At 48.7% G+C, this 57,469-nt stretch carries 56 protein-coding genes, 1 tRNA gene and 1 pseudogene (2 of these 58 cut by a window edge); 22 read left to right on the top strand and 36 right to left on the bottom strand.

Features of this window, described 5'->3' with window-relative positions; genetic code table 11:
* The 4 genes in view from moaD to ABD980_RS06260 are tightly spaced (at most 15 nt apart) and all read left to right on the top strand, a layout consistent with a single transcriptional unit that may run on beyond the window.
* Nucleotides 1-70 carry the 3' portion of a molybdopterin converting factor subunit 1 gene (gene moaD, locus ABD980_RS06245; protein WP_300648199.1) on the top strand. Its footprint begins 185 nt before the window's first position, so the window shows 70 of its 255 coding nt (coding positions 186-255); its start codon lies beyond the left edge, outside the window; the stop codon is at nt 68-70.
* Nucleotides 71-74: 4 nt separating this feature from the next.
* Nucleotides 75-539 carry a molybdenum cofactor biosynthesis protein MoaE gene (locus ABD980_RS06250; RefSeq protein WP_345370398.1) on the top strand — a complete coding sequence of 155 codons (465 nt, stop codon included), beginning with the start codon at nt 75-77 and terminating at the stop codon, nt 537-539.
* A complete protein-coding gene (moaB, locus tag ABD980_RS06255) occupies nt 532-1,029 on the top strand; it encodes a molybdenum cofactor biosynthesis protein B (RefSeq protein WP_260649324.1) in 498 nt (165 codons plus the stop codon). Before ABD980_RS06250 ends, moaB begins: the two co-directional genes overlap by 8 nt.
* A 15-nt stretch (nt 1,030-1,044) precedes the next feature.
* The gene (locus ABD980_RS06260) at nt 1,045-2,250 is read left to right on the top strand and encodes a molybdopterin molybdotransferase MoeA (protein WP_345370401.1); all 1,206 of its coding nucleotides are present in this window, start codon (nt 1,045-1,047) and stop codon (nt 2,248-2,250) included.
* Between the two features lie 8 nt (nt 2,251-2,258).
* Here the strand turns inward: ABD980_RS06260 and mobA are convergent, their stop codons facing one another.
* The 3 genes from mobA to ABD980_RS06275 are packed head-to-tail and all read right to left on the bottom strand — an operon-like array spanning nt 2,259 to nt 5,082.
* Nucleotides 2,259-2,882, bottom strand: a complete 624-nt coding sequence (gene mobA, locus ABD980_RS06265) for a molybdenum cofactor guanylyltransferase MobA (RefSeq protein WP_345370403.1) — start codon at nt 2,880-2,882, stop codon at nt 2,259-2,261.
* Nucleotides 2,882-3,949, bottom strand: a complete 1,068-nt coding sequence (moaA, locus tag ABD980_RS06270) for a GTP 3',8-cyclase MoaA (protein ID WP_300648201.1) — start codon at nt 3,947-3,949, stop codon at nt 2,882-2,884. The genes mobA and moaA overlap by 1 nt, the downstream gene beginning before the upstream one ends.
* A 41-nt stretch (nt 3,950-3,990) precedes the next feature.
* Nucleotides 3,991-5,082, bottom strand: coding sequence for a substrate-binding domain-containing protein (locus ABD980_RS06275; RefSeq protein WP_345370405.1), 1,092 nt, complete (start codon nt 5,080-5,082; stop codon nt 3,991-3,993).
* 165 nt (nt 5,083-5,247) lie between these two features.
* Here ABD980_RS06275 and ABD980_RS06280 point away from each other — a divergent pair, with 165 nt between their 5' ends.
* Genes ABD980_RS06280 through ABD980_RS06300 form a run of 5 tightly spaced genes read left to right on the top strand, consistent with a single transcriptional unit; the run spans nt 5,248 to nt 11,312 of the window.
* Nucleotides 5,248-5,739, top strand: a complete 492-nt coding sequence (locus ABD980_RS06280; protein WP_300647483.1) for an NAD(P)H-dependent oxidoreductase subunit E — start codon at nt 5,248-5,250, stop codon at nt 5,737-5,739.
* A complete protein-coding gene (locus tag ABD980_RS06285) occupies nt 5,736-7,292 on the top strand; it encodes a formate dehydrogenase beta subunit (RefSeq protein ID WP_260649329.1) in 1,557 nt (518 codons plus the stop codon). Before ABD980_RS06280 ends, ABD980_RS06285 begins: the two co-directional genes overlap by 4 nt.
* Nucleotides 7,293-7,304: 12 nt before the next feature.
* Nucleotides 7,305-10,202: a formate dehydrogenase subunit alpha gene (gene fdhF, locus ABD980_RS06290; RefSeq protein WP_345370409.1), complete on the top strand. Its 2,898-nt coding sequence runs from the start codon at nt 7,305-7,307 to the stop codon at nt 10,200-10,202.
* A gap of 2 nt (nt 10,203-10,204) precedes the next feature.
* Nucleotides 10,205-11,068: a formate dehydrogenase accessory sulfurtransferase FdhD gene (fdhD, locus tag ABD980_RS06295; protein WP_345370411.1), complete on the top strand. Its 864-nt coding sequence runs from the start codon at nt 10,205-10,207 to the stop codon at nt 11,066-11,068.
* Complete coding sequence (locus ABD980_RS06300; RefSeq protein WP_260649332.1) at nt 11,058-11,312, top strand: formate dehydrogenase subunit delta; 255 nt, start codon at nt 11,058-11,060, stop codon at nt 11,310-11,312. The genes fdhD and ABD980_RS06300 overlap by 11 nt, the downstream gene beginning before the upstream one ends.
* Here ABD980_RS06300 and ABD980_RS06305 read toward each other — a convergent pair.
* From ABD980_RS06305 to ABD980_RS06315, 3 genes are all read right to left on the bottom strand, one after another.
* Nucleotides 11,301-12,377: an acyl-CoA thioesterase/BAAT N-terminal domain-containing protein gene (locus ABD980_RS06305; protein ID WP_345370413.1), complete on the bottom strand. Its 1,077-nt coding sequence runs from the start codon at nt 12,375-12,377 to the stop codon at nt 11,301-11,303. The two genes, ABD980_RS06300 and ABD980_RS06305, sit on opposite strands and share 12 nt — an antisense overlap.
* Before the next feature lie 115 nt (nt 12,378-12,492).
* Nucleotides 12,493-12,954: a universal stress protein gene (locus tag ABD980_RS06310; RefSeq protein WP_260649334.1), complete on the bottom strand. Its 462-nt coding sequence runs from the start codon at nt 12,952-12,954 to the stop codon at nt 12,493-12,495.
* A gap of 87 nt (nt 12,955-13,041) precedes the next feature.
* Entirely contained in the window at nt 13,042-13,383 is a 342-nt protein-coding gene (locus tag ABD980_RS06315; protein ID WP_260649335.1) for a protein tyrosine phosphatase family protein, read from the bottom strand.
* Nucleotides 13,384-13,538: 155 nt separating this feature from the next.
* Between ABD980_RS06315 and ABD980_RS06320 the strand changes: the two genes are divergently transcribed.
* Nucleotides 13,539-13,943 (top strand): group III truncated hemoglobin, encoded by a 405-nt coding sequence (locus ABD980_RS06320; protein WP_345370416.1) that lies wholly within the window; start codon nt 13,539-13,541, stop codon nt 13,941-13,943.
* A gap of 27 nt (nt 13,944-13,970) precedes the next feature.
* Here the strand turns inward: ABD980_RS06320 and ABD980_RS06325 are convergent, their stop codons facing one another.
* The 12 genes from ABD980_RS06325 to ABD980_RS06380 all read right to left on the bottom strand — a co-directional run bounded on the left by ABD980_RS06325 (nt 13,971) and on the right by ABD980_RS06380 (nt 23,698).
* Complete coding sequence (locus ABD980_RS06325; RefSeq protein WP_345370418.1) at nt 13,971-14,969, bottom strand: cytochrome-c peroxidase; 999 nt, start codon at nt 14,967-14,969, stop codon at nt 13,971-13,973.
* Nucleotides 14,970-15,157: 188 nt separating this feature from the next.
* Complete coding sequence (locus tag ABD980_RS06330; protein WP_260649338.1) at nt 15,158-15,496, bottom strand: carboxymuconolactone decarboxylase family protein; 339 nt, start codon at nt 15,494-15,496, stop codon at nt 15,158-15,160.
* 19 nt (nt 15,497-15,515) lie between these two features.
* Complete coding sequence (locus ABD980_RS06335) at nt 15,516-15,818, bottom strand: ArsR/SmtB family transcription factor (RefSeq protein WP_260649339.1); 303 nt, start codon at nt 15,816-15,818, stop codon at nt 15,516-15,518.
* A 107-nt stretch (nt 15,819-15,925) separates the two neighbouring features.
* Nucleotides 15,926-17,017, bottom strand: a complete 1,092-nt coding sequence (gene ychF, locus ABD980_RS06340) for a redox-regulated ATPase YchF (protein ID WP_300648313.1) — start codon at nt 17,015-17,017, stop codon at nt 15,926-15,928.
* Between the two features lie 51 nt (nt 17,018-17,068).
* Entirely contained in the window at nt 17,069-17,848 is a 780-nt protein-coding gene (locus tag ABD980_RS06345; protein ID WP_300648315.1) for a CPBP family intramembrane glutamic endopeptidase, read from the bottom strand.
* On the bottom strand, nt 17,845-18,438 hold the full coding sequence (pth, locus tag ABD980_RS06350; protein ID WP_300648317.1) for an aminoacyl-tRNA hydrolase: 594 nt from the start codon (nt 18,436-18,438) through the stop codon (nt 17,845-17,847). Before pth ends, ABD980_RS06345 begins: the two co-directional genes overlap by 4 nt.
* Nucleotides 18,439-18,565: 127 nt before the next feature.
* The gene (locus ABD980_RS06355; protein WP_300648319.1) at nt 18,566-19,204 is read right to left on the bottom strand and encodes a 50S ribosomal protein L25/general stress protein Ctc; all 639 of its coding nucleotides are present in this window, start codon (nt 19,202-19,204) and stop codon (nt 18,566-18,568) included.
* Nucleotides 19,205-19,281: 77 nt separating this feature from the next.
* Nucleotides 19,282-20,232: a ribose-phosphate pyrophosphokinase gene (locus ABD980_RS06360; RefSeq protein WP_260649344.1), complete on the bottom strand. Its 951-nt coding sequence runs from the start codon at nt 20,230-20,232 to the stop codon at nt 19,282-19,284.
* 123 nt (nt 20,233-20,355) lie between these two features.
* Nucleotides 20,356-20,432, bottom strand: a tRNA-Gln gene (locus ABD980_RS06365).
* Nucleotides 20,423-21,352: a 4-(cytidine 5'-diphospho)-2-C-methyl-D-erythritol kinase gene (gene ispE, locus ABD980_RS06370; RefSeq protein ID WP_377536148.1), complete on the bottom strand. Its 930-nt coding sequence runs from the start codon at nt 21,350-21,352 to the stop codon at nt 20,423-20,425. The genes ABD980_RS06365 and ispE overlap by 10 nt, the downstream gene beginning before the upstream one ends.
* Nucleotides 21,353-21,362: 10 nt before the next feature.
* Entirely contained in the window at nt 21,363-21,935 is a 573-nt protein-coding gene (locus ABD980_RS06375) for an outer membrane lipoprotein LolB (protein WP_300648320.1), read from the bottom strand.
* Nucleotides 21,932-23,698, bottom strand: a complete 1,767-nt coding sequence (locus ABD980_RS06380; RefSeq protein WP_345370429.1) for a tetratricopeptide repeat protein — start codon at nt 23,696-23,698, stop codon at nt 21,932-21,934. Before ABD980_RS06380 ends, ABD980_RS06375 begins: the two co-directional genes overlap by 4 nt.
* 83 nt (nt 23,699-23,781) lie before the next feature.
* Here ABD980_RS06380 and mutM point away from each other — a divergent pair, with 83 nt between their 5' ends.
* The 4 genes from mutM to ABD980_RS06400 all read left to right on the top strand — a co-directional run bounded on the left by mutM (nt 23,782) and on the right by ABD980_RS06400 (nt 27,584).
* Complete coding sequence (gene mutM / locus ABD980_RS06385) at nt 23,782-24,606, top strand: bifunctional DNA-formamidopyrimidine glycosylase/DNA-(apurinic or apyrimidinic site) lyase (protein WP_300648323.1); 825 nt, start codon at nt 23,782-23,784, stop codon at nt 24,604-24,606.
* A 119-nt stretch (nt 24,607-24,725) separates the two neighbouring features.
* Nucleotides 24,726-25,688 carry an MBL fold metallo-hydrolase gene (locus ABD980_RS06390; RefSeq protein ID WP_345370432.1) on the top strand — a complete coding sequence of 321 codons (963 nt, stop codon included), beginning with the start codon at nt 24,726-24,728 and terminating at the stop codon, nt 25,686-25,688.
* 62 nt (nt 25,689-25,750) lie between these two features.
* Nucleotides 25,751-27,397 (top strand): FAD-dependent oxidoreductase, encoded by a 1,647-nt coding sequence (locus ABD980_RS06395; protein WP_345371134.1) that lies wholly within the window; start codon nt 25,751-25,753, stop codon nt 27,395-27,397.
* The gene (locus tag ABD980_RS06400; RefSeq protein ID WP_300648327.1) at nt 27,384-27,584 is read left to right on the top strand and encodes a DUF2783 domain-containing protein; all 201 of its coding nucleotides are present in this window, start codon (nt 27,384-27,386) and stop codon (nt 27,582-27,584) included. The genes ABD980_RS06395 and ABD980_RS06400 overlap by 14 nt, the downstream gene beginning before the upstream one ends.
* Here the strand turns inward: ABD980_RS06400 and ABD980_RS06405 are convergent.
* Both ABD980_RS06405 and ABD980_RS06410 read right to left on the bottom strand, forming a co-directional pair.
* Entirely contained in the window at nt 27,581-28,294 is a 714-nt protein-coding gene (locus ABD980_RS06405) for a phosphatase PAP2 family protein (protein ID WP_345370435.1), read from the bottom strand. The two genes, ABD980_RS06400 and ABD980_RS06405, sit on opposite strands and share 4 nt — an antisense overlap.
* A 7-nt stretch (nt 28,295-28,301) precedes the next feature.
* Nucleotides 28,302-29,720, bottom strand: coding sequence for an FAD-binding oxidoreductase (locus ABD980_RS06410; RefSeq protein WP_345370437.1), 1,419 nt, complete (start codon nt 29,718-29,720; stop codon nt 28,302-28,304).
* Between the two features lie 92 nt (nt 29,721-29,812).
* Here ABD980_RS06410 and ABD980_RS06415 point away from each other — a divergent pair, with 92 nt between their 5' ends.
* Entirely contained in the window at nt 29,813-31,195 is a 1,383-nt protein-coding gene (locus tag ABD980_RS06415; protein WP_300648333.1) for a phosphomannomutase/phosphoglucomutase, read from the top strand.
* Here the strand turns inward: ABD980_RS06415 and ABD980_RS06420 are convergent, their stop codons facing one another.
* From ABD980_RS06420 to ABD980_RS06455, 8 genes and pseudogenes are all read right to left on the bottom strand, one after another.
* Nucleotides 31,196-32,347, bottom strand: coding sequence for a glycosyltransferase family 4 protein (locus ABD980_RS06420; protein ID WP_345371136.1), 1,152 nt, complete (start codon nt 32,345-32,347; stop codon nt 31,196-31,198).
* 153 nt (nt 32,348-32,500) lie between these two features.
* A pseudogene (locus ABD980_RS06425) lies at nt 32,501-33,526 on the bottom strand (glycosyltransferase); the annotation flags it as partial.
* The gene (locus tag ABD980_RS06430; RefSeq protein ID WP_345370439.1) at nt 33,523-34,653 is read right to left on the bottom strand and encodes a glycosyltransferase family 4 protein; all 1,131 of its coding nucleotides are present in this window, start codon (nt 34,651-34,653) and stop codon (nt 33,523-33,525) included. The gene ABD980_RS06430 and the pseudogene ABD980_RS06425, both read right to left, overlap by 4 nt.
* On the bottom strand, nt 34,650-35,795 hold the full coding sequence (locus ABD980_RS06435) for a glycosyltransferase family 4 protein (protein WP_345370442.1): 1,146 nt from the start codon (nt 35,793-35,795) through the stop codon (nt 34,650-34,652). The genes ABD980_RS06430 and ABD980_RS06435 overlap by 4 nt, the downstream gene beginning before the upstream one ends.
* A gap of 4 nt (nt 35,796-35,799) precedes the next feature.
* Nucleotides 35,800-37,152, bottom strand: a complete 1,353-nt coding sequence (gene murJ / locus ABD980_RS06440; protein ID WP_345370444.1) for a murein biosynthesis integral membrane protein MurJ — start codon at nt 37,150-37,152, stop codon at nt 35,800-35,802.
* 6 nt (nt 37,153-37,158) lie between these two features.
* Entirely contained in the window at nt 37,159-38,190 is a 1,032-nt protein-coding gene (locus ABD980_RS06445; RefSeq protein ID WP_260649357.1) for an SDR family oxidoreductase, read from the bottom strand.
* A 17-nt stretch (nt 38,191-38,207) separates the two neighbouring features.
* On the bottom strand, nt 38,208-39,485 hold the full coding sequence (gene tviB / locus ABD980_RS06450; protein WP_377536128.1) for a Vi polysaccharide biosynthesis UDP-N-acetylglucosamine C-6 dehydrogenase TviB: 1,278 nt from the start codon (nt 39,483-39,485) through the stop codon (nt 38,208-38,210).
* A 26-nt stretch (nt 39,486-39,511) separates the two neighbouring features.
* Entirely contained in the window at nt 39,512-40,657 is a 1,146-nt protein-coding gene (locus tag ABD980_RS06455) for an MraY family glycosyltransferase (RefSeq protein ID WP_300647215.1), read from the bottom strand.
* 211 nt (nt 40,658-40,868) lie between these two features.
* On the opposite strand from ABD980_RS06455, the gene ABD980_RS06460 reads away from it, so the two are divergent.
* Nucleotides 40,869-41,054, top strand: coding sequence for a 4-oxalocrotonate tautomerase (locus ABD980_RS06460; protein ID WP_345370447.1), 186 nt, complete (start codon nt 40,869-40,871; stop codon nt 41,052-41,054).
* A 6-nt stretch (nt 41,055-41,060) separates the two neighbouring features.
* On the opposite strand, the gene ABD980_RS06465 is transcribed toward ABD980_RS06460, so the two are convergent.
* Complete coding sequence (locus tag ABD980_RS06465; RefSeq protein WP_260649361.1) at nt 41,061-41,996, bottom strand: LysR family transcriptional regulator; 936 nt, start codon at nt 41,994-41,996, stop codon at nt 41,061-41,063.
* Nucleotides 41,997-42,105: 109 nt separating this feature from the next.
* On the opposite strand from ABD980_RS06465, the gene otnI reads away from it, so the two are divergent.
* The 3 genes from otnI to ABD980_RS06480 are packed head-to-tail and all read left to right on the top strand — an operon-like array spanning nt 42,106 to nt 45,051.
* Nucleotides 42,106-42,897 (top strand): 2-oxo-tetronate isomerase, encoded by a 792-nt coding sequence (otnI, locus tag ABD980_RS06470; RefSeq protein WP_300647213.1) that lies wholly within the window; start codon nt 42,106-42,108, stop codon nt 42,895-42,897.
* The gene (locus tag ABD980_RS06475; protein WP_345370452.1) at nt 42,897-43,787 is read left to right on the top strand and encodes a 2-hydroxy-3-oxopropionate reductase; all 891 of its coding nucleotides are present in this window, start codon (nt 42,897-42,899) and stop codon (nt 43,785-43,787) included. The genes otnI and ABD980_RS06475 overlap by 1 nt, the downstream gene beginning before the upstream one ends.
* Nucleotides 43,777-45,051, top strand: a complete 1,275-nt coding sequence (locus tag ABD980_RS06480) for a glycerate kinase type-2 family protein (RefSeq protein WP_345370454.1) — start codon at nt 43,777-43,779, stop codon at nt 45,049-45,051. Before ABD980_RS06475 ends, ABD980_RS06480 begins: the two co-directional genes overlap by 11 nt.
* A 328-nt stretch (nt 45,052-45,379) precedes the next feature.
* Here the strand turns inward: ABD980_RS06480 and coq7 are convergent, their stop codons facing one another.
* On the bottom strand, nt 45,380-46,078 hold the full coding sequence (gene coq7, locus ABD980_RS06485) for a 2-polyprenyl-3-methyl-6-methoxy-1,4-benzoquinone monooxygenase (protein ID WP_345370456.1): 699 nt from the start codon (nt 46,076-46,078) through the stop codon (nt 45,380-45,382).
* A 98-nt stretch (nt 46,079-46,176) separates the two neighbouring features.
* On the opposite strand from coq7, the gene ABD980_RS06490 reads away from it, so the two are divergent.
* From ABD980_RS06490 to ABD980_RS06500, 3 genes are read left to right on the top strand one after another with little or no spacing between them, the layout of a single operon-like run.
* The gene (locus ABD980_RS06490) at nt 46,177-46,599 is read left to right on the top strand and encodes an OsmC family protein (protein ID WP_260649366.1); all 423 of its coding nucleotides are present in this window, start codon (nt 46,177-46,179) and stop codon (nt 46,597-46,599) included.
* A gap of 2 nt (nt 46,600-46,601) precedes the next feature.
* Nucleotides 46,602-47,405, top strand: coding sequence for a thymidylate synthase (locus tag ABD980_RS06495; RefSeq protein ID WP_345370458.1), 804 nt, complete (start codon nt 46,602-46,604; stop codon nt 47,403-47,405).
* 5 nt (nt 47,406-47,410) lie between these two features.
* Complete coding sequence (locus ABD980_RS06500) at nt 47,411-49,048, top strand: methionine aminotransferase (protein WP_345370460.1); 1,638 nt, start codon at nt 47,411-47,413, stop codon at nt 49,046-49,048.
* A gap of 77 nt (nt 49,049-49,125) precedes the next feature.
* Here the strand turns inward: ABD980_RS06500 and gcvH are convergent, their stop codons facing one another.
* The 6 genes in view from gcvH to ABD980_RS06530 are tightly spaced (at most 49 nt apart) and all read right to left on the bottom strand, a layout consistent with a single transcriptional unit that may run on beyond the window.
* Nucleotides 49,126-49,500, bottom strand: coding sequence for a glycine cleavage system protein GcvH (gene gcvH / locus ABD980_RS06505; RefSeq protein ID WP_345370462.1), 375 nt, complete (start codon nt 49,498-49,500; stop codon nt 49,126-49,128).
* A 12-nt stretch (nt 49,501-49,512) separates the two neighbouring features.
* Entirely contained in the window at nt 49,513-50,718 is a 1,206-nt protein-coding gene (locus ABD980_RS06510; RefSeq protein ID WP_345370464.1) for a BaiN/RdsA family NAD(P)/FAD-dependent oxidoreductase, read from the bottom strand.
* A gap of 3 nt (nt 50,719-50,721) precedes the next feature.
* Nucleotides 50,722-52,983, bottom strand: a complete 2,262-nt coding sequence (locus tag ABD980_RS06515) for an arginine/lysine/ornithine decarboxylase (protein ID WP_260649371.1) — start codon at nt 52,981-52,983, stop codon at nt 50,722-50,724.
* A gap of 12 nt (nt 52,984-52,995) precedes the next feature.
* Nucleotides 52,996-53,559 carry a dCTP deaminase gene (gene dcd, locus ABD980_RS06520; protein WP_260649372.1) on the bottom strand — a complete coding sequence of 188 codons (564 nt, stop codon included), beginning with the start codon at nt 53,557-53,559 and terminating at the stop codon, nt 52,996-52,998.
* 49 nt (nt 53,560-53,608) lie between these two features.
* Nucleotides 53,609-57,172 carry a translocation/assembly module TamB domain-containing protein gene (locus ABD980_RS06525; RefSeq protein ID WP_345370467.1) on the bottom strand — a complete coding sequence of 1,188 codons (3,564 nt, stop codon included), beginning with the start codon at nt 57,170-57,172 and terminating at the stop codon, nt 53,609-53,611.
* A protein-coding gene (locus tag ABD980_RS06530; RefSeq protein ID WP_345370469.1) for an autotransporter assembly complex protein TamA crosses the window boundary here: on the bottom strand, nt 57,172-57,469 show its 3' end. It continues 1,493 nt past the right edge of the window; only the last 298 of its 1,791 coding nucleotides appear in the window; the start codon falls outside the window, past its right edge; it ends in the stop codon at nt 57,172-57,174. The genes ABD980_RS06525 and ABD980_RS06530 overlap by 1 nt, the downstream gene beginning before the upstream one ends.

Here is a 57,469-nt window from a genome sequence, read left to right on the forward strand (position 1 = left end):
CGTTAACCACGACGCCATCATCACACCAGGAGACGAAGTCGCGGTTTTTGAGCCAGTCACAGGGGGGTAAGAATATGGTAACGGTCCAAGAACATGACTTTAATGTTAGTGATCTTATCGAGCGCTTACATCAAAAGCACGCCGGACAAAATGGCGCGCTATTAAGTTTCATTGGCTATGTACGCGATTTTAACCCCGATGCCCCCACCGAAACGTTGTTTTTAGAACACTACCCTGGTATGTGTGAGCGCGAAATCACAGATATCTGTGAATACGCTAAACAACGTTGGGATATTTTAGACTACTGTGTGGTGCATCGCGTAGGCGAACTACACCTAGGCGAACAAATTGTCTTTGTAGGGGTATGCAGTATCCACCGAGGCGATGCTTTTGCTGCGGGTGAATACATTATCGATGCCCTCAAAACGCGCGCCCCTTTTTGGAAACGCGAAACTTTACAATCCGGTGAAAAATTCTGGGTACAGCAGCGTGACAGTGACGTAACCAAAACAGCACAATGGGAGCAACAACATGACTAGTTTACACTGTGCGGTGTTAACGGTATCCAACACCCGTACAGCCGCTAATGATACATCTGGTGATTATTTGGTTGATCAACTACAACGAGCCGGCCACAAATGCATTGAACGCGCTATTTGCCCCACCAATATTTACGAATTGCGCAAAATCATTAGTCAATGGATTGCTGACCCAAACATCCACGTTATCCTAACTAACGGGGGGACTGGCTTTGGTCCACAAAAAAACACCATTGCGGCCATTGAGCCCCTATTAGACCAAACTGTAACGGGTTTTGGTGAATTATTCCGCCAGCTCTCCTATCAAGACATTGGTAGCTCTGCCATCCAATCCAATGCGCTCGCAGGCTTAGCCAACCAGACCATTATTTTCAGTATTCCTGGTTCGACCAACGCTTGTCGCTTGGCTTGGACGCGCATTATCCGGGAGCAGCTCAATAGCCAGCACAAACCCTGCAATTTTGCTGATCACTGCGCCACTAAATCCTAAACTCTACGAGGCATTATGTTAGATTTCGATACCGCTCAAGATCGTCTTATTCAAGCCGCAGTCCGTCCCACTCGCACGGAACGCGTTCCTATTGCGGATGCCGTTGGGCGCGTCGTCGCCACGAATGTCCTAGCGGCTATCGATATTCCCCCTGCAGACAACAGCGCCATGGATGGTTATGCGGTACGTATAGCCGATGTCACACCCGAGCAAGCATTACCCATTCAACAACGCTGCTATGCGGGGGATGTCCCCCAAGCGCTTAAACCTGGCCATGCGATCCGCTTATTCACGGGTAGTCTTATGCCAGCGGGAGCAGATACGGTTATTATTCAAGAAAACTGCAGTGAACAAGATGATCAAGTCACTATCCACCAGCTCCCTAAAGCCGGCGCCAATGTCCGCTACCAAGGTGAGGACATGGGCAAAGATAAAACCATTATCCTTAAAGGCAAGCGCCTAAGCAGCGGTCATGTGGCCATGCTTGCTTCGCAGGGCATCACGCATATTGACGTTTATCCTGTTCCCAAAATCGGTATTCTCACAACAGGCGATGAGCTCGCGCAACTTGGGCAGCCTTTACAAGAGGGGCAGATTTATAACTCTAACGCTCCCATGCTAGCAGTACTCATACAGCAACTCAAAGCGCAAGTCCATTTGACACTGCATGCTAAAGACACGCTAGAGGATATTCAACAAGCGCTCAGCACATTGTGCGAGAGCTGCGATTTGGTCTTAACTGTAGGCGGGGTTTCTGTGGGAGATAAAGACTTGGTGAAACCCGCCATTGAAGGCTTAGGCGGCGAAATGCAGCTTTGGAAAGTACGGATGAAACCCGGCAAACCGGTCGCTTTAGCGCATCTGCATAACACCCCTATTGTCGGTCTGCCGGGGAACCCGGTTTCCGCTTATGCCGTGTTTACCTTAATGGTCTCACCTATGATCCGCGTTCTCCAAGGTCGCCGGCATGCTTTACCTCGGGTCTTTTATGGCAAGCTCGATAGCACCAAAACCTTCAAAGGCTCACGCGAAGAGTTTATTCGGGTACAGGTGCGCCCAGATGCAGATGGCTTTATGTATCTAACTCCACATGCCCAACAAGGCTCAGCGATCATTAGCTCTTTGGCTTGGGCCACCGGTTTAGCGCGTATTCCCGCCCACACCGAAATCAAAAATGGCGATACCATCGCTTATTATGATTTTAAACACTGGGGATTTTAATCGCCTGATCACAACCTCGATGAAAACGCCTGCTGGCGGGCGTTTTCAAGGTCTTCCGGGGTATTAAGATTCAAAAACACAGTAGCATCAAACTGATGCATATCTACGGCTACCGCTTCTTGCTGTTGGAGCCAACCAAAAACACGACGTTGCCCCTGTTGTAAATACGTAGCCAAATGCGGCGCGCACGAGCGATGCAACAACAAACACAAGGGATGATCGCGCTCATGTCGCGCAAAAAAAGCGCGCTGTAATGGGTAGCGCGAGCGCGTTTGCCAAAACCGTTGTACCACCGAAAATGGTACAAATGGGGTGTCGACCGGTAACACCATCAACCAGTCCGTGGTACAAGCAGATAAAAGCGCATATAGCCCGGCTAAAGGCCCCTGATAACCTGCAAAAATGGCTGGGTCTTGCACGACTTGTCCATAATGCGCATAGCACTGCAAGTAGCGATTCGCACTAATCAATAAAGGCTGCTGTTGGCTCAAAGGCGCCAAGGTATCGGCTACCCAAGCCACCAAAGGTTTTCCATGCAAGTCAACTAAACCTTTATCTATATTTTTACCTAAGGGCTGCAAACGGCGTGCCATACCCCCCGTCAATATCGCCCCAGTGAGATGGTGTTGCATTAACCGCCTATATAACTCATTTCAATTTTATGCATAGGCGCCAGACCTTGTCCTCGTAGCTCTGAGTAACGGTCATGACGGCCACGCCATACCTCCATCATAAAAGCTGCGACCTCTGCATCCGAGGCTGACTGACGCAATAACTGGCGTACATCATAACCACGACTAGCAAAAAGACAAAGGAAAAACTGCCCCTCTGGGGATAAGCGCAAGCGCGTACAATCCCCACAGAATGGATTGGATACGCTGGTAATAATACCGATTTCCCCACTGCCATCCACATAACGATACCGATCCGCCACCTCGCCATAATAGGTGGCTTGCACTGGCTCCAGCTCGAACTCAGAGGCCAAAGTTTGGATAATCTGGGCTCCCGTCACAACCTCGGACATTTCCCAGCCATTCGTATTTCCTACATCCATGTACTCGATAAAACGAAGCGCATGGCCTCGGCCCTTAAAGTAACGCGCCATAGGTAATATTTGGTCATCATTGATGCCTTTACGTACAACCATATTCACCTTGACCGGAGCCAGCCCCACCTCTGCCGCTTTTTCTATACCAGCCAATACTCGCTCTACCGCTACCTGACTATCACTGAGCTGAGTGAAGCGCGCGCTATCTAAAGCGTCCAAGCTAACCGTTACTCTATGTAGACCGGCCTCTTTTAATGCGGCTGCCTTTTGTGCCAGCAACGTTGCATTCGTTGTCATCGCTAGCTCTATCGGATGCCCCTCTGGAGTACGCAATGCCGCTAACATCGCTACCAGCTTTTCTACATGTTTTCTTAAAAGAGGCTCGCCCCCTGTTAAGCGTATTTTTTGTACCCCCATTTGAACCGCTATTGCCGCTACCCGCGTGATTTCTTCAAAGCTCAAAAGCTCGGGTTGCGGCAAAAAAGCATGATCAGCACCGAACACCTCGCGCGGCATACAGTATGTACAGCGAAAGTTACAGCGGTCTGTAATAGAAATACGTAAGTCTCGTAATGGTCGTTGGCGCTGATCGAAAACCCCGCCCTCGCCCTGAGACGGAATCACCGTAGGGTGTGACGGGTTTGCCTTCATGGACAAAGTAGTAGGGGCAGAGGAGTGCGTCATAAAATGGATTAAAGCGATACGGATAAATCTTGCTGTAGTAGCTGCTCTAAAGTGTAAATCGTTCCCATGTGCTCAGACTCATAACCAGCAAGCTGTTGCATATAGTGTTTATAGTCAGGGCTACGTAGCACGGAAAGAAAAGACTGTATGATGGCACTATTAACCATGTCTTGGTGAAAAGCAAAGAAATACCGCTCTTGCTCTAGGGAAATAAACTCAAGGCCACAACGCCTGGCTGCCGTCTCAATACCAAACCCCACATCAGCCATACCACTGGCCACATGCGCCGCCACCGCCATATGCGTAAACTCTGTTGCCCCATAATTTAATACTAGATCAGCATCCACACCGGCATCTTCCAATAACCAACGCATTAAATAGCGTGTTCCCGAGCCGGGCTGTCTATTTACCACACGCACCTCTGGGCGAACCAAGTCCGCCATTCCTTGAATCTGTAGAGGGTTATGCGGCTGCACAAATAAGCCGACGCGGCGACAAGCCAACAAAACAAATAAAAGTGGCTCCGATTGTAAGTAATCTTGGTACAGTCGCAGCATTGCATCTTGGTATTTTCCCGTCGGCAATTGAAATCCGGCCACATCGCATTCTTTTTTTTGTAATAAGGCTAAGGCCTCCCCTCCCGTGCGATACTGTAATGCCATCCTAAAACCCGAGGGATGATCACTTTGCCAACGCATCAAACCCTCTACAGCAAAGCCATGACTCGCGTGCAAGCGTAAAATATGCCGTTGCTGTGCATACAGCTCTTGAAGCTGTGCGTTAAGTTGCTGCGCCACCCCCTGCACATGAGGATGCAATAGCTGCTCGTGGCGGCGATACAAGACCACGATCTGTTGGGCCAGTTCCGTTAATACCGACCCCTGCCCCCGCACCGTTTGCACCAGTGTCGTTTTTAAATGTTTTTCCCCATCACGAATCATGCCCCATGCATGACGATAAGAAAGCCGACAGATTTTAGCGGCTGCCGCTAAATTTCCGACTTTTTCAATCGCCATTAAAATCTGTACTAACTGCCCCATATCATAGGGCGGCTCTGTCGCTAACTGCCAACGTACACTTAAATCCAGATCCGGTATCATGCTCCCCCTTTAATATGTTTTAAAAAACATATTTTTGCTAAGTTCTTGCAAGCAAGTGCTTATTGATAAGTATCGATTTACTTTGTAAATTAAGTATATACCGTTAATAACAATATGTATTTAATATCATATAGGAGACAGCCTTTTTGGGCTTATATCACACCTATGACCACACCTAGCGCACAAAATAACAGCACACCTGCTCACGCCTTAGCCACGGCGCTGGCAGAACATGCTCACAAAGAGGGCTCTCTTTTGCCCATTTTGCATAGCATTCAAGATCAACTGGGCTACATTCCCAACGAAATCATTCTTCCGCTCAGTCAGGCTATTCATCGTTCTCGAGCGGAAATTCATGGCGTAATTAGCTTTTATGCCCATTTTCGTACACAGCCCCCGGCCGCTCTACATCTGGCTCTCTGCCGCGCCGAAGCCTGTCAAGCTCGCGGGGCCAATGCGCTGATTGCTCATGCCCAAGAGCGCCTTGGCTGCGATTTTCACCAGCGATCTCAAACACATGATGTCCATCTTGAGCCAGCTTATTGCTTAGGGCTTTGCGCCCAAGGGCCTGCTGCGATGCTCAATGAACAGCCGGTAGCCCACGTCACCCCTCACCATATTGATGAATGGCTCAACCAAGTAGGAGAGTCCGCATGACAACCACGCTTTATATTCCCATGGATACGGCTGCCGTGGCCGCTGGCGTGGAGCACCTGATTCCTGCCATTCAAGCTAAAGCCGCCCAATACCAACAACCTATTCATATTGTGCGCAACGGCACACGTGGAATGCTATGGCTAGAGCCACTTATCGAGGTCCAAACGCCGCAAGGGCGCGTTGCCTATGGCCCCGTACAATGCGCTGACCTAGACAGCCTTTTCGAAGCAGGTTGGCTTCAGGGCGCCGACCACCCACTCTGCCATGGTCTGACGGAAAATATCCCCTACCTCAAAAACCAAGAGCGTTTGACTTTTGCCCGTGTTGGCATTACTCAGCCACTTTGTCTAGACGACTATCAAGCGCATGGTGGTTGGGAGGGTCTTCAACAAGCTCTTCGCTATCGCCCACAACAAATTGTCGATATCGTAACGGAGTCAGGGCTACGCGGGCGAGGTGGCGCCGCTTTCCCTACGGGAATCAAATGGAATACGGTGCTCCATGCCCAAGCTGAACAAAAATACATTGTGTGTAATGCCGACGAAGGTGACTCAGGTACATTTTCGGATCGTATCCTAATGGAAGGCGATCCGTACACCTTAATCGAGGGCATGATTATCGCCGGCTTAGCCGTAAACGCGACCCGTGGCTATATTTACGTACGCTCCGAATACCCTATTGCTATTCGTGTTCTCGAAGAGGCAGTACAGCGAGCTTACACCGCGGGCTATTTAGGCAAAGCTATTTTAGGCAGTGATAAAAATTTTGATCTAGAGGTACGTAAAGGAGCAGGGGCTTATATTTGCGGCGAAGAAACCTCTTTATTAGAAAGCCTAGAGGGTAAACGCGGCGAAATCCGCTTTAAACCGCCACTCCCCGCTCTCGAAGGTTTTATGGGCCAACCCACTGTCGTCAATAATGTGATTTCTCTAGGATCCGTACCTATTATTTTAGCTAAAGGCGCAGAATTTTATAAAAATTTTGGCATGGGTCGGTCACGCGGCACCTTAGCATTTCAACTCACCGGCAACTTAAAATACGGCGGCTTAGTTGAAAAAGCCTTTGGGGTTACGCTCAATGAATTACTGTACGACTTTGGTGGTGGTAGCGCCTCGGGGCGACCTTTACGTGCGGTACAAGTTGGTGGTCCCCTAGGTGCTTATCTGCCCCAAAAAGACTGGGACACCCCTATCGACTACGAAGCTTACTCGGCCATGACGGCAATGGTTGGTCATGGTGGCATTGTTGCTTTTGACGATACCGTGGACATGGGGCATATGGCCCAGTACGCTATGGAATTTTGCGCCATCGAATCCTGTGGCAAGTGCACTCCCTGCCGTATTGGCTCCACGCGCGGTGTAGAAACCATCGCAAAAATTCGCCGTCAAGAACAACCTGAACAAAATGTGCAGCTGCTTCACGACCTTTGTGACACTATGTTAGCAGGCTCACTATGTGCTTTAGGTGGGATGGCACCCTATCCAGTGTTATCTGCACTCGAGCACTTTGCTGAAGACTTTGGTCTCCAACCGGCTACGACAGCCACCCATTAACGAGGACTCACCATGCTAGAAACTGTTGTAATCCGCGATCGAGACTTAGGCACCCCAGCCTCCACCTATACAGAAACCGTTACGCTTACCATTGACGGACATTCGGTTACTGCGCCTGTTGGCACGTCCTTATTACGGGCAGCGGCCATGGCCGGTATCCAAATACCCAAGCTCTGTGCTACAGACAGTCTGGAGCCCTTTGGCTCATGCCGTCTCTGCTTAGTTGAAATTGAAGGGCGACGCGGCACCCCCGCTTCCTGTACAACGCTGGTTGAAGACGGTCTTGTCGTCACTACAGAAAACGCCAAGCTAAACCAGCTGCGTAAAAATGTGATGGAGCTGTATATTTCCGATCACCCTTTAGACTGCTTAACCTGTGCAGCAAACGGAAACTGCGAGCTCCAGTCTACGGCCGGTCAGGTTGGTTTACGCGAGGTTCGCTATGGTTTTGATGGCGCCAACCATCGAGATGCTTGCGCCGATATCACAAACCCGTATTTTACTTTTGACCCTAAGCTATGCATTGTATGCAATCGCTGCGTGCGCGCCTGTGAAGAAACCCAAGGCACTTTTGCCTTAACCATTGATGGCCGCGGCTTTGAGGCGCGAGTCAGTGCTGGGCAAAACCAAAGCTTTATGGAAAGTGACTGCGTGTCCTGCGGAGCCTGTGTGGCGGCCTGCCCTACGGCCTCGTTAATGGAAAACACCGTCATCGAACAAGGTCAACCCGATCATGCTGTCATTACGACCTGCGCTTACTGTGGTGTTGGTTGTGGACTAAAAGCCGAAATGAAAGGAGATGAGGTCGTCCGCATGACTCCTTGGAAAGACGGCAAAGCCAACCGGGGCCACGCCTGCGTTAAAGGACGCTTTGCTTGGGGCTATGCCACACACCAAGACCGTATTACTACGCCGATGATTCGTCGTAGTATTCACGACCCATGGCAACCTGTTTCATGGGAAGAAGCCTTAACCTACGCCGCCAGTGAAATCCGTCGTATTCAATCCCAATACGGTACCCATTCCGTGGGGGGGATCACCTCGTCCCGCTGCACTAACGAGGAAACCTATTTAGTGCAAAAACTGATTCGCGCGGCGTTTGGAACAAATAACGTAGATACCTGCGCCCGTGTTTGCCATTCCCCCACCGGTTATGGTTTAAAACAAACCCTAGGGGAGTCTGCTGGAACGCAAACCTTTGACTCCGTCATGCATAGCGATGTCATCATGGTGATTGGCGCCAACCCCAGCGATGCGCACCCTGTCTTTGCCTCGCGCATGAAGCGTCGTCTACGCCAGGGCGCGAAACTGATCGTTATTGACCCACGTGCAACGGATCTGGTGTCTTCCCCCCATATTCGCGCCGACTATCATTTAGCCCTACGCCCCGGTACGAACACCGCATTGCTCTCGGCTTTAGCCCATGTGATAGTCACCGAAGGTTTAGTTGACGAGGACTATATTCAATCCCGCTGTGAGGCAGATAGCTTTGATGCCTGGAAAGCCTTTGCTATGCGCCCAGAAAATTCCCCCGAAAATATGGCAGAAGTCACGGGCGTACCTGCAGAGCAAATCCGTGGCGCAGCGCGTCTATATGCCACAGGCGGTCGCGCCGCGATTTATTATGGCTTGGGGGTAACAGAACATAGCCAAGGCTCCACAACTGTTATGGCGATTGCTAACCTAGCCATGGCTACTGGCAACATCGGTGCCGAGGGCGTTGGCGTTAACCCTTTACGTGGCCAAAATAACGTTCAAGGTTCATGCGACATGGGTTCTTTCCCCCATGAACTGCCAGGTTACCGTCATATCTCCGATGAGCAAACGCGTCAACAGTTTGAGCAAGAGTGGGGGGTACGCTTATGGCCCGAGCCCGGCTTACGTATTCCCAATATGTTCGATGCGGCGATCAGTGGCTCTTTTAAAGCCCTATACTGCCAAGGCGAGGACATTGTACAATCCGACCCTAACACCCAGCACGTGACCGCAGCCTTATCCGCGATGGAGTGCATCATTGTTCAAGACCTGTTTCTTAACGAAACAGCCAAATATGCACATGTATTCTTACCCGGCTCCTCTTTCTTAGAAAAAGACGGCACCTTTACGAATGCCGAACGTCGTATTTCGCGGGTACGTAAGGTCATGGAACCCAAAAGCGGGATGGCTGACTGGGAAATCACCTGCGCCTTATCGAACGCACTCGGCTACCCCATGCATTACAACCATCCTAGCGAAATCATGGATGAAATCGCCCGCCTTACCCCTACATTTACTGGTGTCAGCTATGAGCGTATTGAAGCACTAGGTGGTAGTGTGCAATGGCCATGCAACGAACAAGCCCCGGAAGGCACTCCGATTATGCACGTAGACCATTTCGTACGCGGCAAAGGCCGCTTTATGGTCACCCAATATGTGCCCACCTCGGAGCGTAGCAACCGTAAATATCCTTTGCTCCTGACCACCGGACGCATTCTGTCTCAGTATAATGTAGGGGCACAAACACGACGCACTGCCAATACACATTGGCATGCAGAGGATATCCTCGAGATCCATCCACACGATGCTGAAGATCGCGGCTTAAAAACCGGCGACTTTGTCACGATCACCAGCCGTACTGGGGAAACCGTATTGCGCGCAGAGGTCAGCACACGTATTCAGCCTGGTGTGGTCTATACCACTTTCCACTTCCCTGAATCCGGTGCTAACGTGGTCACCACCGATAACTCGGACTGGGCCACAAACTGTCCTGAATACAAAGTGACCGCTGTACAAGTCCAAAAAGTCGTACAGCCAATTTCCAACTGGCAAAGCCAATGGTCTGATTTCCATCAACAGCAACAGGAGCTACTTACTGCTCACCAACAAGACGAAACGGATACAGCCGAACTGTTACTCAACGAAAACCATTAACTATGTCATCTATAAGCGCTACTTTTACCGCTGCCGACACAGACCTGTCGGCCGCTCACCAAGCTCAGTCCATCTGGCGGCAACCCCGCCATGGACAGCGCTTAACCCAAGTCGATGCTATCGCCACGGAAGTCCCCGTGGCCTTGCAATACAACGGCATTAATCATGCCGTTCTACTTGCTACCCCTACCTTTCTAGAGGATCTAGCCCTTGGCTTTTCTTTTACAGAAGGGATTATTCGTCACGCCAGTGATATCTATGACATTACGCTCCAGCAAAACGCACAAGGATATGTGGTCGATATTGAAATCGCCTCTGCCTGTTTAAATCAGCTAAAGCAACGCCGGCGACAACTGGCCGGACGCACCGGCTGCGGGTTGTGCGGCTTAGAAAGTCTCAGCGAGGTACAACGCGATTTGCCTATGTTAGCGCCACCTATACATCGCTACTCTCCAACCGCCGTTTTTGCAGCACTAGACCAACTACGCGCCAAACAACCCTTGCATCAAATAACAGGTGCTACTCATGCCGCGGGCTGGGCTGACTTAAATGGCACCATTCACGTAGTACGCGAAGATGTAGGTCGACATAATGCCTTAGATAAGCTAATTGGCCAGTTGCTTAGTCAATCCAGCCTAGTGATCAACCAGGGGTTGATTGTGGTGTCTAGCCGCGCCAGCTTTGAAATGGTACAAAAAACTGCTGCTATAGGCGTGCCCGCCTTAGTTGCCGTATCCGCTCCTACTAGTTATGCCAAACACATTGCAGAGGAGCTGGGGTTATTATTAATCGCTTTTGGCAGAGAAAAACAATTTAGCGCGTATAGCCACGCCGAATACTTAACGGAGGAAGACCATGCAAGTTGATCCCTTAATTCCCATGATTAACCGCATTGGTGAGTTTTTTCAGGCGCAGCCCGATCAACAAGCTGCACAAAAGGAAATCGCTGATCATGTGCGCTTATTTTGGGAGCCTAGAATGCGCCAAAGCATTTTGGATTTCTTAACACAACACCCTGATGGGCAAGCAGGTACACTTCGCCTACATCCGCTTGTTGTCGCTGCTTTACATGCCCACAAAGAATCCTTGCTGCCAAAACTAAGCGTGTAACTGGTTTGGTGTCGCTGCTTCTGCCACCGCTTGGTGTAAAAAAGCGATCACTCCAAACCAAAGCGTTTTATTCGCTGTAGCTAAATCCACTACCTGCGACGCCACATCGCAATGTAAACGAACGGGGACATGCGGGGGCTGTAAACCTGCCGCTACCCCTTCAAAGTTATACCATTGCACACGATAATCAAACCCGCTTTGCTCTAGCTGCGCTACCACCTGCTTAAAGTAGGCGCTACCATGATGCGCCTTACCAGAGGCCATCAATAAAGGTCCTTGTAACTGATCAACCGCTATTAATTGTGCCTCAAACTGTGATGTAGCAGGTTCCCACGCAATCACTGCCGATACCTCTAGGCTAAACCGAACACCTAATAATAAAGCTAACTGCGCACCCTGCCCTGTTCCACATACAGCCACAAACTGATGCTTAGGCTTGCATGATTCACGCAACCAACGCAAAGCACACTCAAACAGAGCCAGGTCCTCTTTAGACGCCTCTGCAGCAGGAGTATGGGCATAATCCAAGGCCAATGCCATATAACCCCGCGCTGCATACAAAGCCGCCAGCTCTTCTTGTACGGGCTGCTCCGCTGCCGACTTTAACACTAACACAGCAGGCTTATCCCCCGCAAAAGTGGGTACAAAAAACACACCTTTTACACCATCTTGATCTAGTTCCACCCGCTGTACTGTTTCTGTGGCTAAACGCTGCGTTAATACCGTTTGCGCTTGTTGCCCCTCTGATGACACATCGATTTGTGTGTGCAAAGCATGATGCACAGACAAAGGGTATACATCCTGAGTGGCCGCATTTTCTGGTCGTTGCTCATACAACAACTGCAAAGGCAAAGCCGTCTCCATCCCCTCAGGAACCGCTGTGCTCAAATCTACCTTGCCTTGCGCATCACTCTTGTAAACCAATTGACTACGCCATACCTGACCGCCCCCGCGTTCAGTCATGGTTTGCACCGTCACTAACTGATGGGCCGCAGCACCACTGATCGTAATTTTGCGATCAATATCAATCAAACTATCTGGAAAATCGATGGCGATTTGAAGCATATAAAGCCCTCTTTTGCGTAGAAAACAAGACCGCTATTGTACTAATTACAACCTAAAAATAAGAAAAAGCCCATGCTGAGCATGGGCTTTGGTATTACAAAACTAATATATGTTATTAGCTATTGTCTTTAACGCGATAAACCAATACTGCGCAAGGCGCTAGGTTCAGAACTTTAGCCGTCACACTACCTAACAGCAAACGAGAAAGACCACTACGACCATGACTACCAATAAAGATTAAATCGCAGCCTTCCTCGGCAGCGGTGTTTGCCACAGCATCGGCAACATTAAAATTAGAGACAGAGCGCGAGGAAGCTTTTACCCCGGCTGTTTCAGCACGATCCAAAACCGCTTGAATGTATTTGCTGGACTGTTGCGCAGCCGTTTTTTCGTAGTCTTCGTCTGTGATAGCATAGGCTGCAGCCATCCCATCAAAACCGACTGTAGCCGCAAAAGGCTGCGTAACGTGCAATGCTACAATTTCAGCACCAATCTGACGAGCAAATGCCACGCCTTTGTTTGCGGCTTGAGCGGATAAAGTAGAACCGTCGGTAGGAATTAAGATTTTTTTAAACATGGTCTGCCCCAATGATGAAGTGATTAGTTAAGAGTAATACTTACTTTGTAACTGAGCAAGTTTGCATCCAAGCTTTATTGATGCATATCAATTTTGTTGTGCTAATTGATAAAGGTTGGCACAACGTGCGCCACTACGACAATAAGCCAAAATTGGTTTTGGCATGGTTTGATAGATTTGCTTGAATTCCTCTACGTTATCCCATGTAATGGAGCCAGATACTACGGGCTGATACTGCACCGCTAAACCCGCAGCTTGAGCAGCCTGAATCATCACATCCGACTGCGGCTGTGAGGCGTCCAACTCATGATCTGGACGATTAATAATCACGCTTTTAAAACCAGCCTGTGCAGCGGCTTGCATATGTTCAGGTTGTAACTGGGGGGCAACAGCAAACTCTGCGGTAATGCTGTGGAATTCAAAACTCATTCATTTCTCCGCTAAACGCATAGATCCATTATCTATTTAGTTTAGATGAATTTGAGTAAATCAACCACCTAATTAATCCCTAAAACTAAAGCTGTACTTACTTAGTAAATCGATACACACTAATTAACATTATTTCTTAATTTTTGAATAGCCTTATGTCACAACCTGCTTATACCATTGCTGATATCGAAAATTTAGTAAACGAATTTTATGGTGCCATTCGTCAACATGAACAACTGGGCCCTATTTTTAATCGTCACATTTCAGACTGGCCAACACATTTGGCCACAATGGTGGACTTTTGGTCATCGTTATTATTAAAAACCCAACGCTTTTCTGGCTCACCCATGATGAAACACGCTGCTATTCCAGACCTATCAGCAGAGCTTTTTGAGCAATGGCTCGATTTATTTCACCAAACCTGCCAACAACAAACCTGCAAACCGCTTGGTAATGATGCCTGGGCTTTTGCCCAACGCATTGCTCGCAGCCTGTGGATGGGCTATCAAATCCAGCATAATCCCCAGCGCACCCCCACCGAGCTACAACTACGCCATTAAAAAAGCTGGGGTAACCCCAGCTTTTATTTAATCAAAAGGTACTGGACGTGGTGTGTTGTCATGTGATGGTGGCAAAATCGGCAAAGTGATTTCAGGCTGCTTACCGGTTAAAGATTTTAAAAAGGCAACAATTTGCGCATTTTCCTCATCAGTAAAATGACGTCCCAACTGTAAACGCCCCATAATATCTACTGCCTCGGTGAGTGTGTCTACCGCCCCGTCATGGAAATAAGGATAGGTCAGCTCTACATTACGCAATGTAGGAACTTTAAAGCTAAAGCGGTCTGCGTCTTTGCCTGTTACCGCGGCACGCCCCTCTGCGGGGTTTGTTGTTTGATACGGTTCGATTAAACCCATTTTTTGGAAAGACGTTCCGCCCAAGTTCACACCATTGTGACACGCAACACAACCGCTATTTTTGAAAAGCTGATAGCCTGCAAGCTGTTGCTCAGTGAGCGCATTGTCATCACCTTTTAACCAGAGATCAAAAGGAGCATCCGGTGTAACTAATGTTTCCTCAAAAACAGCAATCGCATCGGTGATCTCATCAATACCAAAGTCTTCTTTACCATAAACGGCATTAAACTCAGCCACATACTGTGGAATAGAGCGCAACACCTCTACAGCTAGCTCATGCGTAAATGCCATTTCTTTTGGATTAGCAATCGGACCACCTGCTTGCTCTTTAAGTGTGCCGGCTCGCCCATCCCAAAACTGGGCCATATTAAGACTAGAATTTAAAACAGTAGGAGAGTTAATAGGGCCTTCTTGCCAGCGATCCCCAATCGAAGTTTTAAGATTATCCGACCCTCCCATACTTAGGTTATGACAGGAGTTACAGGAAATAAAACCGGATTTTGATAAACGAGGATCAAAAAAAAGTTTTTTACCTAGCTCGACTTTGGCTGGGTCTGTGATCTCGGCAGGAGTAATGGGCTGCACCGGTTCATTGCGCACCGAAGCGGCCGAGGCTCCAAATGCCATACCCATCACTAATAATGCAGCAGATAATCTAAAGCTCAACATAGCGTATTCCCATAATAAAAGGTGAATAGCGAACCGGTTGCTGTATATCCCTACTTATAACATGGGTATCTGTTTGTAACAAACCATATAGGGGTTAGTGCTAATAGCCTTAAATTATTTAAAGCATAAAAAATGCTCAAAAAGGCACAGATACCTTTTTGAGCGTTAGCTACGCCGTTAGTAGCTAGTTAAGCAGCAGAAAATTCGTTAAACGCTTGCTGGGCTTTCATACCGTACATTAAAGAGGGGCCGCCACCCATGTACACCGCTGTATTGATGACCTCGTCAAACTCTTCACGGGTAACCCCCAGTTTTACTAAAGCTTGTACATGGAAGCCAATACAGGCATCACAACGGATGGCAATAGCAATACCTAAAGCAATGAACTCTTTGGTTTTAGCATCGAGAGTGCCATCTTTAGAGGCAGACTGCGCTAATTTAGAAAAGTGTCCCATGACCTCTGGCTGGTTTTTGCCAAACGCAGCCATTTCTTTGCTTAATCCTGCAGTTAAATCTTTAAAACTCATCGTGTTTCCTAAAAAATGATCAGCACAACGACTGACGCAAAACGCGCAGTAGCTGCAGCACAATGGGATGATCTAATGAATAAAATACGGTTTGGGCTTCTTTACGCACCGTGACCAGTTGTTCTTTGCGCAACACGGCCAAATGCTGCGAAAACGCAGACTGACTCAGTGTCGACTGCTGCCAAAGATCACCTGCAGATTTTTCACCCTGAGCTAAAGCACAAAGGATGAGTAAACGTTCCTCGTGAGCGATGGCCTTAAGCAGTGCCGCAGCTTGTTGAGCATGCGGCTGGATTTGATCGCGCAAATTCATTATTTCCATACTTGCTAATTTAGCAAAATCTAATATAAAAAGCAAAAATAGAAAAACCCCAAGTCTAACTTTTGCCATGGCTTGGGGTTTTTACAACAGATACGATAAAGCAGCGACTAAACGTTAAACAAAAAGTTCAACACATCCCCATCTTGGACAATGTAGTCTTTGCCTTCGGCACGCATTTTACCGGCCTCTTTGGCTCCTTGCTCACCTTTATATTGAATAAAGTCTTCGTAAGCAATGGTTTGCGCGCGAATAAAACCACGCTCAAAGTCCGTATGAATCACTCCCGCTGCCTGCGGGGCTGTGGCACCAACGGGTACAGTCCATGCACGAACTTCTTTAACCCCCGCTGTAAAATAGGTTTGTAAGCCTAACAGAGTATAACCAGCACGAATCACACGATTCAGCCCTGGTTCTTCCATGCCCATGTCCTCAAGGAACACAGCCTTATCCTCATCATCGAGTTGCGCAATCTCTGCTTCGACCGCCGCACACACCGCCACAACGGGAGCATTTTCTTTAGCAGCGTAATCCTCGACCAGTTTTAAATAAGGGTTATTCTCAAAGCCGTCCTCTTTGACGTTAGCTACATACATAGCAGGCTTAGCTGTAATAAAACAAAAAGTTTTGATAGCAGCCTGATCCGCCTCATCAAAATCTAAGGCCCGTACAGGAGTGCCCTCGCCTAAGGCAGCAATAATACGCTCTAACGCGTTACACAGACGAATTGCCTCTTTATCACCAGAGCGCGCGGTGCGCTGGTTACGCTGCAAAGCTCGCTCAGCACTTGCTAAATCCGCAAGCGCGAGTTCAGTATTAATGACCTCGATATCGGCAATAGGATCTACCTTGCCCGAAACGTGCACCACATTGTCATCTTCGAAACAACGCACCACATGCACAATGGCATCGGTTTCACGAATATTAGCTAAAAACTGATTACCTAAACCTTCGCCTTCAGATGCTCCTGCCACTAAACCTGCAATATCAACGAATTCCACCACAGCAGGTAAAACACGTTCTGGCTTTACGATTTCAGCAAGAGGCACTAAGCGAGGATCCGGTACCTCTACCACCCCCACGTTTGGCTCAATCGTACAGAAAGGGTAGTTTTCTGCTGCAATCCCTGCTTTGGTGAGCGCATTAAATAAGGTGGATTTACCTACGTTGGGTAGCCCAACAATGCCGCATTGAAGAGACATGGCATTCCTAAAAATGAAAGTAGATGAAAAGAAAAGCGATATTATAACGAGTTAATGAGCAAGATCAGGGTTCAATCGCATAATGGCCATAATTAACAACAACGGCCCAGCATTAAATAATGCATGCAAAATGATACTGGCTCCAACCCCACGTCGTACACGTAACCACGCCAATACCAACCCAGTGACAAACTGAGGCAAAATCAGTAACGGTAACGTATAAAGCTCAATCTGATCGAATTTAAAATTATATAAATGCAACGCCGCAAATAAAACCGTAGACCCATAAAAAAACCACGCAAAACGACGGCAATACCAACGGTACCAACGCCAAGGCCACTGTGCCCCCAAACCGATTTGACGCCATAAGGCTGGCTGGGAGCCTGCAGTAGCAGGTCGCCAAATAAGCAACACCACTACAGCCAATGCTACCGTCACCGTTACCGTTTGCGGCCCGCTCAATAAGCACCATAGCGTCACAGGAATCAACCAAAAAAACTGCGAGGGGCGACGCAACACATAACGAAACACCATTTCCTCAATGAGCGGCGCCCATAAAATGGCCTGTTTCCAAGGTATTCGGCCAAAATCTAGCTTATGCTCGGCGCCAGCAGAAGTCGCCACCATGGCAGCCAAGGGGCCAAAAACAGTAATATTGATAAGCCATAAAAAGGCCACCCATTGCAATAAGCGCTTTACCCCTAAGCCATTGGTCCAATCGGTTACCCAACCATGCCCAAGATCTTGCTGCGCAAAACGTGGGGCTAAGCGCGGTTGACGTAAAAACCACCAAAAGTCTTGTAGCTCTTGCTTAAAGCTTAATGTGTTCACGCATTGCCCCCATGTAATTGCCGAGTGGCCAGCTCAAAATCCCCCTCGAGTAAAGCAGAAAGGATGGCTTCGCTACGCCACAGTGCATCCTCTATGGCCTCACGCTCTTGAGCGCGCGGCGCGCTTAGTACAAAAGCAGCTACCTGTTGCGCTAAACCCAAAGAGCGCGGATGCCCAATACCTATACGTAAACGCCAAAAATCCGGACTAGAAAACACTTGCTGAATATCACGCAAGCCATTGTGCCCAGCATGCCCACCCCCTTTTTTTAATTTCGCCTGCCCAGGCAATAAATCAAGCTCATCGTGTAATACCAATACCTGCTCGGGCTGCAATTTATAAAAACGCATCAGTGCGCCAGCTGCCTGACCTGATCGGTTCATAAACGTCGTTGGCTTGGCGAGAATAATCGCTTGCCCATTGTGACGACCTTTGGCTACCCAAGCAGACATGTTTTTTTCTAAGCTAAAGCTAGCATGCAACTTTTGTGCATAAGCATCGGCTAACCAAAACCCAGCATTATGACGGGTTTTCTCATACTCGGCCCCTGGATTTCCCAGCCCTACAATTAAGCGTATTCCTTCAGACATATCTCTACCTAAAAAGCAGCCACAGACAAAATGCTTTGATTTTACGTCATTTCAATAAAAAACCCCTGCTATGTAGCAGGGGTTTTTATCAAGCATAGCGTTAACGCAATGCGCTGTAATATAAATATTACTCTGCGCTTGGCTCTTCGGCTGCTTCGCCTTCGCCACCATCTTCACCGTCTTCGCTTTCTTCTTCAGCACCACCACCCACGGCCAAAGCTGTTGCCAGGGCAGGATCTGGATCGGTGCTTGCACCGGCGTATTCGACGCCCTCGGGCAGCTCAATCGCAGATAGGGTAATGGTTTCACCCGCATCAAGGTTAGCCAAGTCCACATCGATGGAAACAGGTAAGTTAGCTGGCAAACAAGTGATCTCTAGATCCACTAGAAGCTGGCTAATTACCTGAGCATGTAGCTTAACAGCGGGGCTGTCATCGCCGTTGATGAAGTTCAACGGTACACGTGTAGTAATAGGCTGATCAGCACGTACACGCTGGAAATCAACGTGTAAAACCTGAGGTTTGTAAGCATGCCACTGCACAGCACGCAGCAATACTTTTTCGACCTTACCGTCCAAATCCATGTCTAGAATAGAAGCATGGAAAACGTCTTTACGTAAGTCGTGGTAGATTTGGTTGTGGTCGAGCGTGATAGCGACTGGCTCAGCGTTACCACCATAAACAATAGCGGGAACTTGGCCAGCACGACGCAGGCGGCGGCTCGCACTCGATCCCTGTACATCGCGCTTAAAGGCTTTGAATTTCATGGGAAAACTCCAAAATTGCGGTATTTCGCAAACAGTTAAAAACGCCAGGTGCCGCGACCAGCACCTAACGAGAAAATTTAATCAACAAATAACGAGCTCACAGACTCAGCGTTAGAGATGCGCAACATGGTTTCGCCCAGTAGTGCTGCACAAGAAAGCTGACGGATCTTACTGCATGCTTTTGCTTCGGCAGAAAGTGGAATGGTATCCGTTACAACCAGCTCGTTCAATTCAGAGTTATTGATGCGCTCAATGGCTTCGCCAGATAAAACAGGGTGAGTACAGTAAGCATAAACTGCTACAGCACCCCGTTGTTTCAGCGCCTCGGCAGCTTTACATAGTGTGCCAGCCGTATCCACCATGTCATCCATTAAAATACATGTACGACCATTGACATCGCCAATAATGTTCATGACTTCGGACACATTCGCACGAGGACGACGCTTATCGATAATCGCCAGGTCGGCTTCTAGCTGTTTAGCTAAAGCGCGAGCTCGCACTACCCCACCAATATCAGGGGAGACCACAACCAAGTCTTTGTAATTACAGCGCCAAATATCACCTAAAAGGATAGGGGAGGCGTAAATATTATCGACAGGTATATCAAAAAAGCCTTGAATCTGATCCGCGTGCAAATCCATAGTCATAACGCGATCTACGCCTACGACTTGAAGCATGTTTGCAACGACTTTAGCAGAAATGGCGACGCGCGCAGAACGCGGACGACGGTCTTGGCGGGCGTAACCAAAGTATGGAATCGCCGCGGTAATGCGACCGGCAGAGGCACGACGCAAGGCATCGACCATTACCATGATTTCCATTAAATTGTCATTGGTGGGAGCGCAGGTTGGCTGTAATACAAAAACATCGCGACCGCGCACGTTTTCGTTGATTTCGACCATGACTTCTCCGTCAGAGAAGCGACCTACGGTCATTTTGCCAAGAGACATGTCTAAGTGATTTGCAACATCTACAGCCAAACGTGGGTTTGCTGTACCGGTGAAAATCATGAATCGGTCATGTGCCATGATGTGAGGGACGTAGATATGATTTGGATGCGTGACGAAAAAATAAAGCCGTTGACCACAATCAACGTGATGATGTGGCTCAACAGCTTTATTATGACGCAGACCTAAAGGTCTGTAAATGTATGGCTGGGGATGAAGGATTCGAACCTTCGCATGCCGGAATCAAAATCCGGTGCCTTAACCAGCTTGGCTAATCCCCAAATTCTTTCAACCAAGTATACAGCGGATGAGTATTTAACCCATTTACCACCCATCGATCTGAGGGCATTTGCATCGTTGGCTGTCCGTGCAAAATTATACCGCTTAAATAACTGTTTTGTCTAGTGGCTTGCTCTTTGTCTTTAAACCCAACAAAAACACAAGAACCCGACCCAGTCATTCTAGCATGTAAATCGTTTTTACGCAAGCCCTGTAACAAAATCTTAATTTTTGGAGCTTGTTTACATGCCACAGTTTCTAAAACATTTTCACCAAAAAACAAAACTGAATGATTTTTTTGTGGATCAATGCTTATTAAAGAATCTGTAAAGTCTGTAATTATGACGGGCTTTGAATCTCTTGTCAAGCCCTGATCTTGAAAAATAGCCGGCGTACTCACAAAAACGTCAGGCTTAATCAGTAAATAACTTAAATTGGGTAGAGTTATTGCCTGTAATTGCTCACCAATTCCCTGAGCAAATGCGCTCTGTCCAAAAATAAAAACCGGCACATCCGCTCCCAGTTGCACACCAAGCTGCATGAGCTGGGTACGACTTAACCCAGTTTGCCATAATCGGTTTAACGCAATGAGGGTGGTTGCTGCATTACTGGAGCCCCCTCCTAAGCCGGCTCCAGCAGGTATTCGTTTATCACAAGCAATCGTGGCACCAAAATGTGTCCCTGTAGCACGCTGTAATAATCGAGCTGCTTGAATGATTAAGTCGTCATCCTCGGTTAATCCGGCTAAGCTCTGCCCTGCTCGCGTAATCACCCCATCATCGCGACGCTGAAAGTCCAGATAATCGCATAAATCCACAAAGGTAAAAACGCTTTGGAGCAAATGATAGCCATCGGAGCGCCGCCCCACAATATGTAAAAACAGGTTCAGCTTTGCCGGTGCTGGCACACGCTCCAGACTCAGTACAGCCATATTAGTAGTCAACCACAATACGAACGGATAAGTTTTGCTGGGCCTGATGACGATGCATCTGTAGTAATTTGGGCCCAAGTGCATCATAACGCTGTAAACGTACTCGCCAACCGTCTTGTACGAAATAACTAGGCTGCTGTTGTTGCAAGGCTAAATCCGTAGTAGGACGCGAACCGGTTTGGCCTCGTAGCCAATCTCGCATCCCCTCTACAGGAATTGCATAGCCAAAAAGCTGCTCTACCAGCGCATCTGGTGAGGTAGCATATTCTGTCTGCCCATTCGGATAACGCAATATCGCTCCTGTCGCACTCGCCTCTACGCGCGCTAACACTGTCCCCATAGGGTTAGTTAAGTCCAACTGAAGGCGTTGAGGGTTTTCTTGCCATTGGAACCCCCCTTGGACAGCATCGCGACTCCCGTCTGCGTTATCTACCGCAAGCGCAAAGCGCCCAGAGCGTATAAACTGCTCATCCTGCGCTGTTGGTGTGGTTACCGGAAGGGGTGCTGCACAGGCGCTAAGCAAAACAACCACTCCAGCTACTAGCCCTACTTTAAGATATTGTCTACGTGTCATGGCTTAACCCCAAACCGCTGCATAGTTCGCTCTAAGCTGTGATTTGGATTTTCAGCATCCCAGGCTTGACGCCAAATGTCGATGGCCTCGCCTTGACGTCCTTTCATCCATAACACTTCGCCTAAATGGGCCGCTACCTCTGGGTCAGGCAGTCGCTCATAAGAGCGCATTAAATATTCGAGCGCTGCTTGATAGTCTCCTACACGATAAAGATACCAACCAACACTATCTAAAATATAAGGGTTATCAGGCTCCAGCTCTAAAGCTTGCTCTAAAAGCCCCTGTGCCTCATCCAGATTTTTGTTTTGATCCACAAAGGTATAACCCAGCGCATTATAAGCATTGGCATTAAATGGCTGCAGCTCAATCACCTGACGTAACAACGGCTCAAGGTCTTCGTAGCGACCTTGGCTGGCATACAGCATGGCCAAATCGTATTTAATCTCGGGGGTGTCTGGTAGTTCTTTATCTGAGCGCTCTAAGACCTCAACAGCCTGATCTGTGCGCCCTGCCTCGCGTAAAATGGCAGCCCGTGTTAAGTCCACGACCGCCTGGTCGCGCTTATTAAGCACACCTAAACTATCTAATGTGCGATTGGCTTTTTTTAAGTTACCCAAACGTGCTTCTAGAACAGCGCGATGCACTCGCACCTGAAATAACAGCGCCGGCTCCTCGATGAGATCTAGCTGACGGATCGCCTCGTGGAGGTTATTTTGCTTTTCTGCGATCTGCACTAAAGACAAGCGAGCATCGGATATACTGCTTAGCGCCGTAGTGGTCGCATCATCAAGGCTTTGACGACGTTGATTTTGTACAGAAATGTATTCATTTAACAAGGCAATTGCCGTATCAAAGCGTTCAGCACGGATATTGATCTCGGCTTGCGTAAACTGCAAATCAAAATCCTCGGGATTGCGCTTTTGCATCACCGCTAGTTGTTCCAAGGCCTGATCATATTCGCCTAAATCCACTAGACGATTTATCAATAATAAGGGCAAATCGCGAGAGTCTGGGTTGTTTTGCACAAACTGCTTAGCTTGCTCTATGACCTTTTGTTGATCAACTTGCAAACCATACTCCAGTACCCGTTGCATAGCCAGCTCAGAATCTGGCTCATTCGCTAAGGCTAGACGCGCCTCTTGTAGTGCCCGCTGTGGGTTTTGCGCAGACCAAGCCACATCGGACAAAGCTAAATGACTAATAGTTAGCTGCCTTACATTTTTTGGTAGCGATTTTTCTAAAACGTCTAAGGCCAAGCGGCTATCCACCATTTTGCTAATAATGCCCATGGCTTGAATAATCGCCTGTTCCTTATCTGTCGCCCGATCAATACGCTGATAAAGCGTTTGAGCTAACCCTGTGGTTTGCCCTGTAGATGCTTCCAAGGCTAGAGCAGTTGCTTTAGCCTCGGGGTCATTAGGTGCTAATAAAGACCATTCTTTGGCTGCAGCAATCCCTCGCGAAAGATTATTATCCGCCATAGAAAACTGAAAGGCTCGCTGCGCAAAACGAGGGTCTGCGGTATCTTTGGCCAAGCTCAAGAAGGTTTGACTTGCTGTATCGTAGTCACCTTGCTGCACTGCTACCTCGCCAACTAAAATCCGATACAACACATCAGGGCTTAGCGTCACAATAGGAAGACCGTCGCTACGCAACTGAATATGCTCTATGGGTTTTAACTCCATGACATCGGTAGCCCATGCAGCCCCCCCCATCAATGCAGATAAGACAACCGTGCGAAATAATAACGATTTTAAATTCATCCAAACCTGGCGCAGCCGCGCATGAAATTTAGCCTAATGGCACAATATGACTATCTTATAGTCAATGATAGTAGCACCTCAATATGCCTGAATTACCCGAAGTTGAAACCACACGTCGCGGAATAGCGACGCTTATGCCCAACCAGATTTTACGCCAATGCGTGGTCTATCAGCCCAAAATGCGTTGGCCTATTCCACCTAACATGAGTGATTTAGTCAATAATCAGCCCGTTCTTGCCTGTGAGCGTCGCGGCAAATATTTGCTTATTCGCTTTGCTCATGGCTACCAAATCATTCATTTAGGCATGTCTGGTTCCTTACGCCGTGTGCCGTTGGATGCGCCACGTCTAAAGCACGATCATGTGGAATGGCAATTTGATCATGCCCGTTTTTTACTGCATGATCCGCGTCGCTTTGGTGCCGTGCTTTGGCACGATCTAAAAGATGGGCCAATTTTGCAACACCCCCTGTTAAAGAAGCTAGGCGTTGAACCATTTAGCCCTGAGTTTAACCCAGAGTCCTTTCATCAACAGTTATCAAATCGAAAAGCGACAATAAAAAGCGTACTGCTTGCTGGACAAATTGTCGTCGGCGTGGGCAATATCTATGCTTCGGAATCGTTGTTTAAAGCGCGTATCGACCCAACCTTAGCTGCGAACCAACTCAGCCTACGTCAAGCTCAACGTCTACATGCAGCGATTGTGGAAACATTACAACAAGCACTGGATTCTGGGGGCAGCACCCTAAAAGATTATCTTAATGCTTCTGGCGAAGCCGGCGCTTATTTTGATCTGCACGCCCAAGTCTATGGCAAAGTCGGTGCCCCCTGCCCCGTTTGTACTACCCCTATTCGGCGTATCGTACAAAACCAACGCGCCACCTATTTTTGTCCTCTCTGCCAAAAATAACTCCTACGCTCACGCCGCGAGAACGCGGCATTTTTTCACCTAAGGTATTCACCTATAACAAATGCATTGTACATAAACGAATTTGGCACTATGATTTACCTGAATCATTAGGAGGAATTATGAGCACACCTAAACAATTTGCATCCCATGGTGACATGGAAGACAAAGTCGTTTCCTTTGAAAAGCTATCCGATAACGCCTATGCCTATACAGCCGAAGGTGACCCAAATACTGGTGTCATTATTGGTGATGAGGCGGTCATGGTGATTGACACCCAAGCCACACCCGTGATGGCAGAAGACGTTATTCGCCGCATCCGCGAAGTCACCGATAAACCCATCAAGTATATTTTGCTGTCCCACTACCACGCTGTGCGTGTATTAGGGGCCTCGGCTTATAACGCTCAAGAAATCATAGCGAGTCGTGATACCTATGATTTGATTGTCGAACGTGGAGAAGAAGACAAAGCCAGTGAGATCGGACGCTTTCCGCGTTTATTTAGAGCAGTCGAATCTATCCCCGAAGGCTTAACCTGGCCAACCATGACCTTTGATGGCTTTATGACCGTGGATTTAGGCAATCTTGAAGTCCAGATCATGCAAGTGGGTCGAGGTCACACCAAAGGCGATACCATTGCTTGGTTACCAGAACAAAAAATTCTCTTTGCGGGCGATTTGGTTGAATACCAATCCACGCCGTATGCAGGCGATTGCTATTTCCGTGAGTGGCCGCAAACGCTTGATAATCTTGCTGAGTTTGAAGCCGAGAAAATGGTCCCCGGCCGTGGCCCAGCTTTAAAAAACCCCACAGAAGTCCGGCAAGCACTTGCAGGCACGCGCGCCTTTTTGACTGATTTGTATACCTGCGTCAATCAAGGCGTCGCCGCAGGTAAAGACCTAAAAACCATTTATCGCGAAACTTATGATTTTATGAAGCCTCGCTACGCCGATTGGGTGATTTTTGATCACTGTATGCCTTTTGATGTATCGCGGGCCTATGACGAAGTTAACGGCTACGAGGACCCGCGCATTTGGACCGCCGAGCGTGATATTGAAATGTGGAAAGAACTCGAGGGTAACTAATACCCCACACCGACCATTTTTCAAGGAGAAATAGGGTGCAGGAGACAAACTACCAAACCACCATCCTTCCCCCCAGCCCCACCCCTACACAAGATGAATACCATCCTATTGTGGTGGTTGGGGCAGGCCCGGTTGGGCTAAGCCTGGCTATTGATTTGGCCCAGCGTGGGCAAGCGGTAGTGCTTGTCGATGACGGGGATCGCTTTTCTGTCGGCTCGCGGGCCATTTGTTTTGCCAAGCGGACTCTCGATATCTGGGATCGTCTTGGGGTAGGCGAGCGTATGGTCAACAAAGGGGTGTCTTGGAATGTAGGCAAAGTATTTTTCCGAGACGAGGAGGTCTGGCACATGAATCTGTTGCCTGAGCCCTTACATCGCCGCCCAGCCTTCATCAATTTGCAACAGTACTACTGCGAAGGCTACTTGTTTGAGCGAGCACAAGCACTTGGGGTGGATATTCGGGTTAAACATAAAGTCATCGCTTTAGATAACCAACCACAGCAGGTCACGCTCCGCATTCAAACCCCAGATGGACACTATCAAATCCAAACGGACTGGTTATTGGCCTGCGATGGTGCGCGCTCACCTTTACGCGGCATGTTAGGTCAATGCAGCCAAGGGCGTATTTTCCAAGACCGGTTTTTAATTGCCGATGTGCGTATGAAAGCGCATTATCCCGCCGAGCGCTGGTTTTGGTTTGATCCGCCGTTTCATCCCAACCAATCAGTATTGTTACACAGCCAACCCGATGGCGTGTGGCGTATTGACTTTCAATTAGGCTGGGATGCGGATCCCATCGAAGAGGTCAAAGAACAAAATGTGCGTCCCCGCGTACAAGCTTTGCTCGGCGCTGATGTCGACTTTGAGTTCGAATGGATCAGCATCTACACCTTTGCTTGCGAACGGATGGAGAACTTTAGGTTTGGCCGCGTATTTTTTGCCGGGGATGCGGCTCATCGAGTATCACCTTTTGGCGCTCGTGGGGCCAATAGCGGAATTCAAGATAGCGATAATTTAGCGTGGAAACTTGACTTATATTTGCGTGGCCTCGCGCCCGAACAATTATTAGATAGTTATTGTATAGAGCGCCATGCTGCTGCCGATGAAAATTTACTGCACTCAAGCCGCGCCACGGATTTCATTACACCAAAAAGCGAGATTAGCCGCTTATTTCGCGATACTGTGTTACGTCTTGCCAAGCACCACGCTTTTGCCCGCAGCATGGTGAATAGTGGACGCTTATCTACCCCTAGCAGCTATCCGCAAAGCCCCTTAACAACACCTGACGAAGACACTTTCGCCTCTAATATGCCGTTGGGGGCAGCGGCTCTTGATGCGCCCTTGCGTCAACAAGCACAAAGCACATGGTGGCTCTCACATTTAGGTCATCGTTTTACCTTAGCGATGTTTAACCCACGTGATGATCAACTCAGCTCCCTAAGCGCTTTAGCTCAGCACGAAACGCTTCAAGTGGTGTTGATTTATCCCGCTCAAAACACACCCACCATCCCACCAAGTGGCTTTACGGTATTGCATGATCATTTTGGAATATGGCAACAGCGTTATGATGCTCAGTCCGGTGCGGCCTTTTTATTTCGCCCTGATCAGCATCTAAGCGCACGTTGGCGACAGCCCACGGTGGCTAAGATTAACGCCGCCCTAAAACGAGCCTGCGGCTACACCCAAGGAGACGCCTATGCTGAACACTGATCTAAATATTGAGCAAGTGGATGAGTTTTATGCGCAACTTATTGAGGCGCACGAAGACTTAAGCACCAGTCAAAGCCATGCGATGAATGCCGCATTGGTTTTGCTGCTATCTAATCATATTGGCAAAAGGACGGTATTAGAAAATGCGCTTCAAATCGCACGCCAAACCGCCCTAACCAGCGACTAACCACGATCACAGCGGGGGGCAAGCGATATGCACCCCGCTTGTTTTAATGATGGTAAAAACCATAGGCTTGCATAAAGCCATACGACTGCGCCTGCCCACAATACTTGGCTTAACGTATGATAGCCCTGCATGATGCGTAAAAACCCAAACCCTAAGCCTAATGCCACTCCCAGCGCCAACCCACCCCAGCGCCACACCGTACTTTGACGAACCCAGCCTATATAATAAAAAGCCATAAAAATAAAACCACATGTGGCATGCACACTGGGTAGCGCCCCTGCCCCCTCTGCAAAACCACTGGCCCAAAATGTAGACGGCATGATTTGATCGCCCCCGAACTCTAGCAGGTGCATAGGGCGCGGCATCGCTGTAAACTGCTTAAGTCCCCCCACCAACAAAGGTGCACTAAAAAAAAATCCTGCTACCCGCCGGTACAGTGAGCGAGTTATGTTTTGCTGGGATTGCGCTAAAACCAGCCAAACCGCCGCCCCCGCAAAAGGTAGAAACCAAATCCAATATTTACCAAATGCATAAATAAATGATTGCAACGCATAGGGAAACTGCTGTGTCTCGGTATCATAAAAATACGCCGACAGGGCTAAATCCCCGCTTTGCTGTTGCCACCACGCCGCTAATGCCGCCCATAAGCCAAATACCAAAAAACTATGCAAACTATAATAGCGACCTAGCGCTGAATTAAAAAAACACATACTACTTCTATTTTTCTTGTTGAGATAATACTTTGCCGGGATTCATGATGTTCAATGGATCCAAAGCCTGCTTAATTTGATGCATTAGCTGCAACGCAACCGGATCCTTATATTGTGGTAACCAATCACGTTTTAATTGCCCTACCCCATGCTCTGCGCTAATGGTGCCTTGATATTTAGTCAGCTGATCAAACACAATACGATACACCCGCTGCTCTAATGCCAAAAGCTCAGCTTCGCTATAAGCTGAACCTTTGGCAACGTTGTAATGCAAGTTACCATCGCCTAAATGCCCAAAAATCACATGCTCTACCCCGGGGTAGGCTTGTTGAATCAACGCATTGGTTTCCTCAACAAAAGCAGCAACCTGCGAGGTCGGTACACCAATATCGTGCTTAATGCTTTTACCTAAAACTTTTTCAGCTAAGGGGATGCTTTCGCGCAAATGCCATAGCGCTTGGCTTTGTGTTAGGTTTTCAGCCATGATCACATCTAAAGCAATGTGTTGCTCAAGGGCTTGACCTAAAATATGTTCTAAGCGCTCCCGCGCATGGCTTTCGCTTTCATAGTCCGATAGCTCCAGCAGCACATACCATGGCGCCTGAGCACTAGCTCCCGTAAAGCCGATACGCTGCTCAGGAAAGCACTGCACCACGGCCTCTAAGCAGTTGTGCGCCATGAGCTCAAAGCCCGTTAAGCTCGCCGCAAAACCCTGGCGACAATGATTTAACAACTGCACCGCAGCCGAAACGGAGTGTAAAGCAATCAAAGCCGTATATTGTGCTACCGGCACCGGATACAATTTTAATGTCGCCGCGGTAATGATTCCCAGTGTACCTTCACTACCTATAAATAAGTGACGCAAATCGTAGCCACTATTATCTTTTCGTAAACCATGCAGACCGTGCCAAATGTCACCGCTCGGCGTCACCACCTCTAGGCCTAGCACCAAGTCACGAGTATTTCCATAGCGCAGCACCTGTGTCCCCCCTGCATTTGTGGCTAGATTTCCCCCTATCGTACAGCTGCCCTCGGCCGCTAACCGCAACGGAAACAACCGGTTCTCTGCAAGCGCTGCTTCTTGTACTGTCTGTAAGATACAGCCCGCCTCAACCACCATGGTGTCATTATCTACATCAATGGAGCGAATGCGATTTAATCGTTGCAACGACAAAATAATAGCTGGCTGCTGACTGGGTGTGGCCGCTCCACATAAACTGGTGTTTCCCCCCTGAGGGACAATAGCAAGACGATGTTGCGCACAACAACGAACTACAGCGGCGACCTCTGCTGTCGACGCCGGGCGCACCACGGCGAGGGCATCCCCCTGATAGCGCCCACGCCAATCCGTTAAAAAAGGTTGCATTAACTGACCTGTCCAAACATGATCAGCGCCTACGATTTGTGTAATTTGTGCTAGTGCCATTCCTGATATCCTTCGCCATACCCAGTGTCATAGCGACATCATCTAAAAACTTATAGAATCAATGTTTCTGTTATTTGTTATGGGAGTGTTTTATGTCCTCAGCTTTGCCCGCCTCCGTTTTTAAAGCCTATGACATTCGTGGTATTGTACCCAGCCAGCTGAATGCCGATTTTGCTTTTAAGCTGGGTTATGCCCTAGGTGCCCAAGCAGCAAGCGCACAGGTTCCCGCTATTGTCGTTGGCTATGACGGTCGTCACAGTAGCCCTGAGCTGGCCGAAGCACTAATGCAAGGCATTGAACGCGCTGGTGTAAACACCATTCATATCGGACTGGCTCCCACTCCCTTAGTGTATTATGCTGCGCATAAACTCAACACCTTATCGGCCGTTGCCATCACCGGCAGCCATAACCCACCCGAATACAATGGCTTTAAAATGATGGTAGCGGGTAAAACTCTATATGGCCCGGATATTCAGGCCCTTTATCAGTTTATGCTCGCCCCCACCCCCACTGAGCTCCCTGCAGGACAACGTTTAGAGCACGCCATCCAGTCCACTTATATTGAAGAAATCCAGTCAACGGTCACTTTGGCTCGTCCCATGCGTATTGCCGTTGACTGCGGTAATGGCGCGGGGGGGGCCGTTGCACGCCAACTATTCGAAGCATTAGGTTGTCAAGCTGATATTTTATTTGAGCAAGTCGATGGGAATTTTCCTAATCACCATCCCGATCCAGCTGACCCAGCGAATTTACAAGACCTCATCCAACACGTAAAAACCCATCAGCTAGAGCTCGGCCTGGCCTTTGATGGTGATGCGGACCGGCTGGGTGTGGTTACCCGCAATGGGGAGATCATTTGGCCCGACCGCCAGCTGATTCTTTACGCACAAGATATTTTAACCCGCCACCCTGGGCAGACCATTATTTTCGATGTGAAATGTAGCCGCCATGTGCCTTTAGCAATTAAAGCCGCCGGCGGTGTGCCCCTGATGTGGCAGACAGGGCATTCGTTGATTAAAGCCAAATTAGCCGAAACCCAGGCTCCCTTAGCCGGCGAGATGAGCGGACACACCTTTTTCAAAGAGCGCTGGTATGGCTTTGATGACGGGCTCTATACGGCCGCTCGTCTACTGGAGATATTATCCCACTACGATGATCCCAGTCAGGTATTAGAAAATCTACCTAAGGATCATTCCACTCCTGAACTCAAGCTCGAAATGAAAGAAGGCGAGCCACATGCTTTTGTGGAGCGTCTGCAAGCAGAAGCTGTTTTTCCTACAGCTCTAGAGCGTATTACCATTGATGGCATCCGCGCTGAGTACGCTGACGGTTTTGGGCTAGCCCGCGCATCGAATACAACGCCTATCGTGGTCTTACGCTTTGAAGCAGAAAACGATGTGGCTTTGGCCCGTATTCAAAACGAATTCAAACAAGCCATACTCTCACTACGATCGGACTTACCGCTTCCCTTTTAATTAAGGGCGCTTATGCATACGAGACTTAGCCAAATAGCCATACAGCCGCAAATGCGAATCAATAACATAGTTGATATCAAACGCTCGCTCTGCTAAGTCTCTTCCAGCTCGACCAAAATCCTGTCGCTTCGCCGTATCATGGGCTAACTCCAACACAGCGTCTGCTACTGCCTGCGCATTTTTTGGTGGAACGAGCAGCCCTGTTACATTGGCTTCGATCGCATCTCTACAACCCGGGACATCCGTCGTCACCACCGCACGTCCACAAGCAGCTGCTTCGATCAAGGATTTAGGTAGTCCTTCGCGGTACGATGGCAAGACAGCAATATGTGCACGTTGATATAAACCAGCAATATCGGTTTGCTCCCCCAGCCACTGCACGACCCCCGCTTGATGCCAGTCCGTCATCTGCTCTCGCGTTAAGCTAGCCGGATTACCTGGGTCTGGACTACCCGCAATCTGCCAAATCACAGACTCGCCCTGTTGCTGACTAATTTTCGCCGCCTCGATAAATTCGTTGACGCCCTTATCTGCCAGCAAGCGCGCTACCATCAAAGCAATAATAGGAGCATCGGGCTCGGGTTGATAACTAAACTGATCTAAATCCACCCCCGAACCACGAATCATCACCGCTTGCTCGGAGCGTACGACACCAGCTTGCAGTAACACATCTCTGTCACTGGTATTTTGAAACACCACACGGCTATGAGGATGCCCTAAAGCGAGCTTATACATAAACAAAGCGATGCGCTTCACTGCACTATCTCGCTCATCCGTGAACAGATATCCCAAACCCGATACCGCCGCTAAAAAGCCCGGCACCCTCGCTAAACGCGCCGCAATCCCACCATATAAAACAGGCTTAATCGTCACCGCATGAACCACCTGAGGACGCACGCGTTTAAATAATCGGTAAAGAGCCCAAAGACTGTGCAGCTCCTTCAAGGGATTTTTTCCACTACGACTTAATGGCAACACGTGGTGTGTAAAACCTTGGGCTTTGATACGAGCAACTGCTGGCCCATTCATCGTTGCCACATGCACCTGAAAACCTGCACTTTGCGCCGCTTGAGCCAAAGGAAGGCGATGCGATAAAAAGAAAGCGGGGTTATTTACTACATATAATAAAATCGGCCCTGTAGTAGTGCTCACTGTTGGTGCTTGCACGCTCTCGGCCTCTGATGACAATGAGCGCCATAAACTCTGATACGTTTGTACCATTTTCTCCAGACTGTAATGCGCCGCAATTCGTGCAGAGCCCGCCTGTAATTGCTGGGTTAAGTTAGGGTCACGCCATTGCTGTAGTGCTTTTTCAATTCCTGTAGCTAATGCTTCAGCATTACGTGGGGGCACAACAATACCCTCATCCCCCACGATTTTAGCGGCATCTCCCACATCCGTAACCACACATAAAGCCTGCGCCACCATGGCCTCGCACACCACATTTGGAAAACCTTCGGCTTTGCTAGAAAGAATATGAATATCAGCTGCAGCCATCCACGCAGGAATATCTTCACGGCGTCCTATCAGCCGTACCTGCTCCTCTAGCTCAAAATGGCGAATAAGCTGCATCAGCTCAGCATTATCTGTGGTCATACCCTCGCCTACAAGCACGGCTACCCATGGCTGGGGCTGTCGCTTTAAGCGCGCTAACGCTGCTAATAAATTAGGATGATCTTTTAATGGATTCCAGCGTGCTACCGATAACAATAATGCGGTCTCTTCGTCTACGCCAAGCGCTTTTCGCACAGCCAACGCCTGAGCTAGATCTGGCTGCCAAGCGGATAAATCATAGCCATTAGGGATCACCGTCATTTTATCTGCCGCATATCCCCACTGCTTATGACGACGAGCTGCGTTCTCTGCACAGGCTACTATCCTAGCAGGTACGTATTTAGATAAACGGATACAAAACCATGCCACAACCTGAGCTTTCAAGCTGCCTTGATGTAGTTTTTCTCCTGAGTTACGAATCCCCCAAACTACCGTGCGCAAGCCTACACTACGAGCCACCACCCCCCCAAGCAAATCAGCATGATACATCCATGTTTGCACCACATCTGGGCGGATACGCTTAAGCAATCGACGTAATGCATATAACCCTGATAAAAAGCGCAGCCCTTTCATTCCTAATGCGTGCACTTCAATACCGGCCTGCTGTAAACGCGGCCCAAACACATCCATATCGCCTAAGGACACTACAATATGCCGCGTCTGCGTCTGCGGAGCAGTCACTAAACGGTATAACACCGTCTCTGCCCCCCCCTGACCCAACCCAGAAATCACATGCACAACGGTTAAAAGAGGCTGCTCTGTTTGTGTATCAATCATGACTCACCTTGTTTGAGTTGAATCAAGCCTGCTTGCCTAAAAATCGTATCCCATTGCTCTATGACCGCCGGCATGCCATAACGTTCGCGCACCGAGGTTGCAGCACGCTGCCCTAGAGCCCCTCGCAAGCGCGGATCAGCCATCAATTCGCTCAGCGCTCTACGCAGATCCTGCTCATTATCCAGCATCACTAACACCGCGTCGCGTCCTGTATTCGAGATTTCTTTAGGCCCACTTGGACAGTCTACTGTGACACAAGGTAACCCTAACGTCATCGCCTCGAGCAACACATTAGGAAACCCTTCGTAAGCAGACGTCAACACAAAGAGTTGAGCCTGCGCTAAGACCTGCCATGGCTCATTCGTTTTACCATGCAAAAAGATTCGGTCTTTGCCCCCGACTAGCTCTGCACAGTGCTCCAAGCGTTCTCGCTCTGGGCCTTCTCCATAAATATGCAAGCTCCACTCAGGAAACGCATCCTGTAATAAACCAAACACATGAATGAGCTGGTCGAAGCGTTTGGCTGGTACTAAACGTCCCATCGCAATCAGTTTGGGGTGATCTGTTTTTTCTACTTCTGCTGCCAAAGGCAAAGCGGCTAAAGCAGGAGGAATTGGATTCGGTATCACGGCGAGCTCGCCCAACTGAGGTTCTGCCTGGGTAAAAGCCTGAGCCGCATCTTGTGTTTGCACTACCACCCGCGTAGCACGCGGATACAGCTTCGAACGTAAGGCCTGAAGTTTTTTATCTGCACTTTGACTAACGACAGGGTTGGTACGCTCACACACAATCACTGGCGTGGATACACCACGTAAAGCCATCAACACATTCACATTCACATTGGTTAAAAATGAGATCACCACATCGGGATTAAATGTGTCGTGAATTTTTTTGATTGCTCGCCATTTACGTAATGGTGTAATAAAAGGAGGGAACCAGCTCAAGTGATTCTTGAGCGGCTGAAACTGTACTCGAGAATCTAAAGCATAAAAGCTACTATCCGTCTGTAAATGTGTGGGTACCAAGCAGACCTCATCGCCACGCTGTACCCACGCATTCGCTAGACTTGCTGCCACCCGCTCAGCCCCCCCAGCGTTCATTGAGCTCACAAAAAACAAAATCCTCATGCTCTTGTCCTATGACTTTTTTTAGCCTGAGTGTCTCGTGTCACACGGGGTAATAGTCGCTCCCACTGTGCCATCACAATAGGTACCGAAAACCGATCCCTTACATCTACAGCGCGGCGTGCCAACGCCTCTCGTTTGAAAGGGCGAGCCATTAAGTCAGATAAGTACGCCGCTAAGGCATCAGCATCAGCCGGCGGGTTGACCAACACCCCATCAATATTGTCACGAATAATTTCTCGTGGCCCTGTGTCACAGTCCATCGCTACCACAGCTAAACCAGAGGCCATCGCTTCTAGCAATGTATTTGACAAGCCTTCACTGCGCGAGCTCAACACGTACATGTCGGACTGCTCATACCAGTCTTTAATATTGCCAACCCGTCCTACAAGTTGAATTCGATGTTGTAAAGCCGCCGTATCAATCTGCTTTTGTAAAGCAGCGCGCTCTTCGCCCTCACCAAGAATGACCAAGTCCCAGTCAGGGAAATAGTTAGCCACCATCGCAAAAGCCTGAATCAGCAAATCAAACCCTTTGACTGGGTGTAAGCGACCTACAGCTAATAGCCGTAAGCGCTCTCCCTTCTCTGGCACCGGCACTATGGGCTCTTGCTCTTGTAAGGGCCAACGTACCGCATTGGGAATCACAACTACTCGTGAACCGGGCACATGATCACGTAACCACTGCGCCGTCCCCTGTGTTAATGCCACCACAGCATGGGCGCGCGGATATGCCCAGCGCCGCATTTTTTGCCACGACTCTGGAAGTTTTTGGATAGGTGGATGTGTATGCTCCGAAACAATTACACGACAGCCCAATCCTTTAGCGGCCATTACGGCCAACACCGAGGCGGTGGTCATCATCCCTAATACACAATCCGGCTTGAGCTTTTTAATCAGTTTACGTAAGCGGCGCACACGTCGCCAATTGGCAATTGCTCCCTTTAGTCCCCCTCCGGAGTCATGAGCGGTACCCATCACATGGCGCTCCACGCCCTCGGGTACGGTATAAACGTCCGTATTGCTAGGCATCTGCGTCACTAAACTTACTCGATAACCTAAACGCTGCCAGTAGGCACTTAAGTCCACCGCCACGCGCTCGGCTCCGCCGCCGCGCAATGAATGGATCACAATCATAATATGCATAAGACTACTTTGATTCGGTCGGTTTTACCTGAATGGTTGCAGGTTTAAGGGCCACTAAAAAATAACTCACAAAAGACATCGCGTACATACAACTGGTGGCTAACATGATGCCATGCACCCCCATTTGCGGGGCTAGCCACATATTCATCAGCGCCTTCACCGCAAAATTTATGATAGCAATCGTGGCCATCATTCCGTAGCGATGTTGACTCGCTAATAACTGTACAAGAATCAATACACCGAAATAAAAGGGTAATTGCAACAGCCCCCAACGTAGTACTGAACTAACTCGTACCGTATCAGCAGCCGTAAAAGCCCCGCGCTCATAGAGCAAGCCTACTCCCCATGGCGCAAGCCATCCCGCCAGCGCAGCAATAACTAAGCCAATGACAACCATCATCAGAGACCATTTCAACGCAATCTGTCGTGCTCGTATCGCATCACCTCGACGCGTGACATCAGCCAACACAGGAAGGGCCGCACGCCCTACAGAAGCAGCCCCTATCCCAATCATTAATGAAATAAAGCGGCTAGCATAACCTAAGGTCGCATTCGCATTATCCCCCAAGGAGGCAGCAGTGTATTGATCTATAGGCCCAACAAAGCTCATGGCTATTTGCCCAATTAACATAATGCCAGCCGCATGGGCTAGTGCTGGCCACTGCTCGGCACGAATCCTAAAACGCGGCCTACCCCAAAAGCCATCTACACGTTTTGCTAGGTAATGCAAACTAGCCGACTGCACCATATACCCGAGAAGAGTTCCCCAAAGTAACGGCCACACCCCCTGGCCTGGGCCAGCCGCTAACACAAACACCAAAATACTAAACGCCGGAACACTATCTAACAACGTATTAATATGACGCTCATGTGCGCGTAGTCGTGCCGCATGTAAGCCGGTAAGTAGGGTTAAGACCGCAGCCGGTGCAAACGCCCATACCAGCTCCTGACTCATTTGCTGCGCTGATGCGCTAAGTCCTTTGCCAGCAAAAGCAAGCACCCAAGGCCACAGTAACCAAATTGCCGCGGCCACGCCCAGCCCTATGACCATCATGACGCCGAGTAGCTCATTGATAAAGCGCTGGCGCACGGACGACGAATCATCCTTAGCATGCACAAGTACGGGGATCAACACCACTGAGAAAACACCTACCATGGTGACTGGAATCCAATTCGCCATCACCATCGTAAACTGATAAGCATCCACCACGTCGCTAATGCCATAGCGATACGCCACTGCCATCTCTTTGAATGCTCCAGCTGCTTTTCCTAGTAATAAGAAAAAGGCGACTCGAAAAGCCGCCTTGGCAATACGCTGGTGGTCACTATGTAATGCTTTAAGCCAATTGAATCGCATAGTGTATTAAGAGAGAAACTGCACGTACCACGGCATCGCCTGCGCCAAACCTTGGGCAATAGTGTATTGCGGAACATAGCCTAAAAGGCGTTGTGCTTTGGATATATCTGCTTGTGAGTGGCGCACATCACCCGCTCTAAAATCACCATGGACCACGTCTTGGGTATAATGGACGCCATTTTCTGCGAGCTCTGATTTCAACAACGCAAAGAGCTGGTTTAAATCCGTCCGAGCATTGACCGCCACGTTATAGACTTGATTCCGAGCCTCGCCTTGGGCCAAAGCCGCCAAGATATTCATCTGAATCACATTTTCTATATAGCAGAAATCTCGGCTGGTTTTACCATCGCCATTAATACGCACCTCTTGATTGCGTATCATCGCCCCGATCCACTTTGGAATCACTGCCGCATAAGCGCCATCAGGGGTTTGTCTTTTACCAAAAACATTAAAATAACGCAGACCAATGGTTTCAAACCCATAGGTACGCGCAAAAACGCTGGCATAAAGCTCATTAACGTATTTGGTCACTGCATAGGGGGATAAGGGGTTACCAATGGTATGTTCAACCTTTGGCAAAGCAGGATGATCCCCATAGGTTGAGCTCGAAGCAGCATACACAAAAGACTTAACCCCGGCATCACGTGCTGCAACCAACATATTTAGCTGCCCCGAGATATTCACTGCATTGGTTGTCAGTGGGTCGTTAATGGAACGCGGCACCGAGCCTAAAGCGGCTTGGTGCAAAACATAATCTATCCCACGGCATGCTTGCTCACACGTTGCCAAATCTCGAATATCGCCCTCGATAAAACGGAATCGCTCCCAGTTTTGCGCCCCTACGTTTTGCTTCACCTCGTCAAGATTATGCTGAAAGCCTGTCGCAAAATTATCCAAGCCCACAACGGTTTGGCCGTGAGCTAATAAAGCTTCCAACAAATTTGAACCAATAAAACCGGCGCAGCCCGTCACCAACCACGTTTTAGGATTCTGCTCTAGAGTAGCCCACGCCCGCTCAATCGCTAAATGATGTTGCATAAATCGCCTTCTGTTTGTTACAGACGTAAATCCGATTCGTCACGGTCTAATACATATTTTAAGTCATAGAGCACATGTGGTTGCTTACCCAAGGCCCGGATTTTTTCTGCTCCCATCTGCTTAAACTGATCATGAGCAACAGCGAGCACAACCGCATCATACTGCCCAGCCTCAAGTGCCGCTACTGGCTTAATTCCATATTCTTTTTCCACCTCGGACGCATCTACCCACGGATCATACACATCTACGTTTACATCATACTCGGCGAGCTCATGCACAATATCCACCACACGCGTATTACGTAAATCGGGACAGTTTTCCTTAAAGGTTAAACCCATGATAAGTACCCGAGACCCCTGTACCTGAATCCGCTTTTTAGTCATACTTTTGACCAACTGAGCGGCTACATAAGCGCCCATACCATCATTTAAACGACGGCCCGCAAGAATAATTTCTGGGTGGTAGCCAATAGATTGGGCTTTATGTGTTAAATAATAGGGGTCCACACCTATACAGTGCCCACCCACTAGGCCTGGACGGAAAGGCAAGAAATTCCATTTAGTTCCTGCAGCTTCTAATACGTCCAGCGTATCAATGCCCAACTTATTAAAAATCAAAGTGAGTTCGTTAATCAGCGCAATATTTACATCGCGCTGCGTATTTTCGATCACCTTAGCGGCTTCGGCCACACGAATAGATGGTGCTTTGTGCGTACCAGCTGTAATAATTTCAGCATAGAGCGCATCCACCAGATCCGCCGTTTCAGGGGTTGAGCCTGATGTGACTTTACGGATCGAAGGTAAACGATGCACCTTATCCCCAGGGTTGATGCGCTCGGGGCTGTATCCCGCGAAAAAATCCTCGTTAAAACGCAGACCAGATACGCGCTCTAATACCGGCACACAGTCTTCTTCTGTTGCACCAGGATACACAGTGGACTCATAAATCACGATATCCCCACGCTTTAGCACCTTGCCAATGGTTTCGCTGGCACGGATAAGCGGCGTTAAATCTGGACGCTTGTACTCATCGATAGGGGTAGGTACGGTCACGATATAAACATTAGCCTGGGCTAGCTCAGACGCATCACTGGTATAGCGCAATCGCGTTGCTGCTTGCAGCTCCTCTGACTCAACCTCTAGGGTATTATCTACCCCGCTATTGAGCTCAGCGATACGTCGTGGGTTAATATCAAAACCCAATACATCCCGCTTTTTACCAAACTCTACGGCCAACGGTAAACCTACATAGCCTAAGCCAATGACAGCCAGTTTAATGTTTTGTAAGTCCAACATAATTCTCCAAAAATAACAACGCGAGCTTATTCCGTGCGTTCCCGTTTTGCACGTCGTACTGACGGCAGCAATAGCCAAGCAGGACGACGCCAATGCACCAAGCGGGCGTATAACCAGATATAACAACACGCAAAAACCAGTAGACTTGCGGTCAGCAGCCAAGGACTATCCCACCAAATCGTAGCTGGTACTAAGCCAATAAGTACCAACCCCCATAAATAAGGAGAGGCCATAGCATTAGAAGTCGGTGGTACATAGCGCCGCCCTTCTTTTAGCACACTTACCCGCACTAAGCGACGAAATATCAGCTGATGTAGGTGTAAGGAATCCGGCTGATCCACCGGCACACCGCGCTTAAATTTACGGCGCCAAATAGAAAACAACGTCTCAAAAACAGGATAAAACAAAACCGCTAACGCATAAAAAGGCGATACGCTTGGGTTTCGCACCACCAGTTGTACCGCAAGCTCAGCTAGCATAAAGCCGAGAAAATAGGCACCGCCATCACCTAAAAAAACCCGTCCAAAAGGAAAGTTCCATGCGAGAAAACCTAGTGTGGCCGACGCTAAGGAAGAGGCAATAAGAAAAATAGGATAATCCTGCACCTGTAAAGCAACTAGTGCAATAGAAGTCGCCATCAGCACCGCTACCATTCCCGCCAGACCATTGATGCCATCAATAATATTTAAGGCATGCGTACAACCACCGACCGCAACCATGGTAAACAGCAAAGAAATCGGCCAAAAAGCTAAAATCCAATCCGCCCATGCCACCCCTACCCGAGATACCCCGCCTAACAACCACCACGCAATTGCAGCAGAAGCAAAAGCAGCAAGTAAGCGCTTTAATGAGCCTACATCTTTAGTAATGTCTTCGACTAGCCCTGCTACAAATACAGGTAAGGCAGCCACAAACAGTACTGGCCATAGCCAAGTTAGCGTCATATTGCTTGGACCGAGCACAAGCATCCCAGCCAAACTACCGGCCAAAATAGCTAAACCACCGACTCGCGGGGCTGGCCGCAAATGGGTGGCTTGTGGCTTAGACATATCCGAATCCCCGGTCAATCGTCCATGCCAACGTTCAGACAGCACAATTAAGCCGCCCACCACAAAGGCAACGACGGAAATGGATAGCCAAGTAAAAAAGTCCCAAGCTGGAGTCGAACTCACTACATGTTCCTCTGAAGTTAACTACACTTATTATGCTCTGTATTTGTAACAACGCGAAGCTTGATGTCGATACAACTGCTACAAAACATAATGCGTGCATACGCTAAATTTTATTTTTCTAGAATAGCAACATGATAATGGCTATTATGCGATAGTGTGGCAATATCATATTTAAACTGTCCTATCTCTTTTCATTTTTTATGGGGTCAAAATGCCTTTTATTACGATTGATCTTTTTGAGGGCCGAGATAAAGAAACCAAACGCGAATTAGCTCAGCGTCTTACCGAGGAAACGTGTCGTATTTTGAACTGTAAACCCGAGGCTGTCCATATCCGTTTTAATAATGTAAAGCGAGAGGACTGGGGAACTGGTGGCGTATTATGGTCAGACAAATAACGTAAATTACTGTTTACATGAACAGGCGGTTTTGTCCGTTTGCTCCCAATAGCCCGGCTGATTGTAAATCTGTTTCAAATAATCCGTAAAAACACGGATTTTAGCGGGCACATAACGTTGCTGCTGATACACCGCCTGGATATCATAATCCTGAATCGCATACTCATCTAGCACAGTGACAAGCTCCCCTCGCTTTAGCTCTGCTTGAATCTCCCACATAGAGCGCCAGCCCACACCCCAGCCCTGCTTTACCCAATCAAATAAAAGCTCCCCATCATTGCAGTCCAAATCACCTTGCACGCGTACCGAGAAAATCTGGCCTTGACGCACAAAGGTCCAACCATATTGTTGCCCACCATGTAAATTAAAAGCTAAACAATTATGATGTATTAAATCCTCTGGCACCTGTGGCACCCCATGTTTAGCAAAATACGCAGGTGTACCACACACCACGCGCTGATTAGGATACAAGCGCACAGCAACATAATTCGGGTCATAAACCGCTCCGACGCGAATTGCCATGTCATAACCCTCGCGCACTAAATCAATCACACTATCCGTAAAATTAAAAGACAAGCGCAGGTCTGGATATCGCTTTTTAAATGCTAATACATGTGGAGCCACATGCTGGCGCCCAAATGACGCTGGTGCCGAAACCACCAAATGCCCACGCATTGCATTGTGCTGGTCGCTAATACTGGCTTCTGCCATCTCAAAATCATGCAACAACTGCTTACACTGTTCTAAGAATTGCTCACCCAGATCCGTCAAGGTCAAGCCTCGCGTAGAACGATGCATTAAACGTACACCTAAACGTTTTTCTAATGCATCGAGCCTACGCCCTAATACCACAGGTGTCACTCCCTCTTGGGCCGCGGCCGCTGCAAAGCTCCCTTTTTCTGCGACCAAAACAAAACTACGAATTTCCGTATAGCGACTCATAATGCCTATTTAAGAAAAAGATGCGGTATAACAGGAAAAGAAAGACAAAATCATTTTATGTTGATCACACCAATCTCACTATCTTCCCTGACGACTGCTTGGAGCTAACATGCCAAAGTTTGCTGCTAACCTTAGTATGCTTTTTACAGAGTACGAGTTTCCTAAACGTTTTGTTCATGCAGCCGCTGCCGGTTTTAGTGGTATTGAATACCTTTTTCCTTATGACTATACACCAGCCCAGCTTAAGCAATGGCTAGATGACCAGTCTCTACCCCAAGTCTTATTTAACTTACCCGCAGGACGCTGGGATCAAGGTGAACGAGGGTTGGCTTGCTTACCAGACCGCCAAACAGAATTTCAAGAGGGGGTACATATAGCCATGGAGTACGCCAATACTCTAGGTAATGAGCTCATGCACTGTATGGCGGGGATACGTCCAGAGGGTTTATCTTATACCAAAGCCCTTGATACCTATTTGACTAACCTTGCCTATGCCACGGATATTGCGGCGCAACATAATCGGGTAATTTGTATTGAACCAATCAACCCTTACGATATGCCGGGCTACTTTTTACAACAAAGCGAACAAGCGGTAGAAATCATCAATGAACTGAATCGAACAAACCTCAAGTTGCAATACGATATTTATCACGCCCAACGCGTAGAAGGTCATATTAGTCATACCCTAGAGCGTTTCTTAACTTATATCGGCCACATTCAAATTGCGAACTCCCCCGGACGCCATGAGCCCCATCTAGGGGAAATCAATTATGACTTTATTTTTCATTTAGTGGATCATTTAGGTTATGCCGGCTGGATAGGTTGTGAGTACCTACCTGCTGCAACCACAGCAGAAGGATTAAGCTGGCTACGCCGTTACCAACCCCAAAGGACAAAATAATGGAGAATATTGCATTTATTGGTTTAGGGATTATGGGTGTTCCCATGTGCTTAAATCTGCTTAAAGCCGGTTATCCAGTAAACACCTACACCCGTAGCCACACCCACCCCTCTATACCCGAAGCCGGTGCCCATCTTTGTGATAGCCCGCGAGCGGCCGCTGAACAGGCTGACATTATTATTCTTATTGTGAATGACACCCCAAACGTTGAGCAGGTTTTATTTGGGGAAAATGGCGTCATCGAAGCCAATCTTCAGGGCAAGGTCATCGTGGATATGAGTACCATTTCGCCTGTCGCTACCAAAGCATTTGCGCAGAGAGTTCAGGCCGCAGGCGCTGATTATTTGGATGCGCCCGTTTCTGGCGGTGATGTAGGCGCGCAAGCGGGCACATTAAGCATTATGGTGGGTGGCTCTGAATCCGCTTTTCAACGTGTGTTACCACTTTTTCAAGTGATGGGAAAAAACATCACTCATGTCGGCGATGTAGGCGCTGGTCAAATTACGAAAATGGCTAACCAAGTCATTGTGGCACAGAGCATCCAAGCCGTTGCAGAAGCCTTAGTGCTCGCCTCTAAAGCTGGGGCGGACCCAGAAAAAGTACGACAAGCGCTCATGGGAGGGTTTGCAAACTCACGGATTTTAGAGGTCCACGGTAAGCGCATGACCGCGGGCACATTTACCCCGGGGTTTAAAGTCAACCTACATCAAAAAGACATCACCAGTGCGCTCAACACAGCTCGCGAACTCGGGGTGGCCTTACCCGGGGCGGCGCTCTTTCAACAATTGCTCAGTAGCTGCATCGCCCAAGGCGGTAGCGAGTGGGATCACTCTGCCGTGATTAAAGTCATCGAGCAGCTGGCCAACCATTCGATTCGTGATGACAGCTAACCATATTACCCTTTTACGCGCCGGCTTTAGCGCGGCTGTACAAGCCGCCCAAGCCAAGTATGCGCTACCACCCTACTTACCAACACCGCCGTCGGGGCGCACTATTGTCATCGGGATGGGTAAAGCCGGCGCCGCCATGGCGCAAGCCGTAGAAAACGCGTGGCAAGGGGATAAAAGTCAGCTTAGCGGGGTGGTCGTGGTTCCCTATGGCTCTACGCTCCCTACCCAGCGTATACGCCTCATCGAAGCGGCGCACCCTGTTCCCGACCACAACAGCGTGCAAGCCAGCCAACAAATACATCAGGCCGTTCACGCGCTAAGCGCCGACGATCTGGTTATTTGCCTTATTTCTGGGGGCGGCTCGTCTTTATTAAGTCTGCCCGCCACAGGCCTAACACTAGAAGCAAAACAGCAACTTAGCCAACAACTATTACACAGTGGTGCCAGCATTGATGAAATCAACATCGTGCGCAAACACTTATCAGCGATCAAGGGGGGGCGCTTGGCCGCCGCCTGCTACCCTGCGCGTGTGGTCAATTTAATTATTTCTGATGTACCCGGTGATGACCCTAGCCATATCGCTTCGGGTCCTACCGTCGCAGACCCCAGTAGCGCACAAGCCGCCTTACAGATCCTACAGCACTATGCCATTGCCCTAAGTCCCACCATACAGCATGGGCTCCAGAGCTGCGCTTGGGAAAGCATCAAAGCAGACGACCCTCGCTTAGCACGCGTCCAAACGCATGTTATCGCCACCCCACACACAGCCTTACAGGCCGCGGCTACGCTTTACCAAGAACAGGGTTATACGCCTCTTGTTTTGGGTGACACCATCGAGGGCGAAGCCAAAGAAGTAGCAAAAGTAATGGCAGCCATCGTCAAATATTGTCAAAAACATGGGCAGCCTGCTGCCGCGCCCGCTGTGCTCCTTTCTGGTGGTGAAACTACAGTACAGGTGAAAGGAAATGGCTGCGGAGGCCGCAATGTGGAGTTTTTACTGGCGCTACTTATCACCCTAAAAGATCAATTTCCTTATGCTGCGCTAGCTGCTGACACCGATGGTGTAGATGGCGCAGCACCTGTAGCTGGTGCGTTTATTACCGATCAAAGCTGGAACAAAGCCCTGGCTCTTGGCCTTGACCCCATGGATTATTTGCAACGACAAGACGCCCATCAGTTTTTTCAGCGCTTGGATCAGCAACTGATTACCGGCCCCACTCAAACCAATGTCAATGACTTTCGAGCTATTTTACTGCCTGCTTAGATGATAATTTTTGCTCTAAATAATCGTTTAGGCAAAAAAAAACCCGAGATCAAAAGATCTCGGGCAAATCCACCAAAGGAGGAGGGTGGAGGAGACAACCGGGGCATGTCGGGCTACAAGGGGTTTTCCCGAGCCTGCGCAACCAATTAGGGTTTTTACTCTTGCGTTGCGTTTCGACATCCAATGACTAAAGTATAGTGCTTACTTTTGTGCAATGCAAGATACTTGGGCTTTTTTCTCATGAATCTGTGGTTTTGTAGCAAAAAATCAACAAACTTAGAGAAAAGTCTTTAGGAATAAACCCTAATCTTAGTCGTAAGGGATAGTACTAGATCCGATACGCCGTGGTTGTCATCACTTTGGACATGAAACGCATCGCGAGCTTTATAGGGGCAGGCAAGGCTTTAGCCCCATGATTTTCAGCGGTGGTGCGATGCTCAATCTCATCCAGACGCATTTGTTCAACAATTTTTCGAGAGCGCGTATCGTGCGGGGGCAAAGACTGCAGGTGGCTATCCAAATGCTGTTCAACCTGACGCTCCGTTTCTGCCATAAAACCTAAGTTATACGGCGTACCTGCACGGCTTGCCACCACACCTAGCCCTAAAGATGCAGCATACCAAAAAGGATTAAAAATACTAGGGCGACTGCCTAGTTCTTTTAAGCGATCATCGCACCACACCAAATGATCCACCTCCTCGGTGGCAGCCTCGTATAATAAAGCCTTAATCGACTCGTCTTGAGTCATCAACGCTTGCCCACGATAGAGCGCTTGGGCACATACTTCTCCTACATGATTAACGCGCATCAAGCCAGCCGCATGACGCGCTTCTTCTGGGCTTAACGTATTGTCCTGCGCCGTTGGCTTACCCGCCGGGTTAGGTCTAGATGCTTGAGCGGAACGACTGATCACATGCACCGCATGGCCAATTTCTGTTAACACCGTGTCAAACAAAGATGGGCGTCGCTCTAGCTTAGGTACCGACGCTGTTGGAGCGGTATTTTCTACTTGAATGGATGTGCTCATTTAATCCTCGCATAAATTGTAGGCTTACAATCATGCTATTGTAATGCCAAAGTCGTTATGAGCTTTTGGGCTAAATCAGTAAAAGGACTATACCTATCATGAAATGTACGGTTAATTGGAATCATAATAATGGCATGCTGTTTGTGGCGAGCACAGGCAGTGGTCACGTCACTGTCATGGACGGTGCGGTCGAGGGTGGCGGCAATGATAGCGCCCCACGTCCGATGGAAATGCTCCTTGCTGGGGCTGGGGGATGCGCGGCATACGATGTGGTGTTGATTTTAAAGCGGGGGCGCCATGCCGTCACAGACTGCCAAGTTAGCCTTGTTGCTGAGCGCGCAGACACCGACCCCAAAGTCTTCACCCAAATTCACTTTGCCTTTATCGTCAGTGGCAAAGACTTACCGGAAAATGCCGTTGAGCGTGCTGTCAAACTATCCCATGATAAGTACTGCTCGGCCAGTGCCATGCTCGGTAAAACCGCTAATATCACTTACTCTGTCGAGATTCGGAACAGCTAATTATGGGCTCCTATAATCAATACGAAACTCTCATGCGCCATGTATACGAACACGGCACAATAAAAAATGATCGCACCGGAACCGGCACCAAATCCGTATTTGGATACCAAATGCGTTTTGACTTAGCTAACGGTTTTCCACTGATCACCACCAAAAAACTGCACACACGCTCCATTTTTATTGAGTTATTGTGGTTTTTACGCGGTGATAACAACATCAAGTGGCTGCATGATCATAACGTTACCATCTGGGACGAGTGGGCCGATGCAAATGGTGATCTCGGCCCAATTTATGGGGTGCAGTGGCGCTCCTGGCCCGCTCCTAATGGCACACATATTGATCAAATCACGGACCTGATCAAACAAATTAAAACCAATCCTGATTCGCGGCGCTTAATCGTATCGGCCTGGAACGTGGGTGATATTCCAAATATGGCTTTACCGCCTTGTCACGCCCTATTTCAATTTTATGTGGCCGATGGCAAATTATCCTGCCAACTCTATCAGCGCAGCGCAGATATTTTTCTTGGTGTGCCTTTCAATATTGCCAGCTACGCCCTTTTAACCCATATGGTGGCGCAACAGTGTGATCTCGATGTGGGCGATTTTATTTGGACAGGTGGTGACTGCCACCTATACAGTAACCACATGGAACAAGTACAGCTACAGCTCAGCCGCGACCCTCGCCCCTATCCAAAGCTTAAACTGCGTCGTAAACCGGCCTCGATTTTTGACTATGAATACGAAGATTTCGAAATCGTCGGCTACGACCCCCATCCACATATCAAAGCCCCTGTGGCGGTTTAATCCCTATGTCTACACCCTCGCTTCGTCTTGTGGTGGCGTACTCCACCAATCGCTGCATTGGCAAAGATAACGATTTGCCTTGGCGTTTACCTAACGATCTAGCTCATTTTAAAGCCGCCACCATGGGGCTACCCATTATTATGGGGCGCAAAACGTGGGAATCACTGGGGCGACCATTACCTGGACGCCCCAATCTGGTTATCAGCCGCAACCCCAATTATGTCGCTCACGGTGCTACTGTTTACCCAGACCTGGACAGCGCCATTGCCGCCTGTCATGGTTACGACACCGCTTGCATCATTGGGGGTGAGCAGATTTTTCAACTCGGACTAGCAATAGCCGATGAGCTGATTGCCACCGAAGTGCACGCCCACGTAGATGGAGACACCTTTTTCCCACCGCTTCCTGCTGGCTGGACCGAGGTGCAACGCGAGCCGCAACCCGAAGAAAACGGCTATCGTTATGATTTTGTAATCTATAAACATCGCCCATCTATACGTAGCCCACTACCCCATCTTCGCCCCAATATTTTTTCCTATATGTCGGGTTTAGCTGCTCAACACAAAGCAGTGAATTTAGCCCAAGGCTTTCCCGATTTTGGCTGTGATCCGGCATTACTGCATTGGCTAGATCATTATGCAAAACAGGGTATGAACCAATACGCGCCTGGTGCAGGAGTCTTAGCTTTACGCCAACAGATTAGTCACTACCTTGAGCGAAGAGACGGCCACACCTATGATCCTGAGCAAAATATTACGGTGACCGCCGGCGCCACCGAAGCCTTATTTTGCTCAATTTTGGCTTTTGTGGGGGCTGGCGATGAGGCCATCATCCTAGAGCCTGCTTACGATACCTACGAGCCCACCATCGAATTAGCCGGTGGCATCGTGAAGCGTCTACCTCTACATGCCCCCGATTTTGCGATTGACTGGGAGGCTCTGGAACAGCTACTAAGCCCTAAAACCAAACTACTGATTCTTAATACCCCTCACAACCCAAGTGGCACCATTTTACAACCCGCAGACCTGCAGCAACTGGCACAACGGCTACGCCGTACTCAAGTTGTTGTGATCAGCGATGAGGTCTACGCCGATATGGTCTTTGCCCCCCAACAGCATCATAGTGTGGCCACTCATTCCGAACTACGCGAACGCAGTGTGGTTATTGGCTCATTTGGTAAAAGCTTTCATATTACAGGTTGGAAAGTGGGTTTTTGCGCAGCTCCAGCTTATCTCAGCGAGGAAATCCGCAAAATTCATAATCTCACGACGTTCTCTGTACATACCCCCTCGCAATTTGCCTTAGCCAAAATCATGCAGGACCCTGCACAGATTGCTGCTGTGGCACCTATGTATGCTGAAAAACGGGCTTATTTTCTTCAGGGTTTAGCCCACACAGCCTGGCGTTTTTTACCTAGTGCGGGCAGCTACTTTATTACGGCAGACTATTCCGCCTTTAGCACAGAAAACGATATGGATTTTTGCCATCGCCTAATTCAAGAGTATGGAGTCGCCGCTATCCCATATAGTGCATTCTACAAAGAAGCTCCCACCGAGCAGCGCCTAATCCGTTTTTGCTTTGCTAAAACAACCCAAACCTTAGATGCAGCCATTACACGCTTGCGGCGTCTTCAACCGCGCTAACACCCAAAACACATAAGGGGCTGGTATTACCCAGCCCCTTTTATAAAACCAAGTGTATCACTCCGGTGATTTGCGCTTCAGCTATTTTCTGCTTGATATTGCTCCGCGCTTAATAAAGCATCCACATCACTTATCTGCGACGGTTTGAGCTTAAAAATCCATGTTTCATAAGGCTGATCATTAAGTAACTCCGGAGCATCATTCAACTGCTCATTAAAAGCAATGACCTCACCAGCTACAGGGGCATAAATGTCCGAAGCCGCTTTTACTGACTCCACCACGCCGGCCACATCCCCAGCCTGTAAATGCACACCGGTTTTAAAATCACCGACAAAAACCAAATCGCCCAATTGGTCTTGAGCAAAATCCGTAATGCCAACCCAGACCTCGTCACCTTTGACTAAAGCCCATTCGTGAGTTGCTAGATATTTTCGATCTGTTGGTAAGCGCATATACTCCTTTCCTTATAAAGCTCGGCCACAAGCCACAGCTGACGCCCATGCCCATTGAAAATTATAACCCCCAAGCCAACCCGTGACATCCACTGCTTCCCCAATAAAATATAAATTTGGGTGGGTTTTAACGGCCATGGTTTTCTGATTAAGCTCGTTCGTATCGACGCCACCACGCATCACTTCCGCTTTTTTATACCCTGCTGTACCGGTTGGAAAAAGCGTCCAAGACTGTAGCGCCTGCCCCAGTTGTAATAAAGCCTTATCCCCCATATCTGCCACTTTTTTTTGCTCCCAACCAGCGGGTAAGATTTGCATTGCGTTTAGCCATTGCTCCACCAGTCGCCGCGGCAAAAAAGTAGCTAAATAATTATCCAATTGCTGTCTATTGCCTTTTTTAGCCGCCACCAACTGCTGTCCCAAGTCTTGTTCTGGCAGCAAGTTAATACAAATGCTTTGTCCCGGCTGCCAATAGCTGGAAATCTGCAAAATACCTGGACCAGATAAACCGCGGTGTGTGAAGAGTAAATCTTCCAAAAACTGAACCCGTGGCTTTGTTTGATTCGATAACATGACCTCGGCACTCACACCGCTTAAGGGCACAAAAGGCTTCCATGATGATGCATCGAACGTCAACGGCACCAATGCAGGCCTAGGCTCAACAACTTTTAAACCAAACTGTCGAGCCACACGCAAGGCAAAATCCGTCGCCCCCACCTGAGGTAAAGCCATGCCGCCAGTAGCGATCACTAACTGCTCACAGGCAATCGCGCCCCCATCTGTAGCAAGCTGATAACCACTATCCGTTTTTTGAATGGCTTGTACAGCACAAGGCATACGCCATGAAACATTACCTTTGGCACACTCCTGGCGCAAAAGCTGAATGATGGACTCACTGGAGTCATCACAAAACAACTGCCCTTTATGCTTTTCGTGCCAAGCAATCCCGTACGCATTGACCAACCGCAAAAAGTCTTGTGGCGTGTACGCTGACAAAGCCGAGCGGCAAAAATGCGGATTTTGAGAAATAAAGTTTTGGGCGGTGGTACCAATATTGGTGAAATTACAGCGACCGCCCCCAGAAATGCGAATTTTTTCTGCTAGCTTTTTGGCGTGGTCGATTAAGACCACGCGCAAGCCTCGTTGCCCTGCCACGCTGGCAGCCATCATACCCGCAGCGCCGGCACCGATAACTGCCACATCAAAATGAACCACCATGGATTAGTCTTCGCGAATACAGTCTACATAATAACGGGGTTGACCATCGGGCCCGATATCTTGTGCCAAGCCATGTACATACGTCTCAAAGCCTGGAAACTGGGCATTGAATTCCCGTGCAAACTGTAAGTAATCCACAATCATACGATTAAAGCGCTCACCAGGAATAAGCAAAGGAATCCCAGGAGGATAAGGAGTTAATAACACCCCTGTCACTCGCCCTTCTAGCTCATCGATGCTGACGCGCTCAACTTCGCGATGCGCCATTTTTGCATAGGCATCTGAAGGCTTCATCGCCGGCACCATATCGCTGAGGTACACCTCGGTGGTTAAACGCGCCAAATCGTATTTCTTATAGACCTCGTGAATCTGCTGACACAAGTCACGTAAACCTAAACGGTCATAGGTGGGGTGCGCCTTGCAGAAGTCTGGCAAAATACGCCACAAGGGCTGATTACGATCATAATCGTCCTTAAACTGCTGCAAAGCCGTCAACAAGGTATTCCAGCGACCTTTAGTGATCCCGATGGTGAACAGAATAAAAAAGGAATACAGGCCCGTTTTTTCTACCACCACCCCATGCTCTGCCAAATATTTAGACACTAACGCGGCAGGGATTCCAGTTTCTGCAAAGGTACCCGAAATATCCAACCCCGGCGTCACTACCGTAGCCTTAATGGGGTCCAGCATATTAAAGCCATCGGCAAGCTCGCCAAAACCATGCCAACGATCATTGGATTTCAAAAGCCAATCATCGCGTGAGCCGATCCCGTCGGTTGCTAGCTTATCGGGGCCCCATACCTGAAACCACCAGTCGTCTTTACCGTATTCAGAGGAAACCTTACGCATTGCACGCCGGAAATCCAACGCTTCTTTGATGCTTTCCTCGACTAAAGCGGTACCCCCAGGGGGCTCCATCATCGCAGCGGCGACATCACACGACGCAATAATGGCATACTGCGGCGAAGTTGATGTGTGCATTAAATACGCCTCGTTAAACACGTTGCGATCCAATGCTCGGTTTTCAGCATCTTGTACTGTAATCTGAGACGCTTGTGACAAACCGGCTAAAAGCTTATGCGTTGAGTGAGTGGCATACACCATCGTATCTTTACAACGCGGGCGATCCGGACCAATCGCATGCATGTCTTTATAAAAACTATGAAAAGCGGCATGCGGTAACCACGCTTCGTCAAAATGCAACGTATCAATGGTTTCACCCAGCGTTTCTTTGATTTGCTCAACGTTATAAATCACCCCATCATAAGTGCTTTGCGTTAACGTTAAGATGCGAGGCATTTTGTTCGCGGCCTCGCGCGCAAAAGGGTTCGCTTCGATTTTACGCTGAATATTTTCGGGAGAGAATTCCTCTAAGGGAATCGGGCCAATAATCCCTAAGTGATTACGCGTGGGGCGTAAAAATACCGGAATCGCCCCCGTCATGGTAATCGCATGCAATATGGATTTGTGGCAGTTACGGTCTACCACCACAATATCGTTGTTCGCTACGTTGGCATGCCAAACTATTTTATTGGACGTAGATGTGCCATTCGTAACAAAAAAGCAATGGTCCGCATGAAAAATACGTGCTGCGTTCGTTTCCGCCTCGGCTACAGGACCGGTGTGATCCAACAACTGCCCCAGCTCATCGACGGCATTACATACGTCCGCACGCAACATGTTCTCACCAAAAAACTGGTGAAACATCTGTCCCACAGGGCTTTTTAAAAACGCCACCCCACCCGAGTGCCCAGGACAGTGCCAGGAATATGAGCCGTCCGAAGCGTATTTCACCAGCTCACGGAAAAAAGGAGGAGCCAAACCGTCTAAGTAAGAGCGCGCTTCGCGGATAATATGGCGCGCCACGAACTCTGGGGTGTCTTCAAACATGTGAATAAACCCGTGTAATTCGCGCAAAATATCATTAGGAATATGTTGCGACGTACGGGTTTCACCATATAAGTAAATGGGGATATCCTCGTTTCTAAAACGTAATTCGCCGATAAATGTGCGCAGATTTTTAATCGCTGCCGCCACATCCTCGGGGGAGTCCTCATCAAATTCCTCGTCATCGATAGACAAAATAAAAGCACTAGCTCGGCTTTGCTGTTGAGCAAAGGTACTTAAATCACCATAGCTCGTAACGCCGAGAACTTCGACGCCCTCAGCTTCGATGGCATCGGCAAGGGCACGAATCCCCAAACCGGATGCATTTTCAGAACGAAAGTCTTCGTCGATGATGACGATAGGAAAACGAAATTTCATGCCGACTAGCTCCTACGTGCGTGGCAAGGTAACGCCTAACTGGCCTTGATATTTACCACCCCGATCTCGATAGGAAATCTCGCAGACCTCATCACCACCAAAAAATAGCATTTGGGCACAGCCCTCTCCGGCATAAATCTTGGCAGGAAGTGGAGTGGTATTGGAAAACTCTAAGGTAACATGCCCCTCCCATTCAGGTTCAAGTGGGGTAACGTTAACAATAATGCCACAACGAGCATACGTGCTTTTCCCTAAGCACACTGTTAACACATCGCGTGGAATACGAAAATATTCAACTGTGCGAGCTAGAGCAAACGAGTTAGGTGGAATAATACACACATCCCCCACAAAATCCACAAAAGATTTTTCATCAAAATTTTTGGGATCAACAATAGTGGAATTGATGTTCGTAAAGATTTTAAATTCGTTGGCGCAACGTACATCGTAGCCGTAACTACTGGTGCCATAACTCACAATGCGCTGTCCATTAATTTCACGGACCTGACCGGCTTCAAAAGGCTCAATCATGCCTTTTGCAGCCTGCTGTCGAATCCAACGATCACTTTTTATACTCATAGTACCCTCTGCTAGGCTGGAGAACCACCCCAGCCCTAAATAAATGGATTTAATCGCGCGAGAACCAACGATAAATTAAAGCCAAACCATTTACCGTACCTATGCTCATTTCAGCAGTTAAGCGTCGGGATAAACGGTAAGTTGCTCGCCCTACCGTACCAGTATCCGCCAAGGCTTGGCGCACACTCACGGTAATATCATCGGTCAGCTTTTTACTTGCCTCGACAAAACGACGCTCCACTTCACTGACCTCGCTTTCCGGCGAGCTCGCCGTGCTATTGGCGGGTAACACCGTTCCGGCACCACCCAGCTCACCAGAGCGCATGGATAGCTCATCAATGCCAAACTTACGGTAAAACGGCTCTCCATCACCCAAAAACGAGCTCCCAACAGATAGTAACAAAGCCAAATCGCCGCTGCTTTCATCTGGACCATGGCCGAATAATAACCAAGATAATTTTTCTAGCTCAGAGACCTCGGGAATAGAGATCAAATCAATTTTGGGACGACGTGCAGTGCCACCGACTTTTACACCAGCCTCTACACTCAAACCAGTACGAAGCGCCTGAATATCCAAAATAGGGCTAGTAATATCCCCCTGGAAGGTAATCGTACCCCGACGTAACTGTAGACGCTGCCCATACATCTCGATGGCGCCGCCTCGGGTATTGAGCGCCCCCAGTGCCGTGATTTGCCCATCGATCATATGAATACGCATTTGACCAATCAGACCGGAGTTCACCCCATAACCCGTTAAATAAAATCGCGGACCCAAATCGACCTCTAGATCCATCGCCATATTGATAGGCGCCGCCTCTTGATCGTCTTGGGTTTTTACCGGATCGGTAGAACGAATCACCACCACATCACCATCTACCGTTGGAATCCCGCCCAGCATATCCAGATTAAACCAGCCAGCATCTGCCGTAATTTTACCGCTTAAGTTGATCTGTGGTAAGACGGCATGTAGATGTAAATCTCCGGTTACCATGGCGTAACGATCCGCCCGTTGTAACAGAGGATAGCGATACAGCTCCACATCAAAATTCCCTGTATTGCTATCTAGCTCCCAATAGCCATTTAAATTCAAAAACCCGCCTTTAGCGTCCTCATTTTCACTAATCCATGTTGCGGTGCGCCATTCTTTGGGTTCCACGCGTAATTGCGCAGGAAAATGCAAGCGCTCTACAGTGAATCGATTATCATTAAGCGAGGCTTTCAGTTCCCCATCGAGCAAGCGCACACCATCATCAAGACGAGTGACCTTAAGGTGATGCCCAAGAATATCCCCTTGAGTACTAAAGCCACCATTGGTTAAGCTTTGTAAGCGCACATTGGCAATTAACTCTCCGCCTAGTTCCAACTGATCTTTTAAAATCAAACTAGTCCATGCCAAGTTATCTATATGGGCATCCACAACCAATTCTTTTTTATCAGCAGTACGTAATGTAATCCCCGTCTCTTTGCTATAGTGGATTGGGCTGGTGCCATTCACTTTGATATAGCCCATGTCTTTAGTTTGAACCAACGCATCCGCACGAATAACACTACGTCCCCCTGCTCCTGGAGTGATGTCAACCGTGACTCCGGCCTCTTCTAAGCCTAGCGCGAACGCGGGCTCCGCGGGCACCATTAAATCCCCAGCTAATCGACGCAATTGAATTTTGCCAGCCAATGCCTCTTGCAGTGCCACATCCCAGTCTAACTGGATGGAAAGATCCTCTAAGGCTGTAAGACGCTCCCTTCTGTCAACCACACCACCTCGTTTTTCGTTATTGTTCTCCAGCCCTAAACGTCGCATCAGCTCAGTGACTCGCTGCGCAGAAAGCTGTAGTGCCTCGGTGTGGCCTTTTGTGCTAAAGCCAGTCGCATCCACATGCGTTTTTTGATGCTGTAATGTCAGCCATGGCGTGTTATCAATAGCAGCATGCAAAGCAAAAGCTCCCACATCCACATCTAAAGGTTGCTGCGCTGTTGGCAACAAAATCTCTATGGAGGCTGCTTGGGGTATCTGCGCCCCTAAACCAGCGTGGTGCAACTGTACTTGTCCCAACTGCCCATTCCAACTAGGCGCAGCGCTATTAGGCTCCCAATTTCCTTTGAGCGTAAACTGAGCCTCGACTGGACCATTCCCAATTTTTGCTTTAGGGTCTCCGTGCAGCTGATGAGTTAGATGTGCATTAAGCTGATGGCTAAACAAGCTTCCAATCAGCTTTGCTTCTACCTCTGTCGCTCCCACTTGATCTAGGCTTGGCCACAGCTGTTTCAAAGCCGGTGCCTTGACCAAAAGCTGCAACGTATCATCTGACAGCCCAAATGCCCCCTTAAGCTGTAAATGATTGTTACCTATACGCACATCTATATCACTGTTTTTTATGGTGTACGCCTGCCATAAGGGCACAGTTGCATCAAGCGGCGCTTGAGCCACATCCATATGAATACGACCTTGTGCTACCTGACCATTCCAACGGCTTGTTTCTTCTAGTTGTAATTGAAGCTGGGCCTGCTCTAGCTGAGTGCCTGAATGCCCTAGCTGGGCTTGATAATCCCCTTTTAACGTTACTTTGGCAGGCAACTGCATATCAGGCAACCAAGCCCCCACATCAAAATCCTGCGCTTGTATTTGTCCCACCAATCGGTCTCGCGTCGGATCCTGTTCATCGCGTTGCCAATCTAAATGGGCCTGCAAGTGCGACTGGTCGGGCAGCGCAGCACGCACTGTGGTATCACGTAATGGAAAAGCTTGATCCAATTGTAAATTGGCCTGCGCCTCGGCTTCTAGCCCTTGACCTGCTGCCACTAAAGAAAGCATCGACTGCTGTAAAGAACCCTGCCATTGTGCCATAAGATTTACCGCACAATAAGGCGCCTCAGGGTCACGCCACTCAACAGCCGTCGTATTCTGTAAATGAGGTGGTAAATATTGATCTAAGCAAATCAGGTGCTCCGGTGTATCGGTGCTGACTCTTGCTTTTAACGTGGCTTCGCTATCCCACGGTGCGGCTAGCTCATGTAACTGGGCTTGCACCTGCGTGTCCACCCACAAATGCTCATAACCCACGCGAGCAGAAAGTAGCTGTAATTGCGCCCCCTCCTGATCAAGCTGAGCTTTGGCGCGCAATTGCAGCTGACTTAAATCCACTGGCAAAGCCTGACCTTGTTGCCATAAATAAAAAGCATCAACGCCTAAATTTTCCACATGAACCGTAACAGGCAAAGACGGCATCGTAAATGGCTCGGCATCGGGCTCCGCGGGTTTGGGATCACCATCTAACCATACGGCGACACGTTGCGCCGATAGCGTTTGCACATATAGCTGTCGGTTATGCCATAAACGCGGCCAGTTTACCTGAACGACGGCACCATCAACCTCCAGTCGAGTTTGATCCGGCAAGGCTAGCTGCACATGCTCCACCTCCAGCCCATGCCATAAGCTCCCCTTAACGCCGCGACTTTCTCCATCAAATTGCAGAGCTACCGTATTCATTGCCCACCGAGACCCCGTCGGTGTTGCTATGAGCCAGTACACAAAACCCGATAGCACGAGCAGTATCACAGCAAGAACGGGCAAGCCCCAAAACATCACATGGCGGAAAATTCGATTGATACGCATTAAAAAGCGATCCCTAAAGAGAAATGCAAACGTATGTCACGTGTTTTTTGACCGTATGCTAAATCCACATAAAAAGGACCGGCTGGAGTACGTACTGCCGCTCCCACCCCATAGCCCCAGTGAGGGCTTAAGTCTCTAAAGGACTCTCCAGCATCGCCCACATCCACAAAGGTGCTCACACCATACGTCGAGTTAAAAAAGTACTGGTATTCCGCACTTAATACAGCCAAAGCAGGCGCTCCCACTACCGCTGAGCCACGCTCTCTACCTATGCTGTAGTATTTATAGCCTCGTATA

Origin of the sequence: Paenalcaligenes hermetiae (assembly GCF_039543645.1) — a bacterium.
Lineage (GTDB): Bacteria > Pseudomonadota > Gammaproteobacteria > Burkholderiales > Burkholderiaceae_B > Paenalcaligenes > Paenalcaligenes hermetiae.

What these genes read in the sequence shown, in the direction of transcription:
- ABD980_RS06250 (WP_345370398.1), top strand. Translation starts at nt 75, where the DNA reads ATGGTAACGGTCCAAGAACATGACTTTAATGTTAGTGATCTTATCGAG.
- moaB (WP_260649324.1), top strand. Translation starts at nt 532, where the DNA reads ATGACTAGTTTACACTGTGCGGTGTTAACGGTATCCAACACCCGTACA.
- ABD980_RS06260 (WP_345370401.1), top strand. Translation starts at nt 1,045, where the DNA reads ATGTTAGATTTCGATACCGCTCAAGATCGTCTTATTCAAGCCGCAGTC.
- mobA (WP_345370403.1), bottom strand. Translation starts at nt 2,882, where the DNA reads ATGCAACACCATCTCACTGGGGCGATATTGACGGGGGGTATGGCACGC.
- moaA (WP_300648201.1), bottom strand. Translation starts at nt 3,949, where the DNA reads ATGAAGGCAAACCCGTCACACCCTACGGTGATTCCGTCTCAGGGCGAG.
- ABD980_RS06275 (WP_345370405.1), bottom strand. Translation starts at nt 5,082, where the DNA reads ATGATACCGGATCTGGATTTAAGTGTACGTTGGCAGTTAGCGACAGAG.
- ABD980_RS06280 (WP_300647483.1), top strand. Translation starts at nt 5,248, where the DNA reads ATGACCACACCTAGCGCACAAAATAACAGCACACCTGCTCACGCCTTA.
- ABD980_RS06285 (WP_260649329.1), top strand. Translation starts at nt 5,736, where the DNA reads ATGACAACCACGCTTTATATTCCCATGGATACGGCTGCCGTGGCCGCT.
- fdhF (WP_345370409.1), top strand. Translation starts at nt 7,305, where the DNA reads ATGCTAGAAACTGTTGTAATCCGCGATCGAGACTTAGGCACCCCAGCC.
- fdhD (WP_345370411.1), top strand. Translation starts at nt 10,205, where the DNA reads ATGTCATCTATAAGCGCTACTTTTACCGCTGCCGACACAGACCTGTCG.
- ABD980_RS06300 (WP_260649332.1), top strand. Translation starts at nt 11,058, where the DNA reads ATGCAAGTTGATCCCTTAATTCCCATGATTAACCGCATTGGTGAGTTT.
- ABD980_RS06305 (WP_345370413.1), bottom strand. Translation starts at nt 12,377, where the DNA reads ATGCTTCAAATCGCCATCGATTTTCCAGATAGTTTGATTGATATTGAT.
- ABD980_RS06310 (WP_260649334.1), bottom strand. Translation starts at nt 12,954, where the DNA reads ATGTTTAAAAAAATCTTAATTCCTACCGACGGTTCTACTTTATCCGCT.
- ABD980_RS06315 (WP_260649335.1), bottom strand. Translation starts at nt 13,383, where the DNA reads ATGAGTTTTGAATTCCACAGCATTACCGCAGAGTTTGCTGTTGCCCCC.
- ABD980_RS06320 (WP_345370416.1), top strand. Translation starts at nt 13,539, where the DNA reads ATGTCACAACCTGCTTATACCATTGCTGATATCGAAAATTTAGTAAAC.
- ABD980_RS06325 (WP_345370418.1), bottom strand. Translation starts at nt 14,969, where the DNA reads ATGTTGAGCTTTAGATTATCTGCTGCATTATTAGTGATGGGTATGGCA.
- ABD980_RS06330 (WP_260649338.1), bottom strand. Translation starts at nt 15,496, where the DNA reads ATGAGTTTTAAAGATTTAACTGCAGGATTAAGCAAAGAAATGGCTGCG.
- ABD980_RS06335 (WP_260649339.1), bottom strand. Translation starts at nt 15,818, where the DNA reads ATGGAAATAATGAATTTGCGCGATCAAATCCAGCCGCATGCTCAACAA.
- ychF (WP_300648313.1), bottom strand. Translation starts at nt 17,017, where the DNA reads ATGTCTCTTCAATGCGGCATTGTTGGGCTACCCAACGTAGGTAAATCC.
- pth (WP_300648317.1), bottom strand. Translation starts at nt 18,438, where the DNA reads ATGTCTGAAGGAATACGCTTAATTGTAGGGCTGGGAAATCCAGGGGCC.
- ABD980_RS06355 (WP_300648319.1), bottom strand. Translation starts at nt 19,204, where the DNA reads ATGAAATTCAAAGCCTTTAAGCGCGATGTACAGGGATCGAGTGCGAGC.
- ABD980_RS06360 (WP_260649344.1), bottom strand. Translation starts at nt 20,232, where the DNA reads ATGGCACATGACCGATTCATGATTTTCACCGGTACAGCAAACCCACGT.
- ABD980_RS06375 (WP_300648320.1), bottom strand. Translation starts at nt 21,935, where the DNA reads ATGACACGTAGACAATATCTTAAAGTAGGGCTAGTAGCTGGAGTGGTT.
- ABD980_RS06380 (WP_345370429.1), bottom strand. Translation starts at nt 23,698, where the DNA reads ATGAATTTAAAATCGTTATTATTTCGCACGGTTGTCTTATCTGCATTG.
- mutM (WP_300648323.1), top strand. Translation starts at nt 23,782, where the DNA reads ATGCCTGAATTACCCGAAGTTGAAACCACACGTCGCGGAATAGCGACG.
- ABD980_RS06390 (WP_345370432.1), top strand. Translation starts at nt 24,726, where the DNA reads ATGAGCACACCTAAACAATTTGCATCCCATGGTGACATGGAAGACAAA.
- ABD980_RS06400 (WP_300648327.1), top strand. Translation starts at nt 27,384, where the DNA reads ATGCTGAACACTGATCTAAATATTGAGCAAGTGGATGAGTTTTATGCG.
- ABD980_RS06405 (WP_345370435.1), bottom strand. Translation starts at nt 28,294, where the DNA reads ATGTGTTTTTTTAATTCAGCGCTAGGTCGCTATTATAGTTTGCATAGT.
- ABD980_RS06410 (WP_345370437.1), bottom strand. Translation starts at nt 29,720, where the DNA reads ATGGCACTAGCACAAATTACACAAATCGTAGGCGCTGATCATGTTTGG.
- ABD980_RS06415 (WP_300648333.1), top strand. Translation starts at nt 29,813, where the DNA reads ATGTCCTCAGCTTTGCCCGCCTCCGTTTTTAAAGCCTATGACATTCGT.
- ABD980_RS06430 (WP_345370439.1), bottom strand. Translation starts at nt 34,653, where the DNA reads ATGAGGATTTTGTTTTTTGTGAGCTCAATGAACGCTGGGGGGGCTGAG.
- ABD980_RS06435 (WP_345370442.1), bottom strand. Translation starts at nt 35,795, where the DNA reads ATGCATATTATGATTGTGATCCATTCATTGCGCGGCGGCGGAGCCGAG.
- murJ (WP_345370444.1), bottom strand. Translation starts at nt 37,152, where the DNA reads ATGCGATTCAATTGGCTTAAAGCATTACATAGTGACCACCAGCGTATT.
- ABD980_RS06445 (WP_260649357.1), bottom strand. Translation starts at nt 38,190, where the DNA reads ATGCAACATCATTTAGCGATTGAGCGGGCGTGGGCTACTCTAGAGCAG.
- tviB (WP_377536128.1), bottom strand. Translation starts at nt 39,485, where the DNA reads ATGTTGGACTTACAAAACATTAAACTGGCTGTCATTGGCTTAGGCTAT.
- ABD980_RS06460 (WP_345370447.1), top strand. Translation starts at nt 40,869, where the DNA reads ATGCCTTTTATTACGATTGATCTTTTTGAGGGCCGAGATAAAGAAACC.
- ABD980_RS06465 (WP_260649361.1), bottom strand. Translation starts at nt 41,996, where the DNA reads ATGAGTCGCTATACGGAAATTCGTAGTTTTGTTTTGGTCGCAGAAAAA.
- otnI (WP_300647213.1), top strand. Translation starts at nt 42,106, where the DNA reads ATGCCAAAGTTTGCTGCTAACCTTAGTATGCTTTTTACAGAGTACGAG.
- ABD980_RS06475 (WP_345370452.1), top strand. Translation starts at nt 42,897, where the DNA reads ATGGAGAATATTGCATTTATTGGTTTAGGGATTATGGGTGTTCCCATG.
- ABD980_RS06480 (WP_345370454.1), top strand. Translation starts at nt 43,777, where the DNA reads ATGACAGCTAACCATATTACCCTTTTACGCGCCGGCTTTAGCGCGGCT.
- coq7 (WP_345370456.1), bottom strand. Translation starts at nt 46,078, where the DNA reads ATGAGCACATCCATTCAAGTAGAAAATACCGCTCCAACAGCGTCGGTA.
- ABD980_RS06490 (WP_260649366.1), top strand. Translation starts at nt 46,177, where the DNA reads ATGAAATGTACGGTTAATTGGAATCATAATAATGGCATGCTGTTTGTG.
- ABD980_RS06495 (WP_345370458.1), top strand. Translation starts at nt 46,602, where the DNA reads ATGGGCTCCTATAATCAATACGAAACTCTCATGCGCCATGTATACGAA.
- ABD980_RS06500 (WP_345370460.1), top strand. Translation starts at nt 47,411, where the DNA reads ATGTCTACACCCTCGCTTCGTCTTGTGGTGGCGTACTCCACCAATCGC.
- gcvH (WP_345370462.1), bottom strand. Translation starts at nt 49,500, where the DNA reads ATGCGCTTACCAACAGATCGAAAATATCTAGCAACTCACGAATGGGCT.
- ABD980_RS06510 (WP_345370464.1), bottom strand. Translation starts at nt 50,718, where the DNA reads ATGGTGGTTCATTTTGATGTGGCAGTTATCGGTGCCGGCGCTGCGGGT.
- ABD980_RS06515 (WP_260649371.1), bottom strand. Translation starts at nt 52,983, where the DNA reads ATGAAATTTCGTTTTCCTATCGTCATCATCGACGAAGACTTTCGTTCT.
- dcd (WP_260649372.1), bottom strand. Translation starts at nt 53,559, where the DNA reads ATGAGTATAAAAAGTGATCGTTGGATTCGACAGCAGGCTGCAAAAGGC.
- ABD980_RS06525 (WP_345370467.1), bottom strand. Translation starts at nt 57,172, where the DNA reads ATGCGTATCAATCGAATTTTCCGCCATGTGATGTTTTGGGGCTTGCCC.